General features: G+C 53.3%; 39 protein-coding genes (1 of these 39 running past the window's edge). 23 read left to right on the forward strand and 16 right to left on the reverse strand.

The annotated features are described in order from the left end of the window. Positions 1–197: hypothetical protein (locus tag CFLAV_RS36530; RefSeq protein ID WP_237712409.1), on the reverse strand; the 197-nt coding region annotated here is incomplete at its 3' end. Positions 198–207: 10 nt separating this feature from the next. Here CFLAV_RS36530 and CFLAV_RS34965 point away from each other — a divergent pair. The 3 genes from CFLAV_RS34965 (at position 208) to CFLAV_RS32490 (ending at position 5833) form a co-directional block, all read left to right on the forward strand. Further along, positions 208–498, forward strand: a complete 291-nt coding sequence (locus tag CFLAV_RS34965) for a hypothetical protein (protein WP_237712410.1) — start codon at positions 208–210, stop codon at positions 496–498. A 292-nt stretch (positions 499–790) separates the two neighbouring features. Beyond that, positions 791–1387: an RCC1 domain-containing protein gene (locus tag CFLAV_RS16495; protein ID WP_007415914.1), complete on the forward strand. Its 597-nt coding sequence runs from the start codon at positions 791–793 to the stop codon at positions 1385–1387. A gap of 6 nt (positions 1388–1393) precedes the next feature. Continuing rightward, positions 1394–5833, forward strand: a complete 4440-nt coding sequence (locus tag CFLAV_RS32490) for a PQQ-dependent sugar dehydrogenase (RefSeq protein WP_272941485.1) — start codon at positions 1394–1396, stop codon at positions 5831–5833. Positions 5834–6016: 183 nt separating this feature from the next. Here CFLAV_RS32490 and CFLAV_RS16505 read toward each other — a convergent pair whose 3' ends face one another. After that, complete coding sequence (locus CFLAV_RS16505) at positions 6017–6814, reverse strand: type II secretion system protein (RefSeq protein WP_007415916.1); 798 nt, start codon at positions 6812–6814, stop codon at positions 6017–6019. A gap of 287 nt (positions 6815–7101) precedes the next feature. Here CFLAV_RS16505 and CFLAV_RS16510 point away from each other — a divergent pair, with 287 nt between their 5' ends. Continuing rightward, positions 7102–8487, forward strand: a complete 1386-nt coding sequence (locus CFLAV_RS16510) for a tetratricopeptide repeat protein (RefSeq protein ID WP_040549147.1) — start codon at positions 7102–7104, stop codon at positions 8485–8487. Positions 8488–8524: 37 nt separating this feature from the next. Here CFLAV_RS16510 and CFLAV_RS16515 read toward each other — a convergent pair whose 3' ends face one another. Continuing rightward, complete coding sequence (locus CFLAV_RS16515) at positions 8525–8809, reverse strand: hypothetical protein (protein WP_007415918.1); 285 nt, start codon at positions 8807–8809, stop codon at positions 8525–8527. 6 nt (positions 8810–8815) lie between these two features. On the opposite strand from CFLAV_RS16515, the gene CFLAV_RS16520 reads away from it, so the two are divergent. The 3 genes from CFLAV_RS16520 (at position 8816) to CFLAV_RS37860 (ending at position 9699) form a co-directional block, all read left to right on the forward strand. Then, positions 8816–9112 carry a hypothetical protein gene (locus tag CFLAV_RS16520; protein WP_007415919.1) on the forward strand — a complete coding sequence of 99 codons (297 nt, stop codon included), beginning with the start codon at positions 8816–8818 and terminating at the stop codon, positions 9110–9112. A gap of 67 nt (positions 9113–9179) precedes the next feature. Next, positions 9180–9512: a hypothetical protein gene (locus CFLAV_RS16525; protein WP_007415920.1), complete on the forward strand. Its 333-nt coding sequence runs from the start codon at positions 9180–9182 to the stop codon at positions 9510–9512. Further along, positions 9502–9699 carry a helix-turn-helix domain-containing protein gene (locus tag CFLAV_RS37860; RefSeq protein WP_083808977.1) on the forward strand — a complete coding sequence of 66 codons (198 nt, stop codon included), beginning with the start codon at positions 9502–9504 and terminating at the stop codon, positions 9697–9699. The genes CFLAV_RS16525 and CFLAV_RS37860 overlap by 11 nt, the downstream gene beginning before the upstream one ends. An 82-nt stretch (positions 9700–9781) precedes the next feature. Here CFLAV_RS37860 and CFLAV_RS16530 read toward each other — a convergent pair whose 3' ends face one another. The 4 genes from CFLAV_RS16530 to CFLAV_RS32495 all read right to left on the reverse strand — a co-directional run bounded on the left by CFLAV_RS16530 (position 9782) and on the right by CFLAV_RS32495 (position 13672). Next, on the reverse strand, positions 9782–10054 hold the full coding sequence (locus CFLAV_RS16530) for a hypothetical protein (protein ID WP_007415921.1): 273 nt from the start codon (positions 10052–10054) through the stop codon (positions 9782–9784). Between the two features lie 65 nt (positions 10055–10119). Then, positions 10120–10554: a hypothetical protein gene (locus tag CFLAV_RS16535; RefSeq protein WP_007415922.1), complete on the reverse strand. Its 435-nt coding sequence runs from the start codon at positions 10552–10554 to the stop codon at positions 10120–10122. A 31-nt stretch (positions 10555–10585) separates the two neighbouring features. Beyond that, positions 10586–11119 carry a hypothetical protein gene (locus CFLAV_RS16540; protein WP_007415923.1) on the reverse strand — a complete coding sequence of 178 codons (534 nt, stop codon included), beginning with the start codon at positions 11117–11119 and terminating at the stop codon, positions 10586–10588. A gap of 129 nt (positions 11120–11248) precedes the next feature. Continuing rightward, positions 11249–13672, reverse strand: a complete 2424-nt coding sequence (locus CFLAV_RS32495; RefSeq protein ID WP_160164598.1) for an immunoglobulin domain-containing protein — start codon at positions 13670–13672, stop codon at positions 11249–11251. A 241-nt stretch (positions 13673–13913) separates the two neighbouring features. Here CFLAV_RS32495 and CFLAV_RS16550 point away from each other — a divergent pair, with 241 nt between their 5' ends. The 7 genes from CFLAV_RS16550 (at position 13914) to glnA (ending at position 22299) form a co-directional block, all read left to right on the forward strand. Then, on the forward strand, positions 13914–14210 hold the full coding sequence (locus tag CFLAV_RS16550) for a hypothetical protein (RefSeq protein ID WP_007415925.1): 297 nt from the start codon (positions 13914–13916) through the stop codon (positions 14208–14210). A gap of 322 nt (positions 14211–14532) precedes the next feature. Continuing rightward, positions 14533–14850, forward strand: coding sequence for a hypothetical protein (locus tag CFLAV_RS16555; protein WP_007415926.1), 318 nt, complete (start codon positions 14533–14535; stop codon positions 14848–14850). Between the two features lie 161 nt (positions 14851–15011). After that, entirely contained in the window at positions 15012–17687 is a 2676-nt protein-coding gene (locus CFLAV_RS16560) for a sensor histidine kinase (protein WP_040549151.1), read from the forward strand. Beyond that, entirely contained in the window at positions 17684–18385 is a 702-nt protein-coding gene (locus CFLAV_RS16565) for a response regulator (RefSeq protein ID WP_007415928.1), read from the forward strand. The genes CFLAV_RS16560 and CFLAV_RS16565 overlap by 4 nt, the downstream gene beginning before the upstream one ends. 497 nt (positions 18386–18882) lie before the next feature. Next, on the forward strand, positions 18883–19221 hold the full coding sequence (locus CFLAV_RS16570) for a P-II family nitrogen regulator (RefSeq protein ID WP_083808979.1): 339 nt from the start codon (positions 18883–18885) through the stop codon (positions 19219–19221). Between the two features lie 23 nt (positions 19222–19244). Beyond that, positions 19245–20795 (forward strand): ammonium transporter, encoded by a 1551-nt coding sequence (locus CFLAV_RS16575; protein ID WP_007415930.1) that lies wholly within the window; start codon positions 19245–19247, stop codon positions 20793–20795. 70 nt (positions 20796–20865) lie between these two features. Further along, positions 20866–22299 carry a type I glutamate--ammonia ligase gene (gene glnA, locus CFLAV_RS16580; RefSeq protein WP_007415931.1) on the forward strand — a complete coding sequence of 478 codons (1434 nt, stop codon included), beginning with the start codon at positions 20866–20868 and terminating at the stop codon, positions 22297–22299. Positions 22300–22452: 153 nt separating this feature from the next. Here glnA and CFLAV_RS16585 read toward each other — a convergent pair whose 3' ends face one another. From CFLAV_RS16585 to CFLAV_RS16600, 4 genes are all read right to left on the reverse strand, one after another. Next, positions 22453–26718, reverse strand: a complete 4266-nt coding sequence (locus CFLAV_RS16585) for an immunoglobulin domain-containing protein (protein ID WP_007415932.1) — start codon at positions 26716–26718, stop codon at positions 22453–22455. Between the two features lie 238 nt (positions 26719–26956). After that, positions 26957–28429 (reverse strand): coiled-coil domain-containing protein, encoded by a 1473-nt coding sequence (locus tag CFLAV_RS16590; protein ID WP_007415933.1) that lies wholly within the window; start codon positions 28427–28429, stop codon positions 26957–26959. Positions 28430–28444: 15 nt separating this feature from the next. Then, positions 28445–29815 (reverse strand): DUF6384 family protein, encoded by a 1371-nt coding sequence (locus CFLAV_RS16595; RefSeq protein ID WP_007415934.1) that lies wholly within the window; start codon positions 29813–29815, stop codon positions 28445–28447. A gap of 12 nt (positions 29816–29827) precedes the next feature. Further along, positions 29828–30976, reverse strand: coding sequence for a hypothetical protein (locus CFLAV_RS16600; protein ID WP_007415935.1), 1149 nt, complete (start codon positions 30974–30976; stop codon positions 29828–29830). A gap of 342 nt (positions 30977–31318) precedes the next feature. Here CFLAV_RS16600 and lepB point away from each other — a divergent pair, with 342 nt between their 5' ends. Then, on the forward strand, positions 31319–32032 hold the full coding sequence (gene lepB, locus CFLAV_RS32500; protein ID WP_007415936.1) for a signal peptidase I: 714 nt from the start codon (positions 31319–31321) through the stop codon (positions 32030–32032). Between the two features lie 186 nt (positions 32033–32218). On the opposite strand, the gene CFLAV_RS32505 is transcribed toward lepB, so the two are convergent. The 3 genes from CFLAV_RS32505 to CFLAV_RS16625 form a co-directional block, all read right to left on the reverse strand. After that, complete coding sequence (locus CFLAV_RS32505; protein ID WP_007415937.1) at positions 32219–38632, reverse strand: hybrid non-ribosomal peptide synthetase/type I polyketide synthase; 6414 nt, start codon at positions 38630–38632, stop codon at positions 32219–32221. Between the two features lie 3 nt (positions 38633–38635). After that, positions 38636–41980, reverse strand: coding sequence for a non-ribosomal peptide synthetase (locus CFLAV_RS16620; RefSeq protein WP_007415938.1), 3345 nt, complete (start codon positions 41978–41980; stop codon positions 38636–38638). Between the two features lie 232 nt (positions 41981–42212). Next, positions 42213–42677, reverse strand: coding sequence for a hypothetical protein (locus CFLAV_RS16625; protein ID WP_007415939.1), 465 nt, complete (start codon positions 42675–42677; stop codon positions 42213–42215). 199 nt (positions 42678–42876) lie between these two features. Here CFLAV_RS16625 and eno point away from each other — a divergent pair, with 199 nt between their 5' ends. The 5 genes from eno (at position 42877) to CFLAV_RS16655 (ending at position 47313) form a co-directional block, all read left to right on the forward strand. Next, positions 42877–44148, forward strand: a complete 1272-nt coding sequence (gene eno, locus CFLAV_RS16630; protein WP_007415940.1) for a phosphopyruvate hydratase — start codon at positions 42877–42879, stop codon at positions 44146–44148. Between the two features lie 426 nt (positions 44149–44574). After that, on the forward strand, positions 44575–44964 hold the full coding sequence (locus tag CFLAV_RS16640) for a BON domain-containing protein (protein ID WP_007415942.1): 390 nt from the start codon (positions 44575–44577) through the stop codon (positions 44962–44964). A gap of 178 nt (positions 44965–45142) precedes the next feature. Next, a complete protein-coding gene (locus CFLAV_RS16645) occupies positions 45143–45577 on the forward strand; it encodes a hypothetical protein (protein ID WP_040549153.1) in 435 nt (144 codons plus the stop codon). Between the two features lie 3 nt (positions 45578–45580). Then, positions 45581–45964, forward strand: coding sequence for a VOC family protein (locus CFLAV_RS16650; RefSeq protein ID WP_007415944.1), 384 nt, complete (start codon positions 45581–45583; stop codon positions 45962–45964). A 41-nt stretch (positions 45965–46005) separates the two neighbouring features. After that, positions 46006–47313, forward strand: a complete 1308-nt coding sequence (locus CFLAV_RS16655; RefSeq protein WP_007415945.1) for an RCC1 domain-containing protein — start codon at positions 46006–46008, stop codon at positions 47311–47313. Between the two features lie 51 nt (positions 47314–47364). Here the strand turns inward: CFLAV_RS16655 and CFLAV_RS16660 are convergent, their stop codons facing one another. Continuing rightward, positions 47365–48798 (reverse strand): tetratricopeptide repeat protein, encoded by a 1434-nt coding sequence (locus tag CFLAV_RS16660; RefSeq protein WP_007415946.1) that lies wholly within the window; start codon positions 48796–48798, stop codon positions 47365–47367. Between the two features lie 143 nt (positions 48799–48941). On the opposite strand from CFLAV_RS16660, the gene CFLAV_RS16665 reads away from it, so the two are divergent. After that, positions 48942–49541 carry a metallophosphoesterase family protein gene (locus CFLAV_RS16665; RefSeq protein ID WP_040549155.1) on the forward strand — a complete coding sequence of 200 codons (600 nt, stop codon included), beginning with the start codon at positions 48942–48944 and terminating at the stop codon, positions 49539–49541. Between the two features lie 316 nt (positions 49542–49857). On the opposite strand, the gene CFLAV_RS16670 is transcribed toward CFLAV_RS16665, so the two are convergent. Next, entirely contained in the window at positions 49858–50607 is a 750-nt protein-coding gene (locus CFLAV_RS16670) for a class I SAM-dependent methyltransferase (RefSeq protein ID WP_007415948.1), read from the reverse strand. A gap of 298 nt (positions 50608–50905) precedes the next feature. Here CFLAV_RS16670 and CFLAV_RS16675 point away from each other — a divergent pair, with 298 nt between their 5' ends. Together CFLAV_RS16675 and CFLAV_RS37865 are read left to right on the forward strand one after the other, a co-directional pair. Then, positions 50906–57139 (forward strand): HAMP domain-containing protein, encoded by a 6234-nt coding sequence (locus CFLAV_RS16675; RefSeq protein ID WP_007415949.1) that lies wholly within the window; start codon positions 50906–50908, stop codon positions 57137–57139. After that, on the forward strand, positions 57117–57671 hold the 5' portion of the coding sequence (locus CFLAV_RS37865; protein ID WP_202796910.1) for a response regulator. It continues 246 nt past the right edge of the window; 555 of the gene's 801 nt are visible here — the first part of the coding sequence; its start codon is at positions 57117–57119; its stop codon lies beyond the right edge, outside the window. Before CFLAV_RS16675 ends, CFLAV_RS37865 begins: the two co-directional genes overlap by 23 nt.

Here is a 57671-nt window from a genome sequence, read left to right on the forward strand (position 1 = left end):
TCCGTAACATGACCCGACCTCATCCCAATAAACACTTGATTTGGCCTGCCGATCACAACATCGTCCTGGGCGAAGTCATCACAAACCACGCTATTGGTTATGCTAAATAGAATTTTTGGATCTCCAAAACCTCCGGCATCGAACACGATCGCCAACTTAAAAACGATGGCTTTCCAGTCACCCAATGGCCCAGTCACAGCTATTGTTATGGGCTTGAACATTCCCGACCCACAAAATGCCGATTCATTTGTTAAGCAGGTTGTCGAGAAGTTCAAAGTTCAGCGGATGTGCAGTTCGCCGGATACCAGCGTGTTGCTCATCACAATCGTCAGCGAAATGCCCGCGGCACTTTTTGTAGACCATTGGCGTAAACTGGCGGCCGACGACAAGATTCTGAATTTCTTTACGTCACAGATGCAGAAAGCAGACGTGGTGCGAGGCACGGCCGCAGGGCAGACTTTGGAGACAGTTTCGCTTCTCTCTGAACCGTCCTCCTGACCAGGCGCGCCGTTCCCAACCACACGGTGACTTTGAACATCACCATCCATTCTTGGAAATTTGTGTTCATTCGTGGTTAACCATTGCTTTTCTTTCTGCTTCATCCAACCAATCTCCGACCCGCTAATCAGCGCACGCGACTCACAATCTCCTTTGCGCAGCAAATGATTGCCACCCGCGTTTGAATAATCTACCTTCGTCGGCACTTGGACCTGACAATTTTCATGGGAGGGTGTGGCGATTACAGTTGGTAAAACCCCAGGGAAAACTGATCGGACGAGCTTTGAATATCATGAAACTATATCGGTTCTTCTGTGTTTTGTTCCTTGCCGCATGGGCATTGCCCTTCGTCGCGCAACCCGCCTCCGTCATAAGCTGGGGGACACTCTCTGCTACAAACGCCATCACGAACGCTGTCGCTGTTTTTACGCATGGCGCAGGAGGATCAGGAACAGCCCATGGTCTTGCCCTTCTGAACAATGGGACCGTTGCGGGGTGGGGTGCTAATCAATACGGACAGGCTACTCCCCCCGCCAATCTGACCAACGCTGTCGGAATTGCTGCTGGGCCATATTTCAGCCTTGCGGTTCGCGCGGACGGCACAGCAGTTTCCTGGGGCAGAAACCTGGGGGGAGAGTCATCGATTCCTCCCGGTTTAACCAATGTTATTGCCGTATCTGCAAGTTTTGGTCATGGCCTCGCCCTACTTGCGGATGGAACCGTACGAGGATGGGGCAGCGTGGGAGGACTTGCCAGCTTGAGCAATGCCGTCGCAATTGCCTCGGGTCAAAACCATAACCTTGCCCTGCGAAATGATGGAACCGTCGTAGCTTGGGGCTCAAATCTTTTTGGACAAACCAATGTCCCTGCCAAACTTTATCAAATGTAATTTGCCATCGCTGCTGGCAATTTGCACAACTTAGCACTGAAGAACGATGGCACGGTCGTATCCTGGGGATTCCAAACTGCCGGAACTCCTCCGGCGGCTCTCACCAATGTCATTGCCATTGCCGCTGGCCAGAACTACAGCCTGGCACTGCTCTCCAATCACACTCTGGTTGGTTGGGGGACCAATACCAGCGGTGTTCTGAATCTTCCAGCCCAGCAGACGAACATCGTTGGCATTGCAGCCGGAACCGACAGTGCCGCCGCCGTGACTCTTCAGCCGGTAATCATCACACAACCCGTCGGATTCACCCTCACAGCCAGCAAAAGCAATTCTCTCAGTGTGAAGGCATTTGGCAGTACTCCGCTCAGCTACCAGTGGCGCAAGAACGGAACGAACCTTCTCAACGCAAGCAATAGCTCTATTTCCTTCACTAATCTCCAGGCAGCGGACACCGGCAGTTATTCCGTTCTCCTGTCGAACTCGGGTGGCACTCTCCTCAGCGCTTCAGCTTCCGTCACTGTAAATCCAGTCCCGCCGACAATCGTTGCCAACATCACCAACCGTTCCGTGGTGGCTGGTGCCAATGTGACCTTCCAGGTGGCTGCCACCGGTTCGGAACCGTTCTCTTATCAATGGCTTTTTAAGGGTGTGCCAATCACCGACGCCACAAATTCCGCCCTGACTCTGATCAACGTCACCAGCGCAAATCAAGGCGCCTTTCAGGCGAAGGTAATCAATGCTTACGGCACTGCCACAAGTGCTCAGGCCACACTTACGGTCAACTATCCTCCCAGTGTGACGACTCCTCCGACCACCTGGACTCTGACCGCTGGTACCAACTGGATCTTTCAAATGGCGGCTTCTGGAAATCAGCCCCTTTTTTACCAATGGCAGTTTCAAGGCACGAACATCGCCGGTGCCACCAATGTCAGCTTGGTGTTAAGCAACATCCAGACTGGAGATGTAGGCCAATACTCAATCGTCGTGAGCAACGCGTTCGGAATGGTTACCAATCTGGTGGATACCCTGTCGGTTTCTGATTCTCCTCCTGTCATTTATCAACAGCCCGTTTCACAGTCGTTCGCGCCTGATTATCCCGTCGCGCTTCGGGTGCTTGCTTACGGCAGCGCTCCGATGTCAGTTCAATGGTGGCATAATGGTGATCCTGTTGACGGTGCTACCAACCTGACGCTGTCATTTTATTATCCCGTTGCAGGTGACGCTGGTTCCTATTATGTCACTCTCTCCAATGCCCTCGGCTTTGCCACGAGTTCAGCTGCCGTCCTTTCTGTCGGCGATCCCTATCCGGGGCAGATCGACTGGCCGTCTTTCGGCTTCACTCCCGTCGTTACCAACAGTATCCCCGCACCGACCTGTATTACTCACGCGGGTGATGGCACCGGCCGGATCTTCGTCGTGGAGCAGGGGGGATTGATCCAGATCATTCAAGCCAGCAATCTCCTGTCCCAACCGTTTCTCGACGTAACGGACCGGCTGGCCGTCGCCATTGAAAAAGGTCTCCTGGGTTTGGCATTTCCTCCGGGATTTGCCACCAACAAGCATTTCTACGTGGATTATACCAGGAAGTTGGACAGTGCCACAGTCATTTCCAGATTCACTCTTTCATCAACTAACGCCAACGTTGCGGACACGAATACTGAAGAGGTGCTCCTGGTAATTCCTCAACCTTTCGACAACCATAAAGGTGGGCAAATCGCCTTTGGCCCTGATGGTTATCTTTATATAGGCATGGGCGATGGTGGGTCTGGGTTTAGCGCGGATCCGTACAACAACGCCCAGAATCCCGCCTCTCTACTGGGCAAGTTGTTGCGTATCGATGTGGAAAGCGGAGTCTCTCCTTACGCCGTACCCGCCAGCAATCCTTTCGTCGCGAATACGAATTATGCCCCCGAAATCTGGGCCCTCGGTTTGCGAAATCCATGGAGATTCTCGTTTGATCGAGGCAGCGGTGATTTCTTTATTGGTGATGTGGGGGAAAGCAGTTGGGAGGAGATCGATTACGAACCAGCAGGTTCCTCAGGAGGAAAAAACTACGGTTGGCGGCTCATGGAAGGCCCACGCCCGTATCTCTACATAGGGAATGTAGATCCAGCTTCCCTGACTCCGCCCATTACCTCATATCCCCGCAGCGTGGGAGCATGTGTCATCGGCGGCTATGTTTTCCGTGGCTTCGGTCAACCGCGCATGTATGGCAAATATTTCCATGGTGACTTCATCTCCGGGAGGATTTCCGCCCTGCAACAGGCTGGAACCGGTTGGTTGGCTGCAGAAATCATCCGGACTCCATATGCCATCAGCACGTTTGGCGAAGATGATGATGCCAACCTCTATGTTGCGGATTACACGGGTGGCAAAATTTATAAAATCTCGGACAATTTCGCTGTGACCGCTCCGACGATTTCTCCATCCGGCGGTTCATTCACCAACGACAGATCGGTCGTGCTGACTTCTCCCACGCTCGGAACTTTGATTCATTATACTACCGATGGCCGCGACCCCACGGAATATGATCTCGCCGTCCCTTCAGGCTCAGGCATTCAGGTTGCTGCCACGATGACACTTAAAGCGCGTGCTTATCGTGACGGTTTCACTCCCAGCGGGGTCACCGCTGCGACCTTCACCTTCAAAGTGGCAACCCCGGTATTCTCGGTTGCCAGTGGTGCTATTACTAATGGAACTCCTTTGACTATCACGACACTCACCTCGAATGCCGTGATTCACTACACTCTCGATGGGACTTCGCCGAATTCTCAGTCGTTGCTCTATACTAGTCCGCTGACTTTGCCAGGTGATGCCAGAGTCATTGCTCAGGCATATCGTGATGGTTATACGGATTCCGATGGCGTCCAGGCCACCTATTCACTTGCAGTAGTTCCAACGCCAGTGATCTCACCGACGAGTGGGATGATCACGAATGGCACGCTGGTTAAACTGACTTGTGGATTTCCAGACGCTCAATTGCGTTACTCAACGAATGGAAGCAATCCGGATTTGACTTCCCCGCTCTACACAAATCCTTTCCCCATCTCTGGAAACTCCACTTTGGTCGTGAAAGCATGGTTGTCAAATTATGCCCCGAGCGCACTTGCGACCGCAACTTATTCTCTTTTGGATTACGAACCGACCGTGGTTCAAACCTATGCAGGTACTGGAGTGCCGGGATTCACGAATGGCCCCAATCTTAAAGCTCAGTTCAATGCTCCCCAGGGAATTTGTGTGGATGGTCTTGGAACTCTCTTCGTGTCTGACACCGGCAACAATGTCATCCGTAAAATTTCCACGAATGGAGTGGTAACCACCTTCGCAGGTTCTGGTGTTGCCGGAACACACGATGGTGTGGGAACCAACGCCTCATTCCTCGCGCCTACTGGCATCGCTCTGGATTCCTCCAACAATCTCTACGTTGCGGACTCGGGAAACAGCTTGATCCGAAAGGTCACGCCTGATGGACTGGTCACAACGTTGACAACCTTTTCGGATCCGTCCCAGCAAGGTCCTGCACTCTGGCAATTGGCATTGGCGACCAATGGCACCATGTATGTCAGTGCATCCTTTAACATCTTTCAAGTGAACTCCGATGGAACCTTCACTAACTTTGCTGGTCCGGGCGTTTGCTGTCCCCCGAGTTGGTCTGATCAAATGGGCCTGACGTTGGGATTGGACGGAACTCTTTTCGGTTCGATGAACACAACTGCGAGTGCTGTTTTGGGGCGCGTACTCAGATTCTCTTCCACCGGTGGTTACGAACTCTATGCTGGTGATCTCTCCGGCTACATGGATGGACCGCGCCTGCTTGCGCGATTTCAGCGCCCCAAGGCTCTGGCCACTGCCTCCGATGGAAGCATCATCGTCAGCGATTGGACCCGCATTCGAAAAATACATTCGGACGGCCGTGTGACTACGCTCGCAGGGGCGGGGGATCTCGGACTCCGCAATGGCTCCGGGCTGTTCGCCGCTTTTAACCAACTTGGTGCTGTCACCGTCGATTCAGCTGGTAACATTTATGCTGCCGATGCCGCCAATCATTCCATCCGCAAAATCTCTGTCGATATGGACCGGGACGGAATTCCCGACGTCTTGGAAGGTGGAACCACCCCTTACGTTGTTGGAATCGATGACAGCATTGTCGACTCCGATCACGACGGCATGAGCAACACATCTGAATTCTGGGCAGGAACCGACCCGCTCAATGCAAACTCATATCTCGCCATCAAGAACGTGAGCCTCCAGGTGGACGGGCACCCGGTTGTTACCTGGCAATCCACGCAAGGCAAGTCCTACATCGTAAAATATTCGGATGACATGGCGACTTGGAACACACTGACCACACCCGTTGTGGGAGATGGCACCATTCTGTCTGTTGTCGACCCCACAGCGATAACGGGCATCCAAAAGAGAATCTATCGCGTATTTCTGAATTATTGACAAGACACGGATACATAACCGGCATCACGCGTGTGACGCTTTGTCCCGCGCCTCCGAGGGTGCAATCCAAGCTAATCCAGCCACTCATCCGCTCACGCGACCGCGATTGAACTGAGATTCCATCGCTCTCCCTCCCATTCGTGAAAAATTCGTGTCCATTCGTGGTTAACCTTTGTTAGCCCATTAATTCACATTCAAATCCGTCGTATCCTGGTACCGCCGCCAGTCATTATCCTGATACGACCTCCACGTCTTGTTCGTATTCATTCCCTGCGCATGCCCATCCGCATACGTGATGTTCGCATAACCTTTCCGATGCCGCCCCAACATCCGTGCCTGCGACGCTACATCAAATGCCCACGGCTGCGGATACATCCCGCCACGCGATGCCGTGCCGTCCGATCTTCCTGCATCACCCAGCATAATGAATTGCGACGGGCGGGGCAGGGTGGCCGCGCTTACCTTCTCGTTGAATCCAAAATCCGGGTTCGCCAGGAACCATGCCTGTTGCGATGCTCCCGCCAAATTCGATTCATTATGGTTGTTGCCATAATCCGTCGTAAACCACGCACCTGCCTGCGGATCTCCCCATTGTGGACCAGTCGGACATTTGAACACGTTCGTTGACGCACTGATATAAGGAATCAACTGCTGCCGATACGAGTAAGGCGCCCGCGCATCAGCTGTGTCCGGTGTGCCCGCTGGAGCCGTTCGCTCCGTCACGTAAGCGGGAAAATGATCCTCATTATCAGACAAAAACATCATGTAAGCCAAACCAATCTGGCGCACATTATTCAAACAACCCGTCTGCTTCGCCGATTCCTTCGCCTTGGCCAACGCCGGCAACAACAGCCCAGCCAAAATCGCAATGATCGCAATCACCACCAACAACTCGATCAACGTAAACGCCGCCAGTGTGGGGACCCGTTTGGATTTTTGATTTCCTAAAACCGCATCATCACCCAAGCAATAAACTTTCATTTGGAACAACCCTTTCCTTTGCCGGACGATTCAATTCCGGCTTTAGCGGGTTCCTCCGTTGTTTCGGTCGGAATCAGCAAACGTTTTTAAACTCTCCTTGCCTCCGTTGACACGGTTGGCCCGATGATTGGATCGACGATCATCCGATCTCGCCAATAAGCGGCCTCGATCCATCCAATGAAAACAACCATAGCGAGAATCTCTAGTAAAGCAATCGAAATAATATAGATTAATGTAAATATCCTGTAACATACTTACTAGTAGAATCTTGTATTACAAGTATCCCTGTGAAACTTGCTCTCCTCTTCGCAGAAATTTCCTCGAAATTGGAACAACACCTGCTCATTCCATGCTCCATGATTAAAGGGTTATTGGCATTTCTTCTTCTGGCACCGGGGTTGGCATTCGGGGGCGATTCCGATTTCTATCGTGAAGTCCTTTCCCTGAACGAAAAGAATGCATCGGAATTCGAACGCATCTCGGATGTGGGCATGAAGGGGGACGTTTTGCGCGCCAATCAAATGATGCTCAAACTCGCTGACGATTCAAAAAATCCAGCCATGGCTTTTCTGATTGCGAATCAAATGTTCCAGGTGGATACCGCAGCCTCCTATCGGCTTCACAAAGTGGCCTTCGATGCCCATCCCGATGACAAACTCACGATTCTCGAATGGGCCATGGAACAACACCGGGCCGGAAAAAACTCCGACGCCGTTCAGCTATATCGATCCTACCTGAAGCTCGAACCGGCAGACGAGAAATGCAACGCGCTCCTGGCCGATTGCCTCGTTCGCACTGGCGAATACAGAGAGGCGGTAAAAGCCTGGCAGGCAGCCAACCATGGCGGCAACCATGTTGCCATTGACATGGCCATCTTTGAAATCTACGGCGACCTTTCTCCACTCATGCGCCGTGCCGATCTGATTTCCAAGGTCAAGGCCGGTCAGACCAATTTGATTGAGAAGCTCCTCTTTCTCGATTTGAACATGGATCACGACTGGTGGAATACCGAAGCAGATCAGGAAGCCGCGCGACAGGACATGCAGCTCGCTGAAAAAAAGCTCGGCCCCAAAGATATGCGCCTCAAGGATCTCAAATGCTACATGGATTTAAAAACCACAGAGCCAACGACTGCCCGCATCAAACAAAAATTATCCGACGCCGGTCTGATCATCGGCGACAACGGTCGCCTGCCTGCCGACAGCCAAATCGCCTCCGCGCTGATCTCCTTTGTCCTGGATCGGCACATGGAATCCAGGCAACAACTCCTCGATCGTTTCGGAAAATCCCTGCTTGAACGCGCCAAATCAAAAGCCGGCGATGTCGAAGCCTTGAACGCCCTGTCATTTCTGACCATCGGCAACTCCTCAGAGAAACTCGCTGAATACGATCAATACGGCTGGGAAAGGTACGGTGACAAACGCTTCGCCGGCAGTTATCTCGCCGGACTCCTGGCCGACAAAAAAATAAACCTGAATTCCCCCGAACTCAAAAAGGCCGTTACCCAATTTCCCGAAGACGCCGTGATCGCCAGCCTTCAACTTAAGTGCGCCGGTGAAAAAGACACCGCCGACATGATCGCCCAAGCCATCAAAGGCGAATACCGCCACCTTTCCGGCGATTCCTACACCCTGAAATCCCTCTTCGCCAACCTGGACGCCAGGCTCAAGTAATTTGACTTCCACCCGGAGCGCCGGTTTCCTAACCGGCTTACGATGAAGTTGCGCCCCTGATGCCCACTCGCGCACGCGCCCTACGACTCCATCCCTCGCGCCAGCCATCGTTCCAAAGGTTGGAGACGAGGTGACGAGACTCATTCTTCGTCTTCGCTGGAATTCCCGACTTCACCATCGGAAACACGCCGCCACCATCTATGGTAATTTCCTTCTTCTCCTCCCCGATCTTCTTGCTTAAAATAACCCCGACATGAAGCCATTGGACCACTTTGGAGAATTCATCACCCAGAACCTCCACGATCGTGCCATCGAGAGGCATTTAAGAATGCAGAAGGGCGCGTACAAAACGCCGGCCCTTCAAGAATTGCAGCGAGACATCATGTCATTGGCCGTGGAAACAAAGAAGCTCCTTCTAGAGTGCATTGCAGATTCAATTCATGCCACCACACACGACTTCTTGTTCGCGCTTCAAGAGGCACACGATAGGAAGTTAGGCATTGAGGTTACGGTCGATGGCGTCAACATTGCCGCGGAAAGCGACGGCTTACAGGGGGAACTCTTTGGTGACAATGGATGGGTTGCCAAATATAGCAAATACCCGAACGTCTTTGATGGCAGGTAGCACCACTTTAACACAGGAACTGTCAGTTGTGCTTTAATTGTCAGGCGGCATTCCTCCACAAGCAAATATGAAACTACGAACTTATTTCTCGACACCCGGCCTCGAACGCTATCCGAAACGCGAACGCCTGGCCAGATGGCAAGCCACCCACAATCTGTTGCTTCGTGAGGACGCACAGTATCGGCAGCGTCATACTTCGTTTCTTATCATCCTCATTTGTCTGTCGTGCCCATTGCTGGCCGTTTATGGCTATTACTTTGGCATCGGCTCAAGCAGCTTCGCGGTCAATTTAGCGGTCATAATTTGTTTTGGTGGCTCGATAGTTTACCTGTCATTGCGGCACTTACATTTTAAGAATCAGTGCATCGGACGTTATTTGCAATCAAACCATGCCTCCTAACAAGTCCCTGGCCTCACCAGCGTCGCACTTCCAGCACTTTCGAGAACGTGCTGGGCTTTCGCATGCTGAGGTTGCACAGCATGTGGGTGTTTCTTCTTCATGCATTTGGGACATTGAAAGCCGCCACGACGAGCTTGCGTCTGCTTATTTGCTCCGCGAGCCAATTCTTCGCGCCAGCAATCAATAACTTGGTGGAATGACGCTCCGCCGGAATTCTGACCTCGTCGGCGACTCTCCCAGCCCATTGAGCCTGTCCGCGTACGCGACCCTCAATCCAATCCCACCGCGAGGCATCGTTTGAGGCGTAGCATCCCAACGTAAGCTGGATCACTGCTCTCCCTCATAAAAGCGACTATCACCCGCCACGCACCCTCTTCAACCCGCCACAAATTCGTGAATCGCCTCCGCAAAACCACGCTCCCATCATTACTCACACGCTCGCTCCCCATGACGACGACAACATCCTGATGTCGCTGAAGCAACTCAAACTCCTGTTCGAGCAACACATGCGCAATCACCCCTTTCGTCAAAAGATCCAGCACTTGCTCCAAGTACGCCGCCCGCGATTACCATCCAACCGTCAGGCACGTTTACTCTCGTAACAGGATCACTTTCGAGATGCTTCTACCATCTGTTCCAGTTCGCGTAACTCCTCCAAATAGAATTGCATTTTTTCTGTTTCAGCAAGAGCTCGAATAAACCGCAGTAAAGCCGCTCGCTCCGCCGGAGTGAGTGAGCCGAGAAGCGACTTGCTTCTCTCAGGCTCCAGTTCGATCGCTACATCAGAAACGACGTGCTCATACTTTGCAATTGTGCCCAAATAATCCGGCAAAAGAAACACCCGCGCCTCGTCAGTAAGCATTGCGAAATAGGGAATCGCACTTTGGAAAAGCAGAGCACGATCTTCACCAGCCTCTATGTCACGGACGAAATCCTCAGCATCCAACCGGTCTACAGGATGCAAATGATCGCGCACCCATCTTTCCGGTTTCATGCGTCCCTTGAATGCAGAGCGCAGTGATTGTAGTTCTTCTTCGAGCATTTTACGCGTCGTAGGTGAGTAAAAATACGAATCACGCCCCCTTTTTCGCCACCGAAGGCCCAATCTCCAACTCAATCAAAAACAGCGATTCCGGAATGGGCGCGCACATCGCTCCGTAACGTGTCTGAAAGCTCCCATCATCAAAACTCAACCGATGATTGGTACTGGCCTTGCTCAATTCTTCCTGAATTTTCGCCAACTCCTTGCGCCGCTCTGAAACAATGTTCTCAAATCCATTTTCAGAGGGAGGCATAAATGAATTGATGGAAATCCTGATGACAACCAGCTTTCCCTCGCGGAATCCGTAACGCAGGATGCGATTACTATGATCCTGCTTATACTTCACCGAAACCGCATTGGTCATCCATGCTACATTGGTTGCGGTTTTCAAAAAATCCGTAGACTGGGGAGCGCCCACATAACCCCACTTACTGTTGTTTGGCTCGGCCGACCCGAATGGAATTGAGGCAAGGTCGATGCCAAGTGATTGTTTCGCAAAAGATGCAATGGCTTCTCCGCCAAAACTTGCCCTGGTCAAAAGGCAAATTGAAAACAACCATGACATTGTTTTAATCCTCATCTTTCCAGTTTGGCGCAAGCCTGCAAGATTGGCAATGCGATACGCATCATCAAAGTGGCCGATGAAAGACCATTGAGTAAAATCAAGAAAAAGTTCTTTTCAATCTGATGCCGCTCACTGCTGCACCGCCCGATAGAACCTCAGCCCCGAATTCGTCGCTGCTGAATCGATGTACTGCACCGTCCCACTCGTCGGCGAGTTCGTGCAGACCGGCTGCCAATTTAGAAGATTTGTGGAACTGTAAATGATCACGGGACCCGTGGCTCCGGTAACTTGAAGTTTAAATCCGTCGGATGTCAGTTGCAGATACTGCGGTCCCGTCCGGAACAGCAAAGGCGAGGGCAGGGGAAGTACTGTCAGAGCGGCATTGCTGCTCGTCACCGAGCCATACATGTTGCTCACCACCACGCTATATGAGCCCTGGTTTCCCACCGCCACATTCGGAATGCTCAGAGAAGGATTCGTTGCCCCGGCAATATTGGTTCCATTCAATTGCCATTGATAGGAAAGCGGTCCCAGACCAGTCACACCGGTGCTTAGCGTCACGTCCGCTCCGCCGGCTGCTGAGACATTTAATGGCTGTCGAGTAATGGAAGGTGAACCGTCATTAACGAGAGCTAAGCAGTGTTGTAAACCACTGGCAATGGCTGTCGCGTTGGTGAGAACAACTGGAATATTTGTTTGACCGAAATAATTGTATTTCCAAACGACCACCGAGCCAGTTGCTTGAAGTACCATGCTGTGTGATTCACCGCCTGCAATTGCAACGGCATTCAAGATCCCTGGCGGTACGTTGGTCTGCTCGAGTTGATTATCTCCCCAAATTACCACTGTTCCATCACTCTGGATCGCGAGACTGTGATTCTCCCCGCCGGCGATGGCCACTACGTTGCTCAGTTGAGGAGGAACGTTTGTCTGGCTAAATTGATTATACCCCCATGCTACCACAGTTCCATCACTTTTAAGAGCCAGACTGTGAAGGCCGCCTCCAGCAATGGCCACTACATTGCTCAATCCGGAGGGAATATTCGTTTGGCCAAATTGATTGTACCCCCACGCTATCACTGTCCCATCCTTTTTAAGAGCAAGGCTATGTTCGAAACCTGCGGCTATTTGAGTGACGTTGCTCAATCCAATCGGCGTATTGGTTTGCCCATACTGGTTCCAACCCCAGCAGCACACGCTGCCATCACGGCGGAGCGCCATGCTGTGATATTCTCCGCCACATATTGCGACGGCGTTTGTCAGGCTTGAAGGGACGTTAATCTGTCCTTCCAAGTTTCTACCCCAACCAATCACACTTCCGTCGCCCGTAAGTGCGAGATTATGATAACCTCCTGCGGCGATGGCTGTCACATTCGTCAGTTGGACTGGAATATTTGTCTGACCGAAACCGTTATATCCCCACGCAAGCACGGCTGTAGCCCCAACCGTCAGTGTGGCGTTGGAAGAGTAAACCGATCCATAGCTGTTGCTAATTATCAGTTGATACGTGCCGGCATTTCCCATTTGCAAATTTGCGAGGCTCAAAACTGGATTCGTCGCTCCCAGGATATTTATCCCGTTAAACAACCATTGATAAAATAGCGGTTCTGATCCTTGCACAAGAACTTGAAAACTCGCTTTTCCCCGGCTCGCCATGGCCTGGCTTACTGGCTGTGCTGTGATTACTGGTGCTGAATTATTTATGGTTAGGACCACATTTGAACTGTTCGTCTTTCCGTATGCATTCGTGACGACTAGGGCGTAATTACCTGCATCGGATGCTTGCACATTTGTCAGACAGAAACTGGAGTTGGTTGCGCCAGTAATACCGGCCCCATTGAATTGCCATTGGTAGATAAGCGGCGGAGTGCCAATCGCCTCGGCAGCGAAGTTTGCCGTTGCACCTGCGGATAAGGTTTGATTGGTTGGCGAAGTAGTGAAGGTCGGCAGAGTGATTCCGGGCGTGAAAGCCACCTGGTCAAGAGTGCCGGAGTCCTGACCCGTCGAAAGGCCGGCATTTATATATTTCCAAAGCAGCGTCTGGGAACCGGCTCCAAGATAAATGGTTTTCTGCTGCCAGCCCGAACTTCCGAAAAAACTCGCCTGTTGTATGCCGTTAACATAAAAGACATAAGCATTGAAAAAGCTTTCGGAGGCATTCCACCAAAAACTCAAAGTCCCTGGCCCTGTTACCGTCGTTTGAAGGGTAGATTGTTGATTAGTGCTGATCGGCCCGCTGCTGGCCGCCGCCACTCCGTCGTAACTGTTTGTTCCTTGAGCGAACCACGTCGCGTCGCCACCCGTTGTCCAAACCAGATTGGTGGTATCCAAAGCTTCTGCAAAATTGCTGCCATCAATTAGCAATTGATAAGAAATAGGAAGATGTCCAGCCACTCCCAAACTCAACGAGGCCGGTGCCCCTACTGAAGCAACTCGGTTGGTTGGCTCCTTCGCGATGATTGCGCCGGAATCAAGGCCACTTAAAATGGATTCGGAACTGGTCGTTGCGCCTACGGAGTTGGTAACTCCCCAGCAAACAACTGTCATTGCCATCGAAATTTTTAAACACCGAAGAACCACCATTATGTTGCCACCAGCAGGCCAAAATTTTCTCATATTTTTACTCATGGTGAATTCTCTCCCCATGGTGCAAATTATGCAGCACAATTTAAGCCATAGCTGTTTTTTGCAAATTTGTAACTCACGTGCTTCCGGTAGAACTAATTCTGTACAAAATTAGGAGACGATCTCTCTCTTGACGCCGCGATCACGACTGTGGCAGTCTTCCGCGGTCATGCATTATCTCACACGTGTATCTGTGCTATTTTTCCTCGCCGTTGCTCTGTTCTCCTCCGGTTGTGCCAGCTCTTCCAAGTTGGATGTGCCGATGGATTACAAAACCGTAACAGTCCACCAAAATTTTTATGGTGTGGTGGCCAACGATGAAATCAAATCACTCGTTAATCAGGGCTGGGTGGTTTACCGGGTCCAAGGCCGACGCTTCTCCCCGGAAAACTTTAATTATTACTGGTCCCTCCGTCGGCCAAAGTTCGTGAACCAGGCGAATGCCGGGCCCGCCATAACCCAATAGTCGCTCCCTCGTTCACGCACAAAACTTAAAATTGTCACTCACAAGCTGTTTAGATTCCGGTTTGACATCTTTTGAAAACAGTCGCAATTTTGACCTTATAACTCAACCCTTGGAATAGCTACCATGCGTGTGGCTGGCCACTGCTCCGACTGGTATTTCCTCCTCTCCGGCTGTTGCGGCTGATGGCACGATCTATACTGCCGCGTACAATGACACTTCGCTGTATGCCATCACGCCTGATCAAACCAACAAATGAGTCTTCGATGCTCAAGGAAAGTTATTCGCTTCACCCACCATCGCCCCGAACGGGACAATCTATTTGGTGGCAGGACAGAAGCTCTTTGCCATTTATGAAACGAACGGGCCGGCCACCAGCGTCTCTTCGATGTTCCGGCGCGATCGTAAACACAATGCCCGAGCCACGCAAATGGCCTTCAACAGCTCCAAACAACTGCCCGATGGAACGGCCCGGATGAACCTGCGTCTTGAGCCGGGAGCGAGTTACCGGGTGCAGGCCTCAACCGATCTCGTGCAGCGGCTTGATCTCACAAACTTTGTAAGCTCCAGTCTCTCCATCCAGTTTACCGATACCTCTGCCACCAATTACAGCCAACGCTTCTATCGTCTTGCGTCCCCGTAATCAGTCGGCTCAGGGAGATTTTTAGGCGAGCCACGGACGCCTTGATCAGGCATGGCTTTCCGTTGCTCGTTTTCTTTATGACCACTCCTTTCGCAATGCCGCGAGCGTTCCTCTTCACCGAAATTTGCTGAATCGCCGGAGGATTTGAGTATGATAAGGTCGTGACTGAAGAAAATCGGCACGACCCTGGATTGCAATTGACGGCTGCTCAAAAAACTCCCCATTCCACGCGCGGGAAACTGACCATCTTTTTTGGAATGGCACCCGGTGTTGGAAAAACTTACGCCATGCTTCAGTCCGCTCGCAAGGAGAAGGATGCCGGGCGCGATGTTGTCATCGGCTGGGTGGAAACACACGACTCTAAAGAAACCGCAGAATTGATGCAGGACTTGCCGCTGCTGGCGCCCAGGTATGCAACTTCGGACGGAGTCAGTGTCGCTCAGCTGGATTTGGAAACACTGCTTGCCCGCCGTCCCCAACTCGCCCTGGTGGATGATTTGGCACACGCCAATGTCGTAGATGCCCGGCATCGCAAGCGTTATCAGGATGTGCTCGAACTTCTCGATGCGGGAATTGATGTCTTCACGACTCTGAGTGTGCAGCATGTCGCCAGCCGTGCCGATACAGTGCAGCAAATCACTGGAGCCACCGTGCGCGACATGGTGCCTGACAGTGTTCTGGACTCTGCCGAGATCGAACTGATTGATATTTCGCCGGGGAAACTCCTCGAGCGCCTGAGCGAAACAACTCTTCGATTGTCGGATTACTCCCAGTTGGCGCAGTCCGATTTCTTTCGACCCGGCAACTTGATGGCTTTACGTGAAATGACTTTGCGCCTGGTTGCGGAGCGGGTGGGGCAGGGGGTGCATGACTACATGAAAACCATGCAAATCCAGGGGCCTTGGAAATCAGGCCATCGTTTGCTGGTAGCGGTCGGACCCAATGCCCTGGCTGAACAGTTAATTCGGTGGACCCGCCGGCTTGCGGACAGCCTGAACTCTCCCTGGATAGCCCTTTATGTCGAAGTTCCTCGGCCGCTGAACCAGGAGGTTCAATCGCGCGTAACCCGAAATCTTTCGCTGGCTCGTGACCTTGGAGCCGAAGTCATCACCACTACGGATGCGGACGTCGTGAAGGGTTTGCTGCGCGTGGCCATGCAGCATAATGTCACCCAGGTTATCGTCGGTGAACCATTGGATGTTCATGGGAGGAAGTTTAGCCATAGCGAATCCATTGTCCGGCGGCTCATTAGCGAGAGCGGTGAAATCGATATCCATGTCGTGCGTGCGGACCATGGCACCCCGGGCAAGTTGTCTCGCCAATGGAAGCGTCTGGATCGAGCCCCTTGGAAGCAATATCTCGCCGCCATAGGCGCGGTACTGGCTGTGACTCTGGCAGCCTTCCTTTTTACTCCTTTAATCGGGGTTCACTCTACTGCACTTATTTTCCTCCTTACCGTGGTAGTGCTGGCTCTTTTCGTCCAACGTGGCCCGTCTTTGCTGGCCGCAGCCATGAGCGCCATCCTTTGGGATTATTTTTTTCTACCCCCTGTTTTTGCCTTTCGCGTCAGTCACATAGAAGATGGCATGTTGTTGGGAATGTACTTTGTTGTCGCACTTGTTCTCGGCCAACTGACTGCCAGAATTCGAGCGCAGGAGGAGGCCGAGCGACAGCGCGAGGAACGGGCCACGGCATTATATCTGCTTACACGCGAATTGGCCGAGGGCAACAATCTCGACCAGATGTTGCAAAAAATGGTCCGACAGATGGAAAGTGTCTTTAAAGCTCAAATCGCTGTGCTGTTGCAAGACCCGCCCAATCGGCTCAGCCGGCAAGCTCATTCCGCCAGTGCTTTTCAGCTCTCGGAACCGGAGCACCGCGTCGCTTGCTGGGCTTTTGAACATGCTCAGCCTGCCGGTGCCTTCACTGACAACCTTCCGGTCGCTGATGCACTTTATGTTCCACTCACAACCGCCACCGGAACTGTTGGCGTCATGGGGCTGCGTTTCAGTCAGTCTTTTCCGCCGACCATGCACCAACGAACCCTGCTTAACACATTTTCGCAACAAATCGCGCTCGCGCTCGACCGTCTCCGCCTGCAGCAGGTTTCGGAAAAATCCAAAATCCTCGCTGAGTCCGAGCGTTTGACGAAAACGCTTCTGAACTCCATTTCGCACGAAATCCGCACCCCCATTGCTGCCATCCAAAGCGCTGCCAGCAACCTCGTTGAACTGAACGATGCTCCTTTGTCCGAACCGCAGCAATCGATGGTTGGTGAGATTCAGGAAGCGACCGATAGGTTGAATCGTCTTGTGGGTAACGTGCTCGAGATCACCCGGATCGAATCGGGGCACGTCAAACCCAGGCTCAGCCTTTGTGATGTGAACGATCTGGTTCATGTTTGCATTAAAGAAACCCGCAAACAACTCGCACGCCATGGCGTCACAGTGGACTTGCAACCGCATTTGCCACTCGTTCCCATGGATTTCGTTTTGATTCAGCAGGCGCTCTCTAATCTTCTGTCAAATGCTGCTCTACACACGCGTGCTGGCACGAGCGTTCGTTTGACCGCGCGCGTGGAGCAGACCGAGTTCGTCCTTTCTGTGGCTGATCAAGGTGCTGGCATTCCTGCCGAAGCGCTTCCCCGGATATTTGATAAATTTTATCGTGCCCCCAATGCTCCCGCGGGCGGCACCGGCCTTGGACTCTCGTTGGTAAAAGGCTTTGTGGAAGCTCATGGCGGCAGCGTTCTCGCTCAAAATGATCCTAAAGGCGGTGCCATCTTTGCCATTCGTCTGCCAATAAACCAGTCTCCTTCCAACCAACCAGCTTTGTGATCAATACGGATGCCAAAAAACACACTGTTCTGATTATTGATGATGAACTCCAAATCCGTCGTCTGCTGCGTGTTTACCTGGAGCGAAATGGTTATGAAGTGATTGAAGCACCTACGGGAATCGACGGCATTGGTGAAGTTGCCCGGTGCCATCCGGATGCAGTGCTTTTGGATTTGGGTCTCCCTGATATGGATGGCCTGGCTGTGCTAAAGCGCTTGCGCGAATGGAGCCAGGTGCCGGTCCTGGTGGTATCGGTTCGCGGGCAGGATGATGACAAAATAGTCGCGCTGGATAACGGTGCCGATGATTATCTGACCAAACCGTTTAGCACCGGAGAGCTTCTGGCACGTTTGCGAGTGGCCCATCGCCACGCGCAGCCAAGCAGTCCGCCAGCCGTCTTTCGTGCCCGTAACCTGGAAGTTGATTTAGCCACGCGCACGGTAAAAGTAAACGGTCAAAAGGTAAAACTGACAGCCACCGAATATTCACTGCTGAACATGTTTGTGCGTCATGCCGGCAAAGTTCTGACGCACGGGCAGGTGTTACGTGAAATTTGGGGGCCGGCCGATGCGGATAAGACCGGGTATCTCAGGGTTTACATGGCTTATTTGCGCGAAAAGATCGAACTGAACCCTGCCGAACCCGAGCTTCTGATTACTGAGCCCGGTGTGGGTTACCGTTTGGCACTCCAGGAGTGACAGACGTAGCGCCAAATTAAACTCAGCTCGACGGTCCGAGTCCATCCCCTCAAAAGCCTTCTGTAACTGTCACTTCTTCCATTTCTTCTCCATATCAGAATGGATCTGAGTTTTCAGCGTAACAGGATGTTGTAAGCGATTGCAGTTCGTTCATTAACCCTTTTTTAATACATGTTATTGTCGCATGTTAAAGATGGCCAAAAAGATACAGGTGATGGCGGTAAATAAAACGCCACACTGTTTTTATTTATCCACAGTTTAGCTTTGACTTGCCGAGCTGTCGAAATTTTATCTCTCTGTTTCCTAGGGAAATTGCAGTATTAGAATTTTATTAAATATTTTTCTTTCGCTGGCATCGCCCGTGCTTAGGGGGGAGTTGTGACCTGTAATTGTTCCAGTTATTTCGATCGATTGTTTGCTTTCTCGAGGGGCGCAATTTTGAGTCGGGCAGGCGCATGTTTTGCCATTCAGCATAACCGTTAATCAATTCAATGAGCATGAAAAAAATAGAAGCCATCATAAAGCCCTTCAAACTTGAAGAGGTAAAGGACGCCTTGGGAGAGGTGGGTATTGAAGGTATGACTGTCAGCGAAGTAAAGGGATTCGGCCGTCAGAAGGGCCACACCGAAATCTATCGTGGCAGCGAGTATACCGTGGATTTTTTGCCCAAGATCAAACTGGAACTGGTAGTGGCCGATGATCAATTGGACGCGGCGGTTACCGCCATCGTCAAATCAGCCAAGACCGGCAAGATTGGTGATGGCAAAGTGTTCGTGTCAAACGTCGAGGATGCCATCCGCATTCGCACTGAAGAAAAGGGAGAAAAAGCTGTTTAACGAATCGATACAAGGAACTTACCATGAAAAAATTGATACTCTTAACTGGACTGATGGTGGGGATGATCGTGTCGGGATCTTCACTTCTGGCTGCTGATGAACCCGCAGCCGCCCCCGCCGCGGCCGCTGCAGCAACAGCGCCTGCCGCACCTGCGCTGAAGGAGCCGAATATCGAACAACGGCTCGCTGATTTGGAAGCTTACGTGAACAACGGTGCTCGCTCCTGCGATGCGGCCACCAACATTTCTTCCAAGATTGCAGGTCCTGGTCCCGGCCATAACGCCTGGATGATGACAAGCTCGGCCCTCGTTCTTTTCATGACCCTGCCCGGCCTGGCTCTCTTTTATGGTGGCTTGGTCCGCAGAAAGAACGTGCTGTCCGTTCTCGCCCAATGCCTGGGAATCACCGGTTTGGTGGCGATTCTTTGGTGGGTTTGCGGCTACAGCCTGGTCTTTGCCAGGGGCAGTGGCGGTGATGCCACGATTCTCGGCAGCCTCAAGACTTATGCCTTCCTGAATGGCGTTGATTCCATCCCGAACAAGGACTACGCCTCCTGGGTTTCGCACAACGTCTTCTCCATGTATCAGATGATGTTCGCGATCATCACTCCCGCGCTGATCGTAGGCGCCATTGCTGAGCGCATGAAGTTTTCCGCCATTCTACTCTTCGTGACTCTCTGGATGTTCGTGGTTTATTTCCCCCTCGCTCACATGATCTGGGGCGTCGATGGCTATATGAATGGTGTTTGGAATGCAGCCGCCAAGATCAAGGCCATCGATTTCGCCGGTGGCACCGTGGTGCACATGTCCTCCGGATGGTCCGCTCTGATTCTTTGCATCATCCTGGGCAAACGCATTGGCTTCGGCAAGGAGCCCATGCCGCCACACAGCATGGTCCTTTGTATGGTTGGCACTGGCATGCTCTGGGTCGGTTGGTACGGCTTCAATGCTGGTAGCGCTGTGGCTGCCGACAGCACTGCTGCCAACGCCTTTATCACCACCACCATGGCGACTGCGGTTGCTTCCTTCGCCTGGGGCATGGCTGAATACGTCCTTCGCGGCAAACCCAGTGTGCTCGGTTTCTGCTCCGGTGCGGTCGCCGGTCTGGTTGTCATCACTCCCGCCTGCGGTTTCGTGAATACCACAGGCGCCATGATTATCGGCGTCGCTGCTGGTTTGGTTCCCTTCTTCGCGGTCTGGAAGTTAAAGGCCTGGTTCGGTTATGATGATGCCCTCGATACCTTCGGTGTTCACGCTGTGGGTGGAACGATGGGCGCTTTTCTCACCGGTATTCTGGCAGTGCCAGCGACTTTGGTTGATGGAAAAATTAATCCTGCCGCTGTGAATGCTAATCTCGCAAGCAATGTGGATAAATACATTTACAAAGGCACTCTCTGGCTCGAACAGCTTAAGGCCATGGGCTTGACGATTGTCATGGCGGTCGTGGGCACGGTCATCATTGCCTACATCGTCAAGGCAGTCGTGGGTCTCCGTCCAACGCCGGAAGTCGAAACCGCCGGTCTTGATCTGGCCGAACACGGGGAAGAAGGTTATCACGGCGAAGGTGCAATGTAATCAATTTGAATACCCGGGCCGGCTACCAAACGAAGCCGGCCCGGCTTTCCTAACCAACTCATAACAAAATATGGCAAACGAAAACGTAAAAGCAGCGACTCCCAAGGGAGTCATCGATCTGGCCAAGAAGCAGGGGGCCCGGATGGTAGACATCAAGTTTGTGGATACCTTCGGCACCTGGCAGCACTTCAGCGTGCCGGTGGCCGAACTCACCGAGGAGGTCTTTGCCGAGGGCTTTGGCTTTGACGGCTCCTCCATCCGGGGCTGGAAGAGCATAGAAGCCTCCGACATGCTGGCCATGCCGGACCCGGGCACGGCCTTCATTGATCCCTTCTGCGCGGTCCCCACCTTAAGCCTGACCTGCACCATTGCCGAGACCGGCACCAAGGAGGCCTACAACCGGGATCCCCGCGGGATTGCCCAGCGGGGGGAAAAGTACCTCGCCTCCACCGGGCTGGCCGACACGGCCGTCTTTGGTCCCGAAGCCGAGTTCTTCATCTTTGACAACGTGCAGTATGACCACAAGGCCAACGGCACCTTCTACAGCGTGGATAGCGAGGAGGCCATCTGGAACAGCGGGCGCGATGAAATGCCCAACCTGGGCTACAAGACCCGCTACAAGGAGGGCTACTTCCCCGTGGCCCCCACCGACACCCAGCAGGATATCCGCACCGAAATGTGCCTGGTCATGGAGCAGTTGGGCATCAAGGTCGAGCGCCAGCACCATGAAGTGGCCACGGCCGGGCAGGCCGAAATTGACTTCCGCTTTGACACGCTGGTCAAGACGGCCGACACGATGATGCTCTACAAGTACATCATCAAGAACGTCGCCCGCAAGCACGGCAAGACCGTGACCTTCATGCCCAAGCCCCTCTTTGGGGACAATGGCTCCGGGATGCACACCCACCAGTCCCTCTGGAAGAAGGGCAAGCCCCTCTTTGCGGGCAAGGAATACGCCGGGCTCTCCGAGATGGCCCTCTACTATATTGGGGGCATTCTCAAGCACGCCAAGGCGCTCTGCGCCATCTGCAACCCCACCACCAACAGCTACAAGCGTTTGGTGCCCGGGTATGAGGCGCCCGTGAACCTGGCTTACTCGGCCCGCAACCGCAGTGCGGCCATCCGCATCCCCACCTTCAGCGAGAGCCCCAAGGCCAAGCGCATTGAGTATCGCCCGCCGGACCCGGCCGCCAATCCGTACCTGGCCTACACGGCCCTGCTCATGGCGGGCCTGGACGGGGTGCTCAACAAGATTGATCCCGGTGAGCCCCTGGACAAGAACATCTATGAGCTGCCGCCCGAGGAGCTCAAGAAGGTGCCCAATGTGCCCGGCAGCCTGGGGGAGGCCCTGGACCACCTGGAGAAGGACCACGAGTTCCTGCTCAAGGGGGATGTGTTTACGAAGGACTTCCTGGAAATGTGGGTCACCCACAAGCGCAAGGAGCATGATGCCCTGCGCCTGCGCCCGCATCCCTACGAATTCTTCCTCTACTACGACGTGTAGAAAACCATTGCCTCAAATAGGCAAACAATAGCAAAACGGCGTGGATGCAAATCCACGCCGTTTTGGTCTGGAAGGGCCACGAAGGATGAACTGAAAGACTTTTGTTCCCGGCATCCTTACCGTTCCCTTGTTAATAAAGGCTTATAACAGGCTTTAGGGCATTTCGACTACGCGATAGAATCGTTGCGGATTATTGGTCGCGTCCGTGTCCTGCAGCAGGAGCATCCCATTGGTGATGCTCAAGCAATTGGTCAGCGGCATCCATGTGATGAGATCGCTGCTGACCCGGACCTCGAAGTGCGGCGCATCCACGAACGAGATGCTTCCTCCATCACTATCTCCAAATAGCAGGGCCATGCTCCCATCGGTGCCCGGGACCAGACTTTGCAATTTTTGCGGCACCAAAACACGCAGGATCGCGTTGCTGCTTGTCAAGGAGCCAAACGCATTTGTCACAATCACTGAATAGGCGCCAGCATCTGATCGCTGCAGTCCTGTTAATTGGAGAGCCGTCGTGGTTGCACCGTTGATCTTAACGCCATTCTTCCACCATTGATAACTCAGGGGTTGCGAACCGTCCGCCACGACCATGAACGTGGCCGGAGAGCCGCCGACCGCAACCACATTGGTCGGTTGCGAAATCAGAAATGGCAGTTGCCCAATTACAACGGCTGCGACATTGGAGCTGGTCACAACGCCAAGCGCATTGCTCACCACCACAGAGTAAGTGCCGCTGTTGGTTGTCTGGTTACCGTTGAGAAAAAGCGACGCATTGGTTGCGCCAGTAATGTTCACCCCGTTGAAGAACCAGCGGAAAGAGAGTGGCTGGATGCTCGTGGCTCCAACGCTCAACAAGAGCGGATGGCCGGCAAAAACATGGGCTGTTAATGGTTGTCTCGCAACGGCGGGATCACCTGTCGCTATCAAGGCTATCGAATGCAAACGACCACCCGCAATGCTGACAATGTCAGTCAGGCCTGTTGGCACCACACTGGGGAGGTTCGGGCCGAATCCTCCCCAGCCCACCGCAGTTCCCCCGGCCTTGATTGCTAGGCTATGAAACCATCCTCTCGCGATGAATACCACGTTCGTCAAACCCGCCGGCACATTGCATTGGCCGTTGTTGTTCAATCCCCAGGCCACGACCGTTCCGTCCGCCTTCAATGCCAGGCTGTGCGATTCACCCGCAGCAATCATCACCACATTGCTAAGATTGGCTGGAACATTGGTCTGGCCGAAGCTGTTCAAACCCCAGGCCGTCAAAGTCCCATCAGATTTCAAGGCAACGCTGTGATCGTGGCCCGCAGCAATCGCCACAACATTTGTCAAACCCGCGGGCACATTGCACTGGCCAAAGGAATTACTCCCCCAGCACACAATCGTCCCATCAAGCTTCAACGCCAGGTTATGATTCCCCCCCGCCGCAATGGCCACGACATTCGTTAATCCTGCCGGTGGGCTGGTGGTAAATCCCCACGCCACAACCGTGCCATTCGATTTCAAAGCAAGACTGTGACCGGGGCCGCCCGCTATCGCGATCACATTGGTCGCGCTGGTCGGCACGATGGTTTGGCCACTCCCATTGGCGCCCCAGGCTAAAACATTCCCATCCGCCTTCAATGCCAGGCAATGGTCGTACCCTGCCGCAATGGACACAATCTTCGTCGTAGTCAGCGATACGTTTGTTTGACCCAGGCCACCGTCACCCCAGGGCACCACCACGTTCCGCACCACTGTCAGCTTGGAATTGGCGCTTACAACCGCGCCTGATTGTTGGTTGCTCACAATCACAGAATAATTTCCCTCGTTCGCCAATTGCACCGAAGCGATTTTGTAAATGGCATTCGTTGCATTAACAATATTTTGCCCCTTGAATTGCCACTGGTAGGTCAATGGAAGTTGATTGACCACACCCACACTGAGCATGGCGGGTTGGAACGGCGTCATCCCTCCGGATGCCGGCCCACGTGCAATCGCCGGGTCTGCCGTGCTCATGAGCAGCAGGCTCTGATTGTTGCCGGCGGCTATTCCCACAATTCCGGGCAGTTGGGGAGGAATGTTGGGTTGCGCCCCGTTAATTAGGCCCCACATCACTATTGTCCCATCGGACTTCAAGGCAATGCTGTGGGTTGATCCCGCGGCAATCGCCACAACATTACTCAAGCTGGTTGGCACATTGGCCTGGCCGGAGGAATTAAGACCCCATGCCACCACCGTTCCGTTGGAACGCAAGGCGAGGCAGTGGTTATTACCCGCGGCAATTGCCACAATATTGGTTAAGCCGCTGGGCAGGTTCGTTTGACCAAAGGAGTTTGCGCCCCATGCCACAACGCTCCCTCCTGCCTTCAATGCCAAAGCATGATCCACTCCCACATCTATCCCGATGATTCCGGTAACAGCCGGTGGCACATTCGTGATCGCAGGTTTTGGTCCCCAAGCAAAGACGGTTCCGTCGGTTTTTAACACCATATAGTTGTTGATTGACGAATCAGAACCCATTGCAATTGCCACGACGTTATTCGTTGCCCCTGCTGGAACCACTGTTGTTCCTCCCCACGCCACCACGGTTCCATTCGATTGCAACGCCAGGCTCTGATTGTACCCCGCAGCAATGGCCATCACGTTGGTAACATTCGCCGGCACGGTGGAAAGCGAACCCCAGGAAATGACTGTCCCATCCGGCTTCAACCCCAAATCATGATTATATCCTGCCGCCAATGCCACGACATTGCTCAAACCGGCTGGCGGCAAATTTGGAACAGGCGAGCCCAAAGTGGTAATAGGCACCAGCGACAATGTCGCAGTCGAACTCACCGTAGCGCCTGCCGCATTCGTCACCCGCACACTATAATTCCCCGCCTGTGCCGCAGTGAGTCCGGTCAAAGTCAACGTCGTGTTCGTCTCTGCCGTAATATCAACTCCATTAAATCGCCACTGATAACTCAACGGCTTCGACCCATCCGCCGTGACTTGAAACACCGCACTGCTCCCCGGTCCCATCGCACCACGGCTGACCGGCTGCTTCAATATGATCGGCACGCTGTCGATTACCGTCAGCGATGCACTGGGACTTACCAGCGAACCATACTGATTGCTCACGCTTACTGAATACGGACCCGCCTGGGACAACTCCGCATTGCTGATCGTCAAGACCGCATTCGTTTCCCCAATCAGATCCGTGTCGTTAAACCGCCATTGGTAACTGAATGGACCGGTTCCATTCAACGTGACTGCAAAACTGGCGCTCTCACCCACGTAAATGGTCATGTTCGCAGGCGGCGTGACGAATGCCAACGGAGCCACCGTCAAAATCCCGCTCGCACTTTCCACCGAGCCAAGGGCATTGCTCACCACCACGGAATAGGCGCCGGCTTGCGACGGTTGAACATTCGTCAGCAACAATGCCGGCCCATTCGCCCCCGGCAATTCCGTCCCGTTATATTTCCATTGATAGCCTAACGAATGCTTTCCAACCGCTCCCGCCCGGAACAACACCGAACGTTCAGCAACCCCAACCACGTCCATTGGCGATTGAACCACTTGAGGAATTCCAATATCGGTGAGAAATAGACTGTGCTCATACCCGGCGGAAATCGCCACCACATTCGTCAAACTGCTGGGCAGATCATTCTGGCCCTGGTAATTCGCGCCCCAGGACACCACAGTCCCGTCCGCTTTCAACGCCACGGAATAATAATAACCCGCGGCAATCGCCACCACATTGCTAAGCCCCACTGGCACTTCTGTCTGTCCGTTTGAATCCCAACCCCAGGCCACCACAGTCCCATCTCCCTTCAATGCCAGGCAATGGTAACCGCCTGGGGCCACCGCCACCACATTCGTCAAATCCGCCGGCACATCGTTTTGACCAAAGCCATTGTCGCCCCACATCACAACCGTTCCGTCTGCTTTCAGTGCCGCGCTCGATAACCCCCCTGCCGCAATCCCTACCACATTCGTTAAACCAGCAGGCACAACCACGCTCCCCCAGCCGAAAATTGTACCGTCCGATTTCAAAGTTAAGCTATGCTCAAATCCCGTCGCCACTTGCACCACATTGCTCACCCCTGCTGGCAGGAAACTCTTTGGAAGACCCTCGCCCCAGACTGCCACCAGTCCATTCGATCGCAACACCAGATTATGGGCGGAAGTGGCCGAAATCGCGACCACATTCGTCAAGTCTGTCGGCATCGGCGGACCAAAATACGTCGCCCCCCATGGCACCACACTTCCGTCCGCGTTCAACGCGAGACTTGAACCCAGCCCCGAGGCAATCGCCACCACATTGGTCAACCCGGCGGGCACATCACTCTCTCCCGAACCATCACCACCCACGGCTATAACCGTGCTCGCGGACGCTCCCAAACAGGCAAGCAAAACAATCCCAAATACAGAGACAAAATATGCCCTTTTTCTCATACAATGCTGTCGTGCCTTCTTCTGATTCACCAATTATTGGAAAACAAAAAACTCCCATCCCTACACGCGAAAGGATTGGGTAATTGTCAGATCATCTTCCTTTTTTTTGCAAATTCTGCAATACTAATTTCCCTCCAAGGGATGCCAAACTTCGCACTTCATTGAGGCCAGGGGTGGATGAGGGATAGAATTGCTCGATCCGTTGCCTACATTCATTTCGAGGAGTGGTGGAAATCCGTTACACGGAATCCGTCGTGGACCAACTGCCGCTGCTACTGCTGCTATCCGTGCTGCTGCTCGTGGACCATGAACCGGAATCCGAGCTGGATGAGGAGCCGCCGGAACTCGCAGCCGAACTCCAATCAGAATTGGAACTCGACGAATGGCTTGAGCCGCCAAAACCCGGCGAACCCCAACCTCCATCATTCCTATAACTCTGGACGGTTTCCCGCTCAACGGTGTGGTTGTTTTCCCACAACGCCATAAGGGCCATGAGGCTAAAGTTATTTACAATGCTTTGCTGGATGTAATTGTCACTCGCGTAATCATCACTAAACCAGACCTTGCGTCGATTCCAGTTTCGCTCCTCGACATTTCCTTTCAACTCCGCCGTGCGCTGGGTCCATTCGTTCAGTTGCTGCAGACGCGTTTTGTGTCCGGCGGCATTGGAACGAAGCCGGTCAATTTCTTCCCCGATGCTTTTAGCCTCCATCTGGACTTGCCGCATCTCTGGCAGACTGCTCGAGATGCTGCCGAATTGTTGGACCGCATCAGCTAATAACTTCCGGGCATTCACAAAATCCGGATCTTTTTGCGATAACAGCATTTGGTGTTCACTATTAAGATTCTGTAACTCGGCCAGGACCTTGTCCCTCTCGGCAACCGCCTGCTTCAACTCCTCCTTGGCTTTAAGCGAAACCGCCTCGGCTTCGGCTCGTGGCTTGTAATCTTTGATGATTTGGCTGCGAATCTGGCTGTATTGTGCCTGAAGAGCTCCCTCTTCCGCCTTCACTTTTTCCAGCAGGCCTGTGAGCAGGGCAGGGAGCTCCTTCAAGTCATTATAATGACCGATGCTCTCGGAAAAGCCTGTCTTTTGTGCCAACCACCCATCAACTTTTGCCACGAGCCCAGGTGGTGTTCCTGGTTTGGCTGATTCCACCTGTTTCCTAAGATACGAGAAAACCGCATCTTTATCGTAAGCCTGTTTCTTATCCTCCCAGTTCTTCTTCGCATCCGCCAGGCGACGCTCCACTATGGCCCGTCGTGCGCAGACCGGCGCCAGCTTTTTTGCGAGGTCGCTTACCGCATTGTCTGCATCGGCAAGCTTCTCAGCCTCCGCAAATGCGGCTTTTTCGACCTCGACCGCTTTGATCCGTCGTTCCTCGGATGCTTTGAGAGTGATCTTGGCAGCTTCCAGAATCTGAGATTTTTGCTGCGTTTCAGCGTCGATGCCATTGAGGCGTTCTCTACGATGCGCAACAAGTTCCTGCACCTTCAGTGCGCTATCACCCAGGACGCGCACCAGGCTCTTTGTGTCATCCGTGGCAATTTCATGTTCCGCGAAGCTTAAAAACAAATTGGTTCGCTTCAGGGTAAGGGCTGCCACCTGTTGTTCAAGGGCCGCAATCTGCTGTTGTTCCTCAGCAGCGCCCTGGTAGTAGCCCTGCATCTGGTCGGACAGCTTTTCAATGAGATCGGTTCCTCTAATCATGATGGATTCAGGTTATTACCAACGGGTGGCCTGGCGATGCTGCGCATGGTAGTTGAAATCCTGCGGCTCCTCATAGCCCGCCGGTTTTACGGCGAATATTGGCTGGCTCAAAGTGGCCTTCTTGAGCTTCTCCGACTTGATTTGCTCATAATCCTCCGCCGTAATCTCTTCGCCCCACATGCGTGTGCTGGTGACTTTTTGATTCTCGCGGTCGATGACTGGTTTTTCTGCAGCCTGACCAAAGGCGTCGATGGCTTCAACAATCACGTAGTAAGCCTTGGCACCGGAATCATGTTCGGTGCGCACGAAAGCGGTCTTTTGCCCCTGTCGCATAACAATCCGATAAGTGTAATCCTTCGCAATCCACTGGGTTGTTTTTTGAATGTCGTCCCCGACATGGTTGAGCAGTCGGGTATCATCACCCGCAACCTGGACTTCATGCTCGAACCGCTGGACCGGCGCGGGCTCTTTAGCAACACCTGCCAGCTTTTGCAGCAGCTCCGTAACTCTTGTTTTGGCAGCAGCGAGCGCGCGTGCATTGGCTGCCTCGGCCTGCTTCCGGTTGATGTCGGCTTCAATGGCGTGGACTGCCTGGGTGGCGGCTGCTAGATCACCGTTCTTTAAAGCCACTTCTATTTCCGCGGCGTGAGGTGATTCCTTTTCCGTGGCATTGACATCGATTAACATCCGGTAACGATTCTCCACCTGATCCAGTGATTTGGCCTTTTCCAAGTCAGTCTGAACCGCTTCGGCATTTTGCCTCCATTTTTGTTCCGAAGCCAAAAGTTGCGACTGTTGGCGGGATAGCTCCTCGAGATTTCCTTTTTCTGTCGTCAAGATGACAGCGCTTGGTTGTCGGTTACGATCTAAAAAGGTCGCGAGGGCGGGTTGGATGAGGCGTTGATTGCGTGCTGCCTGAGTGGAGAGTTGGGTCAGTTGGGCAAAACGCTGCTGCCACTGGTTGCGATAGTTTTCAGCTTGTCTTGCCGTGGCATGGATTCCTTCCAATGCCTTGGAGCGCATGCCAGAGTAAACGAGTCCTCCGGTAATGCCTGCAAACGCCACGAGTCCCAGCATGACCGACATTACAATGAGCAGAATGGTGCGCTGCATCCAGAGCGCGCCCACAAATCTTACCCACGATGTGCCTTTGGGCAGGTGCCTATGCCGCTGTGCCAGGTAGCTGCTTACGCCGGCCTGGATGGCGTCGTCGCTGATGTCGCGTCCTTGTTGCCGGTAGACATCGCGCAATTTGACGGCGAGCACTTGCGCCTCATCTTCCATGGCGCTTGCCAGCTTGTTGGCAGTCTGTTTGGCTTTCCCCTCCGCATCCTCGGAGAGATCCATCAGATGCATCAACGTCTGCAGGTCCTGTTGAGCGGGCATGAGAGTGCAGGACTAAGTTTTCAGGGCGTTGGCCAGAACGATTTCCGCCTGGCGCTTCTTGGCATCTTCCACGAGAGTGGCGATGGCCTGCGCGTTCTCGGTGCTCGCCTTCTCTGCCTCCTGGATAATCTGAACGCTCTTGGTCTGGAAATCCACCACAGCATCAACCAGCTTCTTGACCGATTCAGCTTTGATGGTCGGCCCATAAGCAGCCTTTAAAGCTGCCTCGCCTGTCTTTCCACTAATCTCGGCGAGCACTTCCAAACTCTGATTAGCCCCAGCCTTCATCGCTTCCAATGTCCCGGTGGCGCTATGCAATCCCGTTTCAGCGGTGAGTGCTGCATCCAGTCCGGTGAACGTCTGGCTGTTGGTGGTAAAAAATGTGACGGCTTGCTGATAGACCGCTTCCTTGCAGCCATGAGTCTGGCGAATCTTCTCCACGATGATGTCGCCCGTGTTGTATGCAATCGTCAGGTTTTCCGCGATCAGTTTCAGGATGCGGTGGCGATCCTCCTCGCGTTGAACGCTGCGGAGCGCTTCATCGCGTGTCAGTTCGGCACCACTTTTAGCCTTTGGTTCAGTGGCCGCTTCAACTGCTGTTTGCGCGGTCTGCAAGGTGGCTTTGGCATCCTTTACCTTGGCATCCTGCAGTTCCAAAAGCTCATAGGAAGCCAGCTCCGCCGCTTTGACACCCCCACGAAAGTCCATGTAGGCTTCGATGATAACTTCTTCACGTTTGAGCTGCTCACCAGTGTTCTTTACGGTGCTTTTGTACTGCTCTTCAATCTTTGTAAAGCGACTGTGAATGGTGCCACGGGTCATTTTCATCGCGGCTTGCTGGATGCGCTCCTTCCAATCCACCTTGCCATCCTCCATGTGCATGACCAACATCTTTGCATCGTCACGAATGGAATCAAAACCCTTGGTGATTTTCAGGTAGTTGGCATCAATGGGCGCACTGGTGATCTGCTCGCGCACCACGCTGTTGAAAGTCGTCGCACTATGCAGCATCCGGGCGATGATCAGCGTCTTGGCGGGATCCAGATCCTGCACCTTTTCCACCAGTGCAACGGCTTCATCACTTTTCGGTTCCTCTTTAAAGATACCGAGGGAACGAAGTTTGTCAGTGGCTTGGCTCAGATAGGAGAGGGCTGATGTCATGGTTTTAATAAATGTTTGATTGCTGTCCTTCTATTGCTGCTTGAAGTGTTTATCTGATTTATCTCTCAACGCCGGTTTTGTCGATGTGTTTATGACACTAATATCAAATTGGCAGTCCAATTTTCCAACTGAACATTCTGGCGATCCCGGCAAATCCCAGCTCACTTTCCAAATGTTCATAGTAATTGAACTATTCAAACAGTATTTTTCTCCTGCTTTATTGCCAGTATAAAACTGAGCAGGCTTTGTAATGAGAGGCTGCTTCCTGAACCATTATCCGTAATCAAACCGACGAGTTTCCGTAGTTATTCAATTTTGTTTCCCGCTGAACATAAAGTATTGATGTTCATCGTGATTCCGCAAATTGAGTACGACGAACTGGGGCTGCAATCGGTTTTGTTTCCTGCCTGGGAAAATCACTGTCCGCCAAAAGAAATTTGTTATCCACAGCCAAAGAACACCTTCGGCCGCATGTCTAAAAGCCTTAACCGTCTGGGCCTGTTTTTACTGATGGCTATTCTTGGTATCACAGCCCAGTTCGTAATTACTCGCAACTTCTTTCAACCGTTTCAGGTGGATGGCATCAGCATGGCCCCAACTCTCGACGACCATGCTCATTATTTTTTAAATCGCTGCGCTTTTCGTGAGCACGCGCCGGAACGCGGCGATGTGGTGGTGTTCGTCGACCCCGGCGACCATGGATTTTCCGTCAAACGAGTGATTGCCTTGCCGGGAGAGTCCATTCATTTCAAAAATGGACGAGTGTTTGTAAACGGGCGCAAAATCTCAGAGCCATACCTCACTCCCGGCACCCATACCTACACTTACTCCCAGATAAAAGAAGAGTTTATCACCCTCGGAGTGGACCAATTTTTTGTTTTGGGAGATAACCGCCCGATGAGCATCGACGGGCGCTCTTATGGCCCTGTGCGGCGCGAAAACATTCTTGGCCGGGTGTTTCTAACCGGAAAAGCTGCCGAGAGTTGTGCTCAACTCAAACAGCAGCTTCCACAGCACACGGCAACAGTCACCTTCGACGGGGCCAAGTCGCTTTGAGCAATCGGGTCGGTTCATCCTGGTTCTACTGAATGGACTGCCTTTGACAATTACCTGTTCGAAAGCTCAGTTGCGATGGAGATGTTAACGCAAGAGTTCCTTAGACTTTGCAATCATGCGAACCGCTCACTCAGCTCTCAACTTACAGTTTCAGCATGACTGTCCATCAGAGGGCACGTCGTAAGATCAGGCCATTTCGACAGTTATCTTCTCCAACCAGTCACTCATGGCAGCTATGGTGGGGACCTCGAAAATATCGCGCATGGTGATCTCAATTTCGAGCAGTTCTGCAAGTCTCGCCATGAGTTGAGTTGCGATTAAGGAATCCCCACCCAGCTCGAAGAAATTGTCGTGAATGCCAATCCGTTTAAGCTTGAGGATCTCGCACCAGATTTCTGCCAGAGCCTTTTGCGTGGATGTTTCAGGCGCCACGAAATTGTCAGTCTCGGATTTTGCACCCGGTTCCGGCAGAGCTTTCCTATCCACCTTTCCGTTCGGCGTCAGCGGCAATGCTTCCAAGGTCACGAACACTGAGGGCACCATGTAATCGGGTAATCTCTCCTTCAGGAAGCTGCGCAATTCACTGGTGATTGAAACGGGCGATGGTCGGAGGACAACATAGCCGATCAATCGCTTTTCCCCGGCGGGGCCATTCCTGGCCGCGAGCACACAATCACGCACGTACGGGTGTTGGCGCAGAATTGTTTCGATCTCTCCCAATTCAATCCGGTAACCACGAATCTTGACTTGATTGTCGATGCGACTGAGGAATTCAATTTTACCATCACGGCGATAACGGACAAGATCGCCTGTCTTATATAGACGCGCATTGGGCTCGGCATTGAATGGATCCTTGATGAACTTTTCAGCCGTAAGCTGTTCCCTTTTGTGATAACCGCGCGCCAAACCCTCGCCGCCAATGTGCAGTTCGCCCGGTACGCCCACGGCAACCGGTTGCATTTCCGGGCCGAGGACATAAAACTGCGTGTTAGCCATCGGGCGGCCAATCACGGGTGTTTCCGGAGACTGAATACGGTCAACCGCCGACCAGATGGTCGTTTCAGTCGGGCCATACATATTCCAAAGTGACGCGCATTTGGGCAGCAATTGTTTTACCAGATCTTCCGACCAGACTTCACCGCCACAGAGAATATTCAGTTTGGGATTGCCGGCCCAACCTGCCTCCAGAAGCATGCGCCACGTTACGGGTGTCGCTTGCATCACCGTGGCATGGCATTGAGCAAGCAACCGGATGAGTTGCTTCCCATCCAGGGCGGCAGCAGATCTGGCGATCACCACTTTTGCCCCCACCGTGAGTGGCAGCCACAATTCCAAGCCCGCTATATCGAACGAAAGCGTGGTCACAGCCAGCAAAACATCCGAGGCTTTCATCCCGGGCTCCTGCTGCGTGCTGGTTAAAAAGTTTACCAGTGCGCGGTGGGGAATTTGCACTCCTTTGGGTTGACCGGTCGAACCCGAGGTATAAAGCACATAGGCAAGATTTTCCTGAGTCGTTGCACAGACAGGATTTTCTTCATTTCTCTCCGGGATGGCTGAGAGATCTGGATCGAGGCAAAACACGGCACGGTTTTGAACCTGTGAGGTCCCGTCGGTTGACGGCGCGATTACGGGCAATTTACGGAGCAAGGATTGCTGGGTCAGAAGAACTGGTGCCTTGGCATCCTGTAAGATGAAGGCAACGCGTTCCATCGGATATTCGGGATCAAGTGGCAGATACGCGCCTCCAGCTTTCAAGATTCCGAGCAGGCCAATGACCATTTCAAGAGAACGCTCCACGCATAGGCCTACCAGGACATCCGGACCAACACCGTTCCTTTTGAGGTAATGCGCCAACCGGTTTGCCCGTCTATTCAGTTCCTGATAAGTCAGACATTTTCCATCGAACACCACTGCCGCGGCGTTTGGAGTTTCGGCTGCCGCGGCTTCCACCAACTGATGAACGCATTGATTGCGAGGATAATCCTGTCGGGTGTCATTCCAGTCTTGTAGAATCTGTTTGCAATCACTCGCGTTCAGAATGGGAATGGAACTGACCGGCTTTGCCGCATCGGCCATGGTCGCAGTTAGCAACGTTTTCCAATGGTTTAACCACGTTCCCAAAGTTTGTGCATCAAACAAATCGGTGTTGAAACGGCAATCAATGGTGATGTCCTTGTCCGAGTCAATCACGTCCACGGTGAGATCGAAAATGTTAAATCCCTTGGGCAGGGAGATGATTTGCGACTCCACGCCTTCCATGTGGAATCCCGCCGCGGCCCGGTTTAGATTGAAAGTCACCGATACCAGCGGCATCCGGCTGGTATCACGCGGGAGGTTCAATTTGCTGACCAAATTGGCGAAGGTGAACTGCTGGTGCTCGTGCGCATCCAAAACCAGACGCTTCACCTCCCGAAGATAATCTTTGAAGGTCATTTCGCCGGCACATTGGCTGCGGATGGGCAGCAGATTGACGCAATGGCCTACCAGGAATTTGTTGCCGGGATGCACCTCACCCACCGCAATCTGCCCTGCGGCAGGAACACCCACCACCAGATCAGTTTGTCCGCTGAGCCGATGCAGCCAGACATTGATGCTGGCAAACAGGTAGGCAAACAAGGTGCAGCCCTCGCGGACGCATGCTTGTTTGAGAGTCTGATAAAGCGCCGGATCGAATTTCACGCTTTGATGCGCCGCCTTGTACGTTTTGACTGGCGGCCGTGGCCGAGTCGTCGGCAGTTCAATGGCAGCGGGTGGACTGGCGAATCGGCTCAACCAGTACGCTTCTGAATTCGCCGTGGCGGAGCTGTTGTCCCTGGATTTTTCCCATTGTACATAGTTCCGGAATTGCATGGCGGGCTCCAGTTTTGCCGACACGTCCTGGATCTTTGCGGAATAAATTGTCTTCAGCTCGTGAAACACCACACTGATGGACCAGCCATCCATGATCAGATGATGGGAGGCAAGCAGGAGCACATGATGATCTTCCGATAATTTGATTATTTGGACGCGCAGGAGAGGGCCATTGAGCAGGTCAAATGATCGATCGCTTTGTTCCTTTTCTGTCGCTTGCAGTTCATGGTTGCGCTCCGTTTCAGCAAGAGCCGAAAAGTCACTAAGTGGAACCTCGAGGAGCAAGGATGGCTGAGTGCGTTGAGCTGAACCATCCGGTTGGAAAGTCATCCGCAAAGCATCGTGACGATCCACCATCTCCTGGATGGTTTCGCGCAGAGCTTTTAGATTTGTGGAACCGCGCAAGTGAATCGAGAAGGAATGATTCATCGCCCGGGAAGCATCCTCGCCCCATTGCGTGCCAAGCCAAAGTTCGAGTTGGCCAGCGGTGAGCGGCAGAGTTACTGGCGTGGCAATGCCCGGCTCGGTGAAGGTGGTGCGCAGATCGCCTTGAGCTTTCGATTCCTCGCTGGTTGAGGTTGGTGATGCGGGCTGAACGGAGCCCATTCGTTGCAGCATTTCCACTTCTTTGGTCAAAGCCACCAGCTGCGCCTGCTTGGCTTTTAAGAGCGTTTGCCATGACCTATCCTGAGAGATGGCTTTCTGATCGAACGATGTCCTGGCGGCAACCGGTTGTAGTGTCGGCGAGGCATCTGCCGGCATTTGGCTGTCGAGGTAGGCGGCCAAGGTGTCAAGGGTGGAGAACTGCTCTGAAAGCTGCCGGAAGGTGACTTTGACACCATACTTCTTTTGAAGGTTCTGGCTAAGCTGGGCAAGAAACAAGGAGTCATAACCCAGTTCGGCAAAACTTGTTGACGGAGCCAGGCCGGTCAGGTTTGCACCAGAGAGTTCCTGCAGTTGAGACAATAACTGGCCGATGATCCGGTCCTTTCGGGTGAGCGTCGCGGCGGTGATATCGGCGGGTGACTCAGCGGCCCGAATTTCAGTCTCGTCAGCGTTGCTTGTAATTTCCAATGCGATTTGAGTGCGGACGCGCCGGGCAGGTTCCGCATAAAAACGTTTTCTTTCGAATGGGTAGGTGGGCAGAGTCACCCGGTGGCGTTTTTCCTGCTGGTAAAAACCATTCCAATCCACTGATGCACCGGCCAGCCAGAGTCTGCCGAGTGCGTTGAGCATGGATGGTATTTCCTGCCCTTTGGTACCGGTCAATGAGGCGACCACGCTCTGCTCAGACGATTTTGCAGGGTGTTGCCGGGCCAGGTTGGTCAGCGTAGTGCCCGGGCCAACCTCCAGGAGTATGGCTTGCGGATTCCGCAGCAATTCGGCGACACCATCGGCAAAGCGGACAGCCTGCCGCACGTGGGCCGCCCAGTAATGAGGATCGACGGCCTGAGCGGTGGTAATCCATTTCGCAGTGGCATTGGACACATAAGGAATGGCGGGCTCCTTGAGCAGAACTTTTTTCAGCAGCTCGGTGAACGGTCCAATTACTGGATCCATCATCGAGGAATGAAATGCATGGGAAGTATTGAGTCGCTTGCCGGCAATGCCTTTTTCCTTCAACGCAGCTTCGAACTGTTCGATGGCAGAATACGGTCCGGACACAACGCACAGGGAAGGGGAATTAATCGCCGCGATGGAGAGTTCACTGCCCAGCATGGGCAATACGTCTTTTTCGGGCAACCGCACCGCGAGCATTGAACCGCCGGGTTGCGCCTGGACCAGGTGCGCGCGGCTTGCCACCAGCACCAGGGCTTCCTGCAATGTGAATACTCCGGCAATGCAGCCCGCCACATATTCACCCACGCTATGACCGATCATTGCCTGAGGTTTGATGCCCCAGGACATCCAAAGTTTTGCCAGGGCGTATTCGATGACGAACAAGGCGGGCTGGGTGATACGGGTCTGAATCAATAGTTCTTCGGCGGACTGGACTTGTTCCGGTTGTGGAAAAAGCACCTGACGCAAATCCAGTCCAATCAGGGGTTGGAGCACCTTGGAACACGCATCGACTTCATCCCTGAAAACCGGTTCGGTGCGATAGAGTTCTGAGCCCATGTTCACGTACTGCGCGCCCTGTCCCGGAAACATGAAAACAACAGGTGCATCCTTGACTTCGCTGTGCTGAGTGAAGACACGCTTCGAATCCAGCAACTTCAGTGCGGCAGCGGCATCTGCTCCATTCCGGCAGACCAGGGCTCGGCGATGGTTCAGCACAGCACGACCGGTCTGCAGCGTAAAAGCTGCATTCGCGACGTTGAGGAGCGGATTTGCTTCGAGGCAGGCAGCCAGACTGGAGGTCGCCGCATTCAGCGCAGAATCGGTTTTGGCGGAAAGAACCAGGAGTTGGCATTCGCGAGAGGGACTTGAAGGTTCTGTCACTGGAGCTTCTTCAAGCACGACGTGAGCATTGGTGCCGCCTAAACCGAAGGAACTGACTCCGGCTCGCCTGGGAGTCGCGCCAGCCTTCCATTCGGTTAGAGTGGAATTCACATAGAAAGGACTGTTCTCAAAATCGATTCGAGGATTCGCCCGCGCATAATGCAAGCTTGGAGGAATCTGTTTATTCTTAAGAGCGAGTGCAGTCTTGATCAACCCGGCCACACCGGCAGCGGTATCCAGATGTCCGATGTTCGTTTTCACCGACCCGATGGCGCAGAATTGCTTTTGATCCGTGCCGGTGCGGAATGCCTGTGTGAGACCGGTGATCTCAATCGGGTCTCCGAGCGGGGTGCCGGTGCCGTGAGCCTCAACATAAGAAATTGTGGCAGGATCGAATCCTGCGAATGTCTGCGCCTGGGTGATTGCATCAGCCTGGCCATCGACACTCGGGGCCGAAAAACTGCCTTTCGACGAGCCATCATTATTCAGACCAACTCCCCTGATAACGGCGTAAATCTGGTCGCCATCCTGCAATGCCTCAGCCAGACGTTTTAACACCACGATACCCAGGCCATCGCTGGAGACAGTGCCTTGGGCTTGCGCATCGAAAGCGCGGCAATGCCCATCGGGCGAAACGATGCCTCCCTCCTGAAAGTGGAAAATGCGCTTCTGTGGAAAAGTGATTGAGATACCGCCGGCAAGCGCCAGGTCACATTGATAATTGAGCAGGCTATGGCACGCCTGGCACACCGCCACCAGTGACGTGGAACAGGCGGTGTTGACGCTGATTGCAGGGCCTTTCAAGTTCAATTTGAAGGCAACCCGGCTCGCCAGGAAATCTTTTTCATTGCCCATCATGGCGACCATTTCACCGACCGAGTCAACCAGATCCGGGCGGGGTTGGACGTTGTTCCACAGATAGGAGCTGTTGCCCATGCCGGCATACACGCCAATGACTTCAGTAAACCTCCCGGCATCGTAACCCGCGTCCTCCAGTGCTTCCCAGGAGGCTTCGAGAAACAGTCGTTGTTGCGGGTCGGTCACTTCCGCCTCCTTTGGATTCATGCCAAAGAAGTTGGCGTCAAAGTATTCGGCATCCTTCAACACTCCCCGAGAGGCCACATAACCGGGAGACTTTCGGAGTTCGGTTACATCCATACCGGAGGCAGCCAGTTCAGCTTCGGTAAAGGTGGTGATGGATTCGACTCCATTCACGAGGTTTTTCCAAAATTCGGGGATGTTGGCGGCGCCAGGAAAACGGCCTGCCATGCCAATAATGGCAATCCCTTCAAGACTCGATTCTGTCATAAATTATTTTCGGTTTGCGGGCCGCCGGCGCGCGAACGATTCCTTTTGCAAACGGACGCGATCCTGGTCCTTCTGCAACGGCTTGGATTCCGTGGCAGCCTGGCTCAAATACCGGGCCAGTGAACCGATGGTTGGGTATTGAAATAATCTCACGATGGAGATGTTGATCTTCAGCTCTTCACAAAGCCTGGCGTGCACCTGCACCATAAGCAGCGAGTGGCCGCCGAGATCGAAAAAGCTGTCGTTCACACCCACTTTTTCCAACCGCAGGACCTTCGTCCAGATTGCGGCAATTGTTTCCTCCACCTGTGTGCGTGGTGCGAGGAAGATTGAGGTGGCTTCAGGACGATTCTGCTCCGGTGCAGGCAGGGCTTGGCGATCAATCTTCCCGTTCGGCGTCAGCGGCAGGGCAGGGAGAAACACGAATGCGGACGGAACCATGTAATCCGGAAGTTTGGACTTTAAATAATCGCGCAGCTCACTGCTGTTTGATGCGGCCGAGTCTCTGGACACCACGTAGGCGACCAGACGTTTATCACCGGGTGTGTCCTCGCGCGCGATGACCACCGCGTGGACCACTGTGGGAAGCTGGGTGAGCAGCAATTCAATTTCACCGAGTTCTATGCGGAAGCCCCGGATTTTTACCTGATAATCCATTCGACCGAGAAACTCGATTTTGCCATCCATACGGTAACGCACAAGATCGCCGGTGCGATACATGCGCGCTCCAGATTCGTCGGTGAACGGATTGGGCAGGAATTTTTCCAGGCTTAACTCGGGGCGTTTGAGATAGCCCCGGGCGAGTCCTTCACCGCCAATCCATAGTTCACCCGGCACACCGATGGGGACCGGTTGCAGATTGCGATCCAGAACGTAAAACTGTGTGTTCGCGATGGGAGCACCGATGAACACTTCATCACCGGGCTCAACCTTGGATGCGGCCGACCAGATGGTGGTTTCGGTTGGACCATACATATTCCAAAGCGATGCGCATTTGCCATGCAGTTGATTTGCAAGTTCAGAGGACCAGGCTTCGCCGCCGCAAAGAATCCTGAGCCCGGGATTGCCTTTCCAACCGGAGGCCAACAGCAAACGCCAAGTCGTGGGTGTGGCTTGCATGATGGTGACACCACCATGGTCGAGCAGGCTGGCAAGCTGTTTGCCATCCAGGGTGACCTCGCGGGTGGCGATGACAACCTTGGCACCACAGGTGAGCGGCAGCCATAACTCCAGTCCTGCGATATCAAACGATAGCGTGGTGACGGCGAGCAGGGTGTCCGTTTCCGTCAGGCCGGGTTCGCGGGACATTGAATCCAAAAAGTTCACGACGGCGCGATGGGAGATTTCAACACCCTTGGGTTTTCCGGTGGAACCTGAAGTATAAATCACGTAAGCCACATCTCCGGCAGCGGCGCTGCTTTGCAGGTTCTCGCTGGAATAGGTGGCGACGCCTTCGTTGGAATCCAGTAAGACCGGAGTTGGACTCATCGGACCGGAACCAAAAAGCTCCTTCAAATCGGGAACGAGATCGCTTTGAGTCAACACCACACTGGCCTCTGCATCTTGTAGAATGAATTGCAGACGCTCCCTGGGAAGTGCTGGATCCAGCGGGGCATAAGTGCCACCAGCCTTGAGAATACCGAGCAGGCCAATAACCATCTCGGCTGAGCGTTCGACGCATATCGCCACGAGTTTTCCGGGACACACTCCGAGCGATTGCAAATGCCGGGCAAGTTGGTTGGCCCGCTTGTTTACCTGCTCATAGGTGAGTTGGGAGTCCCCACATATCACCGCCATGGAATGCGGGTTGCGAGCTGCCTGGGCCTCAAACAACTGGTGGATGCAAATATTTCGCGGATAATCGGTGAGCGTGTCGTTCCATTCTGTGAACAGTTGCTGCTTTTCAGAGGGTGTTAGGATTGGTAATTGGGCGATGGGAAGATTCGGTTCCCGCACAGCGGTGGTGAGTAGAGTTTGGTAATGCCCGATCAATCGGTCGATCGCGGCATGGTCAAACAAGTCGGTGGCATATTCAATCCAGCCGAAGATGCCTTCGGGGGATTCCTCGAGGTTGAAAGTCAGATCAAATTTGGAAATGCCGGCATCGATTTCAAACGGGCTGATGACAAGTTCTTTGGTCCTTAACGCCGGAGCCGGAGCGTTCTGAAAAATGAACATTACCTGGAAGACTGGATTGTGACTTTGATCACGGGCTGGGTGGAGTTCCTCGACTAGTTTTTCGTAAGGCACGTCCTGGTTGGCGTACGCAGCCAGGGAAACTTCGCGAACCTGAGACATCACTTCACGAAATGTTGGATTGCCGGAAAGTTTGGTGCGCAGCACCAGCGTGTTTAAAAAATAGCCGATAAGACCTTCAATCTCGACGCGATTGCGATTGGCAATGGGGGAACCGACAACGATGTCTTCCTGGCCGGTGTAGCGTCCGGCGAGGACTTGAAAGGCCGCGAGCAAGGTCATGAAAAGCGTGCAGCCTTCCTGCTTGCCCAGCGTCGCAAGGCCTTGCGATGTAGCCTTCGGAATCCGAATGGGCTTGCGTGCGCCACGAAAGCTTTGAATTGCGGGACGAGGAAAGGTTGTGGGCCATTCCAGCAAGGCCGGTGCCCCGGTAAGTTGCTGTTTCCAGTAAGCAAGCTGCCTGACCAACGCCTCCTCCTGCACGAATTGCTGCTGCCAGGCGGCAAAGTCTGCGTATTGGATGGCGAGTGGAGCCAGTGGCGAGGGTTGGCTGGCATTGAATGCCTCATAAAGGGCGGTGAGTTCCTTCAGGAATACACCCCGTGACCAGCCATCAATTGCGATATGATGCAGCGTCAACAGAAGCAGGTGATCGCTTTCGTCCAGGCGAACCAACTGCGCGCGGAACACCGGGCCATTGCCCAGGTCGAACAAAACCTTGCCATCTTCCACAGCGATGCGGGTAGCCTCCTGCATGCGGAGGGACTCTGGAATGGCGCTAAGATCCACGAACGGAAGGGCTACAGTTAAGGAAGGTGCGATGCGTTGAGCAGGTTCGCCATTTTGAACAACGAAGCTGGCGCGCAAAACTTCATGACGTCGTACGATTTCATCAAGGCTTTTCTGAAGGAATGCCGGGTTGAGCGGACCTTGAATGCGCAGGTGGAAGTGATCGTTGTAATGAGGGCCAGGTTCCAACTGATCCAGGAACCAAAGACGTTTCTGTGAAAAGGAGAGGGGATATTCATCCGGATTTGCCCGTCGCGAAATGGATTTTTGTTCATTCCCCCCAATACCCTCTTCGTCCAATAAAAAATCCAACAACTCGAGCTTTTGATTTGCACCTTCAGTCAGGCTCGCGAAATTATTCATATATATGTACTTCTGGGCCGGGTGCCGCCATCCTGTTCAGAAGCCAGGAGGCGGATCGTTTAGTTTCATGTTACAGACTCTCCGGCCTTTCGAGGATGCATGATAAGGAGTGAAAGTGCCTGCTAGAAAGTGGGTGAACACCTTAGGCAGGAGTGGACGCTGCGTAATATCAGGCAGCAGTTAGCCGGCTTAGTTGAGGAGACTCTACAATCCGGTCAGGGCGGAGAGTTGATCAGGTTACTGGTGGAAGGCGATGATGGGAATCAACGGCATATCCAAAATCTGTCTCCGCTGACTTGAGAAATTTTGCCAGGGCTTCGGGCTCTATGGTTCCCTTGAAGAATAACTTGCGTTTGGTCGAGCGCGTTTGGATTAGCAGATAGGTTTGCTTCCTTAAAGCTTCCCAAACCAGCCAGGCCCCAATCAGGCCGAAAACGCCAAAGCCAAACTTGATCCGGAGCATGGTAAAGTTTCCTGCCAACAGTGGAATAATTCCGAAAGCGCCAATGGCAAGCAAAACCACACTGAGGATAAGCTGCGGAATCGGATTTTCTGCTCCGCTGCCAGAGGTCAGTACCATACGGTCAATCTCTGACTTGCGCAGAAAGACAGCTATCCGCCCATTGTGAACCTCCGAAACTCCCTCGGGTGAGATTTTGACGGTTAAATAGGCGATGCTTGGATTTGCTTCTGGCATACGGAGGCCTATTAAAATATCCGTCTCACTGCGTGATCAACCTTAATTTCCAATTATTTACCGCTGGCTTTCCAACCTTTGGAGACCGAAGTTTTCAGGTGAAGGCAATCGTTATTTGTAATCAGAGGCCATTCCGGAGCATCAAGCCTGCGCTTGACTCAGGTTTAGCTGCACTTATCATGCCCCCTCAATTTTATTTATGACAACGATTCTAGACATTCAGGCCCGCGAGATCATCGACTCCCGCGGCAATCCCACGGTTGAAGTTGATGTTCTCCTCGAAGGCGGCGCAGCCGGTCGCGCCGCGGTTCCATCCGGCGCCAGCACTGGCGAGCATGAAGCGCTCGAACTTCGCGATGGTGATGCGAAGCGTTACCTCGGCAAAGGTGTCAGCAAGGCGGTCAAGAACGTCACGGACAAGATTCTGCCCGAACTCGAAGGTGTTGATGCTCTCGATCAATTGACGGTGGATCGCATCATGCTGGAACTCGACGGCACGGAAACCAAGTCGAAGCTGGGCGCGAATGCCATCCTGGCAGTTTCACTCGCGAACGCGAAGGCTGCTGCTGCGGCTCTCGGTCAACCAGTGTTTCGTTACCTGGGCGGACCCAATGCCAAGGTGTTGCCGGTCCCAATGGCGAATGTCATCAATGGTGGCGCCCACTCGGACGCGCCGATCGATTTCCAGGAATTCATGATCATCCCGAAAGGTTTTAATACTTTTTCGGAAGGGCTGCGCGCCATCACGGAAATTTTCCACGCGCTGAAATCAGTGTTGAAGAAGAAGGGCTTGTCCACTGCCGTCGGTGACGAAGGTGGTTTTGCGCCGAAGCTCGACAGTGCCGAGGCTGCGCTGGAAACGATTCTGCAAGCCACGAAGGATGCGGGCTACAAGGCCGGCAAACAAATCTTCCTCGCACTCGACGTCGCCAGTTCCGAGTTTTACACTGGCAATGGCAATTACGTCTTCAAGAAGAGCAGCGGACGCAAGTTGACCGGCGATGAACTGGTGAATTTCTATGCTGAACTTTGCGCGAAGTATCCGATCGTCAGCATCGAAGACGGATGCGCCGAAGGTGATTGGACGAACTGGAAGAAGCTCACCGACAAACTCGGTGACAAGGTGCAACTCGTCGGAGACGATCTGTTCGTCACCAACGTGAAGTTCCTGCGCAAGGGCATCGACCAGGGCGTGGCGAATTCCATTCTCGTGAAAGTGAATCAGATTGGTTCCCTCACCGAAACATTGGATGCCGTCGAACTCGCAAAGGAAAACGGTTACACCGCGGTTATCAGCCATCGCTCCGGTGAAACGGAAGATGCGACGATTGCTGACATCGCTGTTGCAACCAATGCCGGCCAGATCAAGACCGGCTCCTTGAGCCGCACGGATCGCGTGGCGAAATACAATCAATTGCTCCGTATTGAGCAGTTGCTCGGAAAGAACGCCATCTACGGCGGCAAGTTCTAAGCAGAAAAACACCGAAAAAAATTAACTGAACCGGAAGTCAGCAATGGCTTCCGGTTTTTTGTTTTGAGAGGAATCGTGAAGTGCTTGCTCGAAGCACGAAGGATGGGCAGGGCAGGCGGTGATTTGAAAGAGCAGGCTGGGTTGCAACTTGCACACAGGGACGATTGAGGACATTGCATTTTCCACGGGGAGAAACGGAAGACATGCCACGATATTTATTGTCGGGGAGAGCTTTTGCTGGGGAGTTGAACCTATACAGATTTTTGTAAGGTCCTGTAAATTAGGAGCGGATACCTTTTTGCCGGTTCTGCTCAGAAGTTCTGGCATGGTCCACGCTTTAAAGGACATTGTGCGGGAGACTGCGCAAGGTTTCAGGTGTGGGGAATGATGAAGGCGTCGAGAATAACCGTAAAAACTAAAAGACTTATGAAAGACACAACTGCAAAAAAGCTCGAGTCAGTAAAAGTATTTGGCGTTATCGCCTTCCTGAGTGCCTTGCCATTCGTGGCAGCGACTGGTTGCAACAAGGATAATCAAACTGCGAGTAGCGTCGATACCAACACGGTCGTTGTCACCCCAACCGATAGGACAGTTGGCGAAGCTGTGGATGATACGACACTTACTGCGAATGTTAAAAAGGCACTTTCAAATAATACGGAATACAAGTTCTCGGATGTGAAGGTTGCCACCATGAAAGGGACGGTGCAGTTGAGTGGCTTTGTGGATACAGCGGCTCAAAAGAGTGCTGCGGGAGACATTGCCAAAGCCGTTCCAAACGTCAAAGAAGTGGTGAACAATATTACTCTCAAACAGTAGGTTGAGAACTTGCGGTACGAACCGCATCAGAAGCAAATCCTAAAGTCGTTTAGCAAGCAGTAATCAGAAAAAACCGGAGGTCAGCAATGACTTCCGGTTTTTCTTTTCAGGTTTTGATTCGAACGAGGCAAACTGATAATGATTTAAAGGAAGACGGTTCATCGTTACGAAAATGATAATGATTGGCTCAGCATTAGCTCTTGAATTGCCGGAGACCTGGGTTTCCTCGACAGACGGCACGCGGTTGGTGCTGCATAGTCCGAAGCGCGAAGAAGTGATCGTGTCGGCTTACAGAATTGTTGGCAACGGGCTTGGGAAGGAACAAAAGCAGCATTCGGAATCCATTTTTCAAAACGCATTGCGGTCAGCACTAAATGCAGCCTCGCATCCGGATTTGAATGTTGTAAAGGCCCTGGATGAGGATAGGGCGGCCTGCGTTTTTCCGTGCTGGACCATTTTAGCTGAGACGAGAACCAAAGATGCATTTTTTGGCCAGGCGGTTATTCGTCATCCTGAAACCTGTATCCTGCTAACTTATGAGGCTCCATTTGTATCTGGTGCTGAAGAAACCTTCCGCGAATTATTATTAAGAAACGTCCGAAGCAACTGCTGATTCATGGAAAATGTTTGCGGTATTAATCACGTCACGCTTTCAGTGAAGGACCTGGAGAGGTCAGTGGCGTTTTACTCGGATTTGTTAGGTTTTGAAGTGTGGATGCGGAAGGGGCATTCGGCGTATCTGGAGGCGGGGACATTTTGGCTCGCGTTGGTGGTGGATGAAAATGTCCGGTCGGGGCCATTGCCGGAGTACACACATCTGGCGTTGAGTGTGTCGAAGGATGGTTTGCCGGTGTTGAAGGAGAAATTGTTGAGAGCGGGTGTGGCGGAATGGCAGGAGTCGGAACGCGCCGGTTCGTTTTATTTTCTGGACCCGGATGGGCATAAGCTGGAGTTGCACTCGGGAACTTTGGCCGAACGGTTGACCATGAGGGAACGATAGTAATTGTCGATTTTTTGCGACAGATTCGGCATGCTTCTGGAATGAGGAAACGCCGCATCGTGTTCGTGATCGCTCTCTTGGTGATCTTCCTTGTTCTCATAATTAATATTTCTCTGCGAAACGGCGGACTGAGATTGCCGGTGGGGAAGGGCACTCCCGCGATCAGCCTAGGCGAAGTGCATGGAATCATCCTGGCTTCGGATGGCAGCCTGTGGTCGTGGGGGACAGACTTTTTGGGATGGCCGGTGCTCGGCTTGGGAAAGGTAAGCAAGCAAACGCACTTGCAGCGCATTGGCAATGATAACGATTGGGTCGGCATCAGTTCATCGGCAGCCCGTAATCTGGCCATCAAATCAAACGGGACGTTGTGGGCTTGGGGTGAGAACCTCCACGGGCAGTTTGGAGTGGGGACAGCCGGGAAAACCAATCCGATGTCAAAAATTCCAGTTCCAGCAGCTCCGGGGAACAATTGGAAGCAGGCGGTGGCGGGTGGTGGGCATTCGGTCGGGTTAAAAAAGGATGGGACGTTGTGGGCATGGGGTGTCAATTGGGCCGGGCAGTTGGGAAATGGTTCAACAAGCAATAGCCTGGTACCTGTGCAAGTGGGCTCCAGCACGAACTGGATCAAGGTTTGGAGCGGGATTCTGGAGGTCGTGGCACAGCAATCCGATGGCAGTCTCTGGTATTGGGGAGAAAATCCGGATCCTGCATTTCCCCAGGGAAGCAACGCATTTTTGGTTCCGATCCGCGTTTCGCCAGACACCAACTGGTTGGATGTGGGCTTTGGTGTGAATACGGTTTTCGCCATCAAATCGGATGGGACGCTATGGACCTGGGGACGGAATGCAGATGCCTATACTGGTGTGACGAACCAGGCGCCGGGCGTAATAACGCCCTTGCGTATCGGAACCGATGGTGATTGGCGCGGCATTTCCACCTGCGGATTGGGGTGGTGGTGCTCTGGACTGACAAAGAAGGACGGTTCGTTTTGGTTCATGGACGCCTCTGATTCCCAACCCAACGGCCCGCGTCCGCCCTACAAGCCGGTACAGTTCAGGCGCGTCGAGTTACCAAAGGATGTAGTGGCTTACACTGCTGGCGCCGCGCATGCGGCTGCGCCCGGCCATCACGAACCGATTGGAGTTGCTGTGACACGTGATGGCGAAGTGTGGACCTGGGGCATGGTGCTGGGCGATCCGCCGACCTTCACGAGCAGGATGCAGGATTGTGCAGTGAAACTAGCTGGACTCTTTCATCGTAAAATCCAGTTAATTGATCCTCCGCCTGTCGTGCGAAAGGATCTGTGGCAACTCAAAAACGAGGAAGCCGGTGTCGCGAAGAAAAAATAAGTGAGGACGCCAGAGAATCTAATTTATTGCTTGTTGGCGCTGCGTGACCTGTTAATTAGGTTTTTCTGTTGTGCTGCTTCCTCGGAGTTTTTCCATGCCGGGGCGGGCGTCAGGATGATTGCGCATAAAATCGTCGATGAGTTGGCGGGCTTCTTCGGGGTGGCCATTCTGGAACAGGATTTCTGAGAGAGCGCTGACTGGCTCGGGATTCTCAGGCCAAAGCTGGTTGGCGAGGTGATACGCTTGTTCGGCTTCAGCGTCGAAATTGTGAGCGGCAAGGAGATTGGCCTGGGCGACGGCATCATGAGAATAGGTCTTCATGGTGTCGGATGAGCCGGAAGCTTCGGGGTCTGAGAGCAATTTTTGCGTGGCGGCGTTCCAATAATCGAGGGTCTGAGTTGCGCGTTCAGCGGTAAAAGTGGTTTGAGCATCCTGCGCGCGGAGTTCCATGAGAGGGCCAAGGGGCGTTGCGTCAGCGTAGGTGGATTTCAATGGAAAAGATTCTTCCAGGGCAAAGGAGAGGTTGGGATTTTTTTCGAGGAGCATTTGCAGAAGTCTTTCGTTTACTGCCATCACTGCATCCTGGCCTGAAACTGCGGTGCGTCCATCGGTGATGTTGATGTTCTCACCGGGGCGGACTTGTTTGGGTTCGTTGGGAAATTGTTGATCATGCTGCAAGCGTTTTTGTACATCTGTGAGATAATCCTGGAAGGCATTTTTAGAGTCCTCCGCGGTTAGCGTCGAGAAGCGGTCGTGATATTGGAAATCGAGATAATCGAGGTAATCGCCGGCAGCGAGGCCGTTTTGGGTGAGGACAATGTGATGCTCGCCTTCACTGGTTTCGTTCAGGAGAGTGGGTATCCAGCGGCCGGGATCGGTGCCGCCGACGTAAACCATATCTGGACGCAGTGAGCCAAGCACATCCTGGCCATAGTCGAGGAGCTTTTGTGCAGGCCAGCTGTGAGCAGCTTCGGCAACGCCGTAGGTATCGAGAACAGCCGGCCAAAAGGTGGGAAGGGCCACAGAAAGTGGATTGTCGCGGAGACCCAGCTTGTGGTCCCTTACGTCGCGCAGAGATTTAAAGATGACATCGAGTTCCTCCCAACGACCGTCCTCGGCGGCAGCGAAGAACCGTTTTACTTCGTCGGGCATTTCCATTTTGTCACGACGGCCCATAGCCTCGGCAATCGCACGGCGGTTGCGGGCGAACTGGATGACTTTGCTGGCGACGATTTCTTCCGGGGGAATCGCGGGTTTTGAGGTCGATGAAGAATGGGGTAAGGGGGGATGTATGAGGCCGGAGGATTTTGGGGAAAATGATTCATGGCTGGAAGTTTGGGCGACATCGGTGGCTATGCGGTTGTGACGTAACTTGAGCCAGATGCCGATGAACAAAAAAAGTGCACAGCTCAGGATCAGAAAGATGACAGTGCGATGGCTGGAGTCATTCCCTGGCAGTGGACCTTCGGTGCTTTTTCTACCCATATTGTTCCAGTCTTTTGTTTGCCCTTTGTGAAGATAGACACCGGTCGTGGTGTAATTTGTATATGAAGTGAAATTTTCTGAGCTTTAACCTGGCAGCAAATTTCCTACCTTGGCAGCGAAAGGTTCTTTCATACAATTGAAGAGTGAAACTACTGCTTTTCAGCGATCTGCACGCAAACACAGCGGCGGCACGGCGGTTGGTGCAAATGTCTGAAGGGATGGATGTCGTCATCGGCGCAGGAGATTTTGGGAGTGCGCGGAGGAATGTTTCAGCGTGTATTCCAATTCTGCGCGAGATCAAGTGTCCTGCAGTGGTGGTGCCGGGGAATAATGAATCTTTGGAAGAGTTGGTTGCGGCTTGTGAGTCGTGGCCGCAGGCGCGCGTGTTGCATGGAAACAGCCATGAGATTGAAGGGGTACCATTTTTTGGGATTGGTGGTGGAATTCCGATCACGCCATTTGGTGCATGGAGTTGGGATTTTTCCGAAGCTGATGCCACGAGATTGTTGGCTGGCTGCCCGGCAGGAGCGGTGTTGGTGTCGCACTCGCCACCGAAAGGCGCGGTTGATGTTGCAGCGTCAGGAGAGAATCTGGGCAGCACGGCGGTGCGCGATGCGGTGGTCAAGCTTAAGCCGAAGTTGGTAGTTTGCGGTCACATTCACGCGAGCGGCGGCCAACAGGCAAGGATTGGTAACACACCTGTGATCAATGCGGGGCCCAATGGAGTGGTGTGGGAGTTATAGCATTTGGACATGATGGAGGGATTACGAATGCGGAGAGTGCTGTTAGGAGGATTGAGTTGGGTCGTACGTTCTGCTGGTTGAGAGTCTGGGTGCATTGGAGGAGGAGGTGCAGAGTTACTTAGACGCAAGGAACTGAGATGTTGGCAACCTCGCCCGGCGGCGATTTGCTGGTTGCCGGGCGATTCATGTTACGGCACGTTGAGATTTGTGTTCAGGAAATTTTATTTCTGTGTTAAGTGGCTGAGCTGAACAGTGCCGATTTATCGCACGTTTCAGTTCAAGCAGGAACAGCGCGGTCACCGATCAGGATCACGGTTTACTTTTTGCGAAATACAATGATGTGTTGGATCGGTAAGACTTCCGAGGTTTCCACCCATTCCAGCGGGAACGCAGCCATTTCTTTTCGAACCTGGGCTTCGGTCATTTTATGAACCTTTTTGATTGGAACACTCGGGTCTTCGCCTCGAAACTCCACGAAAACTATGCGGCCGCCGGGCTTAAGCGCCTTGATCATGGCTTCGGTCATTTCGTAGGGATGATCAAATTCGTGGTAGACATCCACCATCAGGATGAGATCGGTTGAGTTAACAGGTAACCTGGGGTCAGTGATCGTGCCAAGAACAGGTTTTACATTGTGTATATCCATCCTGGTCATTTTATTGGTGAGCATTTCCAACATTTCCGGTTGGATATCAACGGCAAATACAACGCCATTGGTTCCCACTTTCTGAGCCAACCGGCGGGTATAATAGCCAGTGCCGGCGCCAATGTCGGCTACGGCTTCGCCCGGCTTCAGTTTTAATGCTTCGATGGCCAGGGAAGGTTTCTCTTCCTGCTCGCGTTCGGGGCGTTCAAGCCAGTTGGAGCCTTCATGGCCCATGACGTGGGCGATTTCACGTCCCTGGTAGAACTTGCCAATGCCGTCCGAATCGTGAATCTTCCGCGTTTCGTAAACCGGTTGCGGTTGCCTGGGCGCATCCGTTTTATCGGAGGCGAAGAGAGGAGATGTTCCGATAGCCAACCAGACATAAAACAGGATTAACGACTGATGGGGATCAATTCGCATGGAGGGATTCTATAAGCATGGCTGGCCCAGTGCAACCCGCGCAATGGAATAAAACCCGCGACCCCGGTAAAACAGTAAAATATTTTTTGCATTATCGTGCTTTTTCGGGAGATTATTACTATCGCGGTGGGTGAACACCCCATATCGGGTTTTGCCCTAGTGCCTTTATTTAATATCCTGAACCTAAAGCTGTTTTAGTGATGTACTATAAAAGAAAGCGACCTTCTACCTCTCAGAGCAGTTTGCTGCTCCGTCGATTTCTTTGTCTTAACCTCGCTCCCCAGGACCTGACCACACAATGAAAAAGAATCACTCCCCTTCCATGAACGAAGAGCCTGTGCAAATCAATGGCACCGGAAGTAAAGCAGATGGTGAGGGAAACGGCCCGAATAAGCCACTCCACGGGAGTAAAGCCAAAGGGGTGAAGGCTCGTTTAGCGAAGAGCCGAATGGCCCGACTCAATTTGAGAGCTCAGGCAGCGGTTCAACCGGCCCAGAAGGACGATCTGGATACCAAATCGGTTCTGGCAGCTTTGAATGCGCTGAAGAAGGGGGATTTTACTGCGCGTTTACCTGTGGAATGGACCGGCCTGGCTGGAAAAGTGGCGGATACATTTAATGATCTGGCCGAAATCATGGATCGTTCCACTCATGATCTCAGCCGCATCAGCCATGTCGTCGGCAAAGAAGGGAAGATTTCCGAGCGCCTGACCTTCACGGATGTCAGCGGAGCCTGGAAAGAGCGTGTTGACTCGGTTAACACCTTGATTAGTTGCCTGGTACATCCCATTAGCGAAACGGCCCGTGTGATCGGTGCTGTGGCCAAGGGCGACCTTTCCCAGAACATGGCGACGGAAACCGAAGGCCGCAAGCTCGAGGGCGAATTTCTTCGTACTGCCAAAACGGTCAATACGATGGTGAATCAGCTCGGCGCGTTTGCATCCGAAGTGACGCGTGTGGCGCGCGAAGTGGGAACTGAGGGAAAACTCGGTGGTCAAGCCCGCGTCAAAGGTGTCGCCGGTACTTGGAAGGATCTCACCGATAACGTGAATTTGATGGCCTCCAACCTCACGAGCCAGGTGCGTAACATCGCCACAGTGACGACCGCGGTGGCCAATGGCGACTTGACCAAGAAGATCACGGTGGACGTCAAAGGTGAATTTTTGGAACTGAAAGATACCATCAATACGATGGTGGACCAGCTCCGTTCGTTTGCATCTGAAGTGACGCGTGTGGCGCGCGAAGTGGGAACGGAAGGAGAATTGGGCGGCCAGGCAAAAGTGGAAGGTGTCTCGGGAACGTGGAAGGATTTGACCGACTCGGTGAACTTCATGGCCGGTAACCTGACGGCACAGGTGCGTAACATCGCCGCCGTGACGACGGCCGTTGCCAATGGCGACTTGTCCAAGAAAATTACCGTGTCCGTCAAAGGCGAAATTTTGGAATTGAAAAACACCATCAATACGATGGTGGACCAGCTCTCCTCCTTCGCTTCGGAAGTGACGCGTGTGGCGCGCGAAGTGGGAACGGAAGGGAAGCTCGGCGGCCAGGCGCAGGTCAAAGGCGTGGCTGGAACGTGGAAGGATTTGACCGACAACGTGAACTTCATGGCCGGTAACCTGACCGGTCAGGTGCGTAACATCGCGGACGTGACGAAAGCCGTGGCGAATGGTGACTTGTCCAAAAAGATCACGGTCGATGTCAAAGGTGAAATTTTGGAATTGAAAAACACCATTAACACGATGGTGGATCAACTCTCATCTTTCGCAGCGGAAGTGACCCGTGTGGCGCGCGAAGTGGGAACGGAAGGGAAGCTGGGCGGTCAGGCGCAAGTGCGTGGTGTCGCTGGCACGTGGAAGGATTTGACCGACTCGGTGAACTCCATGGCCTCCAACCTCACCGGCCAGGTGCGTAACATCGCTGACGTGACGACTGCTGTCGCCAATGGTGACTTATCCAAGAAGATCACAGTCGATGTCAAAGGGGAAATTCTGCAGCTCAAGGACACGATCAATACGATGGTGGACCAGCTCCGCTCCTTCGCGGCTGAAGTGACCCGTGTGGCGCGCGAAGTGGGAACGGAAGGGAAGCTCGGTGGCCAGGCCGATGTGAAAGGTGTGGCTGGAACGTGGAAGGATTTGACCGACTCGGTGAACTCCATGGCCGGTAACCTGACCTCGCAAGTACGTAACATCGCTGACGTGACCACGGCTGTCGCCAATGGTGACTTGTCGAAAAAGATTACCGTGTCCGTCAAAGGCGAAATTTTGGAATTGAAAAACACCATTAACACGATGGTGGATCAGCTCTCCTCCTTCGCAGCGGAAGTAACCCGTGTGGCCCGCGAAGTGGGAACGGAAGGAAAACTGGGCGGACAGGCAGATGTGAAAGGTGTGGCTGGAACATGGAAGGATTTGACCGACTCGGTGAATTCCATGGCCGGCAACCTGACCGGTCAGGTGCGTAATATCGCTGACGTGACGACTGCAGTCGCCAATGGTGACTTGTCCAAGAAGATTACGGTGGACGTCAAAGGGGAAATTCTGCAGCTCAAAGACACCATTAATACGATGGTGGACCAGCTCCGTTCGTTTGCTTCCGAAGTGACCCGTGTGGCGCGCGAAGTGGGAACGGAAGGAAAGCTCGGTGGCCAGGCGGATGTGAAAGGTGTGGCTGGCACGTGGAAGGATTTGACCGACTCGGTGAACTCCATGGCCTCCAACCTCACCGGCCAGGTGCGTAACATCGCTGAAGTGACTACCGCGGTGGCGAACGGTGACTTGTCCAAGAAGATCACAGTGGACGTCAAAGGCGAAATTCTCCAGCTCAAGGACACGATCAATACGATGGTGGATCAGCTCCGTTCCTTCGCGGCCGAAGTGACCCGTGTGGCCCGCGAAGTGGGAACGGAAGGAAAGCTCGGTGGCCAGGCGGATGTGAAAGGTGTGGCTGGGACGTGGAAAGATTTGACCGACTCGGTGAACTCCATGGCCGGTAACCTGACTTCACAAGTGCGCAACATCGCAGCGGTCACGACGGCGGTGGCCAATGGTGACCTGACCAAGAAGATCACAGTCGACGTCAAAGGGGAAATTCTGGAATTGAAGGTTACCGTCAATACGATGGTGGACCAGCTCTCCTCCTTCGCTTCGGAAGTGACGCGTGTGGCGCGCGAAGTGGGAACGGAAGGGAAGCTCGGTGGCCAGGCCGACGTGAAAGGTGTTTCCGGCACCTGGAAGGACTTGACCGACAACGTAAATTCCATGGCCGGTAACCTGACCGGTCAGGTACGTAACATCGCGGCGGTGACGACGGCGGTGGCCAATGGTGACTTGTCCAAGAAGATCACGGTCGATGTTAAAGGTGAAATTTTGGAACTCAAAAACACCATCAATACGATGGTGGACCAGCTCTCTTCCTTCGCTGCAGAAGTGACCCGTGTGGCCCGCGAAGTAGGAACCGAAGGAAAACTGGGTGGTCAGGCCGACGTGAAAGGTGTGGCTGGCACGTGGAAGGATTTGACCGACTCGGTGAACTCCATGGCTTCCAACCTTACTGGGCAGGTACGTAACATCGCGGCGGTGACGACGGCGGTGGCCAATGGCGACTTGTCCAAGAAGATCACAGTGGATGTCAAAGGCGAAATTCTCGAATTGAAAGACACCATCAATACGATGGTGGACCAGTTGCGCTCGTTCGCTTCGGAAGTGACCCGTGTGGCGCGCGAAGTGGGAACGGAAGGCAAGCTCGGTGGCCAGGCTGACGTGCGCGGTTTGGCTGGCACGTGGAAAGATCTTACCGACAACGTGAACTTCATGGCCGGTAACCTGACCTCGCAGGTGCGTAATATCGCGGCGGTGACGACGGCGGTGGCCAATGGTGACCTGACCAAGAAGATCACGGTCGACGTCAAAGGTGAAATTCTCGAATTGAAAAACACCGTCAATACGATGGTGGACCAGCTCTCCTCCTTCGCTTCGGAAGTGACCCGTGTGGCGCGCGAAGTGGGAACGGAAGGCAAGCTGGGTGGTCAGGCCGAAGTGAAAGGTGTTTCCGGCACCTGGAAGGATTTGACCGATAACGTGAACTTCATGGCCGGTAACCTGACGAACCAGGTGCGCGGTATTGCGAAGGTTGTGACGGCCGTCGCCAATGGTGACTTGAAACGGAAGTTGCTGGTCGAAGCCAAAGGCGAAATCGCCGAGCTGGCTGATACGATCAATGGGATGATTGAAACGCTGGCCATTTTCGCCGATCAGGTGACGACGGTGGCTCGTGAAGTAGGTGTCGAAGGAAAACTGGGCGGACAGGCGAATGTGCCTGGTGCCGCCGGTACCTGGAAAGATTTGACCGACAACGTTAATCAGCTCGCTGCAAACCTTACGACGCAGGTGCGCGCCATCGCTGACGTGGCAACAGCTGTGACGAAAGGTGATTTGACCCGGTCCATTCAGGTGGAAGCGCGAGGCGAAGTGGCCGCGCTCAAGGACAACATCAATGAGATGATTCGCAACCTGAAGGACACCACGATCAAGAACAACGAACAGGACTGGCTCAAAACCAACCTGGCGAAGTTCACTCGAATGCTCCAGGGCCAGAAGGACATGTTGACTGTCGGCAAGCTGATTCTGTCCGAACTGGCGCCGGTGGTGTCCGCACAACATGGTGTGTTCTATATCATGGAAACGCCAAAGGAAGAGACCGTGATGCGCGGCGATGATAACGATCCTTACCTGCGCCTGCTGGCCAGCTATGCCTTCCGCAGCCGTAAAAATGTCAGCAACAAATTCTCCCTGGGTGAAGGTTTGGTGGGGCAGGCAGCAGTGGAAAAGGAACGCATCCTGATTACCAATGCTCCTTCGGACTACGTGCAAATCACGTCCGGTCTCGGCTCGGCGCCACCAACGAACATTATCGTGCTGCCGGTGCTCTTCGAAGGCCAGGTGAAGGCGGTCATGGAACTATCGTCCTTCGACCAGTTTAGTCCGACGCATCAAGCGTTCCTGGATCAGCTTGTGGAATCCATCGGAATCGTGTTGAATACGATTGAAGCCAACACGCGAACGGAAGACTTGCTCAAGCAATCCCAATCGCTGGCGAAGGAATTGCAGAGCCGGCAGGAAGAGTTGCAAAAGACCAACCAGGAACTGCAGGAAAAGGCCATGTTGCTGGCCGAGCAGAACGCGGAAGTGGAACGCAAGAACACGGAAGTGGAACAAGCCCGTCAGGCGTTGGAAGAAAAAGCCAAGCAGCTCGCGCTTACTTCCAAATACAAGTCCGAGTTCCTCGCGAACATGTCGCATGAACTGCGCACTCCGCTCAACAGCCTGCTCATCCTTGCCGATCAGCTCGCGCATAACGTGGAAGGAAACCTCACGCCGAAACAGATCGAGTTTTCCAAGACTATTCATGCTTCTGGAAACGATCTGTTGAGCCTGATCAACGACATTCTCGATCTTTCCAAGATCGAATCCGGCACGGTCACTCTCGATATCATCGAGATGCGCTTCATCGAACTGCAGGATTATGTGCGCCGCACATTCAACCACGTGGCCGAATCCAAGAGCCTGGAATTCGACGTGGAGCTGGACTCGGAATTGCCACGCCACATGCTCACCGACTCGCAACGGTTGGAGCAGGTTATTCGAAACCTGCTCTCGAATGCATTCAAGTTTACCGAGCGAGGCGGCGTCACGCTCAGTATCGCATTGGTCACGGAAGGTTGGAGTCCGGATCGCGAGACGCTCAATCAGGCGCGTTCCGTCATTGCATTTTCCGTCAGCGATACCGGCATTGGTATTCCGCCGGAGAAGCAGCAAATCATCTTTGAAGCGTTCCAGCAAGCGGACGGCAGCACCAGCCGCAAATACGGCGGCACAGGCCTGGGTCTCGCCATCAGCCGCGAAATTGCCCGGCTGCTGGGCGGCGAAATCCGGCTCGCGAGCGCCATTGGCCAGGGCAGTACGTTTACGCTTTATTTGCCACAAACGCATACGCCAGCGCGCTCCACCCGGCGTGATACATCACACCGTGGCATGATTCCGGCGAAAGTCGTGGATGCCGAGATTGTGGACAAGGCTCTGGTAGAAGCGTCGGATCAAGTTGAGCAAATGATGATCAACGATGATCGTGGCGCCATTGCCACCGGTGACAAGGTTGTCTTGATTGTGGAAGACGATCCTGGCTACGCGAGAGTCTTGCTGGAAACAGCCCATGCAAAAGGTTTTAAAGGCATCATTACGCCTCGGGGCGCGGCTGCGCTCCAATTGGCGCGGGATCTCAAGCCGGATGCCATTACCCTGGATGTACATTTGCCAGACTTCGATGGCTGGCGAGTGCTGGATCGTTTAAAACTGGATCTGGCAACGCGCCACATTCCGGTGCAAATCATCAGTGTTGAAAAGGACGAGCAGCCAAATATCACGCAGAGTGCGCTGGGATTTACGACCAAATCGCAAACATCGACGGCTGAAAAAGCTTTGATAAATGCGGAGTTTCGTGGATCGCCCAATGAAGAACTTGTTGGTGGTTGAGGATGACGCAGTCCAGCAGATGAGCATCAGGGAATTGATCGGCAATGGAGACGTCAACACCACCATGGTTGCCAGCGGCAGAGAAGCACTTGATGCGCTGGCATCACAAAAGTTTGACTGCATGGTGCTTGATTTGGGCCTGCCGGATATGACCGGTGTTGAATTGCTGGAAGAAATCAAAAAGTCAGCTGATTCCCGAACCATACCCGTCATAATCTATACCGCCAGGGACCTGCTGGCAGGTGAGTCTGACAAGCTGAAAGGACTCGCGGAAAGCATCGTCATCAAGGACGCGAGCTCGCCGGGAAGATTGCTGGACGAAACCACATTGCTGCTCCATCGCAATGCAGCCAGACTGCCCGAGCGCCAACGCAGGATGTTGGAGTCATACCATCAAGGGGTCTTGGAAAACAAAAAGGTTCTGTTGGTTGATGATGATATTCGCAACATTTTCGCGATGACCAGTGTGCTCGAGCGGTTCAAGATGAGCGTGGTATCAGCGGAAAACGGCAAGGACGCCATTGAAATTCTC

This window comes from Pedosphaera parvula Ellin514, assembly GCF_000172555.1.
In the GTDB taxonomy this organism is placed as follows: Bacteria; Verrucomicrobiota; Verrucomicrobiia; order Limisphaerales; family Pedosphaeraceae; genus Pedosphaera.

Excerpts from the sequence above, each read along its gene's own strand:
- glnA (WP_007415931.1), top strand. The coding sequence starts at position 20,866 with ATGGCAAACGAAAACGTAAAAGCAGCGACTCCCAAGGGAGTCATCGAT.
- CFLAV_RS16520 (WP_007415919.1), top strand. The coding sequence starts at position 8,816 with ATGCAGAAGGGCGCGTACAAAACGCCGGCCCTTCAAGAATTGCAGCGA.
- lepB (WP_007415936.1), top strand. The coding sequence starts at position 31,319 with ATGTTCATCGTGATTCCGCAAATTGAGTACGACGAACTGGGGCTGCAA.
- CFLAV_RS16590 (WP_007415933.1), bottom strand. The coding sequence starts at position 28,429 with ATGATTAGAGGAACCGATCTCATTGAAAAGCTGTCCGACCAGATGCAG.
- CFLAV_RS16515 (WP_007415918.1), bottom strand. The coding sequence starts at position 8,809 with ATGCCTCTCGATGGCACGATCGTGGAGGTTCTGGGTGATGAATTCTCC.
- CFLAV_RS16495 (WP_007415914.1), top strand. The coding sequence starts at position 791 with ATGAAACTATATCGGTTCTTCTGTGTTTTGTTCCTTGCCGCATGGGCA.
- CFLAV_RS16525 (WP_007415920.1), top strand. The coding sequence starts at position 9,180 with ATGAAACTACGAACTTATTTCTCGACACCCGGCCTCGAACGCTATCCG.
- CFLAV_RS16660 (WP_007415946.1), bottom strand. The coding sequence starts at position 48,798 with ATGGGTAGAAAAAGCACCGAAGGTCCACTGCCAGGGAATGACTCCAGC.
- CFLAV_RS34965 (WP_237712410.1), top strand. The coding sequence starts at position 208 with ATGGGCTTGAACATTCCCGACCCACAAAATGCCGATTCATTTGTTAAG.
- CFLAV_RS16655 (WP_007415945.1), top strand. The coding sequence starts at position 46,006 with ATGAGGAAACGCCGCATCGTGTTCGTGATCGCTCTCTTGGTGATCTTC.
- CFLAV_RS16575 (WP_007415930.1), top strand. The coding sequence starts at position 19,245 with ATGAAAAAATTGATACTCTTAACTGGACTGATGGTGGGGATGATCGTG.
- CFLAV_RS16535 (WP_007415922.1), bottom strand. The coding sequence starts at position 10,554 with ATGCTCGAAGAAGAACTACAATCACTGCGCTCTGCATTCAAGGGACGC.
- CFLAV_RS16625 (WP_007415939.1), bottom strand. The coding sequence starts at position 42,677 with ATGCCAGAAGCAAATCCAAGCATCGCCTATTTAACCGTCAAAATCTCA.
- CFLAV_RS16620 (WP_007415938.1), bottom strand. The coding sequence starts at position 41,980 with ATGAATAATTTCGCGAGCCTGACTGAAGGTGCAAATCAAAAGCTCGAG.
- CFLAV_RS16540 (WP_007415923.1), bottom strand. The coding sequence starts at position 11,119 with ATGTCATGGTTGTTTTCAATTTGCCTTTTGACCAGGGCAAGTTTTGGC.
- CFLAV_RS16550 (WP_007415925.1), top strand. The coding sequence starts at position 13,914 with ATGCATTATCTCACACGTGTATCTGTGCTATTTTTCCTCGCCGTTGCT.
- CFLAV_RS16650 (WP_007415944.1), top strand. The coding sequence starts at position 45,581 with ATGGAAAATGTTTGCGGTATTAATCACGTCACGCTTTCAGTGAAGGAC.
- CFLAV_RS37860 (WP_083808977.1), top strand. The coding sequence starts at position 9,502 with ATGCCTCCTAACAAGTCCCTGGCCTCACCAGCGTCGCACTTCCAGCAC.
- CFLAV_RS16570 (WP_083808979.1), top strand. The coding sequence starts at position 18,883 with ATGAAAAAAATAGAAGCCATCATAAAGCCCTTCAAACTTGAAGAGGTA.
- CFLAV_RS16675 (WP_007415949.1), top strand. The coding sequence starts at position 50,906 with ATGAAAAAGAATCACTCCCCTTCCATGAACGAAGAGCCTGTGCAAATC.
- CFLAV_RS16585 (WP_007415932.1), bottom strand. The coding sequence starts at position 26,718 with ATGAGAAAAAGGGCATATTTTGTCTCTGTATTTGGGATTGTTTTGCTT.
- CFLAV_RS16600 (WP_007415935.1), bottom strand. The coding sequence starts at position 30,976 with ATGACATCAGCCCTCTCCTATCTGAGCCAAGCCACTGACAAACTTCGT.
- CFLAV_RS16640 (WP_007415942.1), top strand. The coding sequence starts at position 44,575 with ATGAAAGACACAACTGCAAAAAAGCTCGAGTCAGTAAAAGTATTTGGC.
- CFLAV_RS16595 (WP_007415934.1), bottom strand. The coding sequence starts at position 29,815 with ATGCCCGCTCAACAGGACCTGCAGACGTTGATGCATCTGATGGATCTC.
- CFLAV_RS16670 (WP_007415948.1), bottom strand. The coding sequence starts at position 50,607 with ATGCGAATTGATCCCCATCAGTCGTTAATCCTGTTTTATGTCTGGTTG.
- CFLAV_RS32495 (WP_160164598.1), bottom strand. The coding sequence starts at position 13,672 with ATGGCAATGACAGTTGTTTGCTGGGGAGTTACCAACTCCGTAGGCGCA.
- CFLAV_RS32505 (WP_007415937.1), bottom strand. The coding sequence starts at position 38,632 with ATGACAGAATCGAGTCTTGAAGGGATTGCCATTATTGGCATGGCAGGC.
- eno (WP_007415940.1), top strand. The coding sequence starts at position 42,877 with ATGACAACGATTCTAGACATTCAGGCCCGCGAGATCATCGACTCCCGC.
- CFLAV_RS16645 (WP_040549153.1), top strand. The coding sequence starts at position 45,143 with ATGATTGGCTCAGCATTAGCTCTTGAATTGCCGGAGACCTGGGTTTCC.
- CFLAV_RS16505 (WP_007415916.1), bottom strand. The coding sequence starts at position 6,814 with ATGAAAGTTTATTGCTTGGGTGATGATGCGGTTTTAGGAAATCAAAAA.